We start from the raw sequence: 56,093 nt of genomic DNA, 5'->3' as shown, positions 1-56,093 counted from the left end.
CGGTACCGCCCTGGCGGCCGTAGATGCCATGGGCCATGACGGCGCGGGACGACACGCCGCCCCACGGTTCGATCTGCAGGGACTGCAGCTTCAGTCCCAGGATCTCGCTGGGGAACCACTCGGAGAGCTGGGCCGGCGTGAGCGGTACACGCTCCTGTCCACCGGTGACAGTGGCCGCCAGGGCGGTGGCTGCATCACGCGCGGCCTGTGCGGCTGCCAGGGAGTCGTTGCGGGCGCTGGCGCTGCCAGCCTCGCGGGCGGCCTCGTCCAGATTGCGATCGGCCTGCTGGATTTTCTCGATAGGCACGAGCACGCGGCCATCACCCTGGCTCAAGGCGGGCCCTTCGGCGCCGACGATGGCGGGTACGGCCTCCGGCGGCACCATGCTTTCCCAGACCCGGTCAGCCAGGGGGCGCAGCAGCATGTTGGTCAGCAGGAAAAGCACGACGACGATGCCGCTGAGGATGCGTCCGCCACGAGGCGACACTTTCAGCAATGCGGGCATGCCACCCAGCAGCAGGTAGACCGACCAGCCGCCGCCCAGCACCATCAGCAGGGGAAAGAGCGACATCAGCAGCGGCTGGAGTGCGGCTGCCACCAGGAGGCCGGCCATGGCGTAGCCGACGACGGCAAAGGCCTTGCGCAGATGGCGGGTTCCACCGAACCGGGGCGCGCACAGCTGTGTGACCAGTGCCAGAAGGGTGAACTGCACGAAGAAGGCCAGGCTGCCACCGCCCAGCAGCACCAGCAGTTTGGTCAGTCGCTGCGGATGATGCAGCACGGGCGCATCGTCGTAGAGGTGCTGACCGAAAACCAGGCTGAGCCAGACCAGTAACACCAGAGGCAACAGCCAGCCCACGTACAGACGGCGCAGCGGGACATCTTCCCGGTCGATCTGCTGCCACTCGGACAGGGGCGACGTGAACAGCCGAAACAGGCGTCGAGGCAGTTTCAGGGTCGGAGGACCGGCCGGATCACGTTTCATCTGGTTGGAAGCGTAGGAAAGAACTATTTCCTTGCACGATTTACAACATTAGAACCGTCAGCCGTACAAGCGGTCAACAAATACAATGTGCCAATTCGTCAGTACCGCCCGATGAGGCGCCCTCGCTGACCTTCCTGTTGTCATTCACCAACATCTCGCGCCTTCGGGCCGATGGATTCCATCATGAGCACCCCCAGACAACCTGCCCCCCCTTCCCTGCAACTGCTGGATTCAGCAGGTATTTTCCAGGCCCTGCTGCCCCTGGCATCCACCTGCGGCCTGCTACTGGAGCCCTCGGATGGGACTGCAGGCGGTGAGGCGGCGCAGAGCGCCCCGGGGGGCGGCGGTGGCATTCGCGTCCGGCTGCAATCCGTGCCGGCCACGGCTGACGCCCACTGGTTTCAGCATGTGGCGCCCGGCCATGTGGCGGTGCGTTTCCACCTGCCGCACGCAGCCGAGCTGGTGGTGCTGCCCGAGCAGTCCGAAAAGCTGGTGAGCGATGCGGCCGACCTGCTGGTTCAGCTGGGATTGGCGCTGACGCTGACACCGGCCCGCGCGGGTCTGGTGATCGACCGCGTTCGCCATGGTTATTTCAACGAGGGGCTGGCCTTGCTGGGAGAAGGCGTGGCGGCACAGGAGATCGAGGCGGCCGGCACAGCAGCCGGCTACCGTGCTGGCCCGCTGGCGCTGCTGGATGAGGAGGGGCTGGAGGTGACGGACCAGCTCTACCACCAGAGCCTGGGCGAGCATGGCTGTGGATGCGGACATGACCATGGACATGATCATGGCCACAGCCATGAACATGGGCATCATCATGGGCATGCGCATGCGCATGGGCACCACCACGAACATGGGCATGACCATGGGCATGAGCACCACCACGAGCACGAGCACGAGCACGAGCATGGGCATCATCATGAACATGCACATGAGCACCACCATGGTCACCATCATGACCACGATCATGCACATGGCTGCGGGCATGACCAGGGTGAAGCGGAATCCGCTGCCCTGTCCGGACACGAGGTGAAGCGCCCGCAGGCCACCAAGGCCCACTCGGCCGACGAGAAACCGGCCAAGGCGGAATCCGGCTGCGCTTGCGCCTGTGCGGCCAAGGCCGCAGCGCAGGCCCACGATGAACACGATCTGGAGGACGATCTGGGCCACAGCCATGAGCACGACCACAGCCACAGCCACGATCATGGACACCATCATGGGCATGACCATGATCACCACCATGGGCACGGACATCATCATGATCACGATCACGCACATGATCACCATCATGGCCACGACCATGCGCATGATCACCATGACCACGATCACGGGCATGCACATGGCGCGGCGGAGTCGGCTGTCTGGCCTGTGCTGACGGAAGAAGCAGCCTATGCCATGGAGAAGATGGCGCATGGCTTCCAGCGCAAGGGACGCGCGGCTGGCAGTGGCTTCTATGACTATTACGACGACGAGGACGAGGATCCGGACCTGTGGTCGGGGCTGTCGGCCTTCCTGCGACGCAGCGTGAAGCTGCCGGCCGACGACGTGCGCGACCGACTGCGCTACATCGTATGGGTGGAGCTGCTGAACAGCCTGAAGGCCCGCGCCCTGCCCTCGGCAGCGACGGCCGACGTGGCAGCACGCGGTGCCGATCTGTGGGCTGACACGGCCTCTGCCCCGCTGGCCGCACTGCGGGCGCTGGATGCGGATGAGGTGGAGCGCCGTGCTGCCGAGCTGGTCGAGCGCTATGGCCAGCGCTTTGCGCTGCCCGCCAACTGGCGCGAGCTGCTGAAGGCCTGATCAAGGCACGCCGCAGCCCGTACTTGCGGGCAGCAACGAAACAGCCCCGGACTCCGCAAGGAGACGGGGCTGTTTGCATAAGTGCGCTGTCAGCGGCTGGCAGCTGGCGGCTGGCGGCTGGCGGCTGGCGGCTGGCGGCTGGCGGCTGGTCATCATGTTGCCAGAGGCCATGCTGGCTGACCCAAGCGGCACCGCAGAGGCTTCCAGAAACAAACGGGCCGCCTGAATATCAGGCAGCCCGTGATGAGGCCATGACGGCGCCCGGCTGACGGGCTCCTGTCTGATGGCTCAGCGCATCAGGCGCCTTCGCCCGACTGGTTGGCCTCTTCGATAGCCACGGCCTTCATGGACAGACGCAGGCGGCCCTTGTCGTCGGCCTCGATGACCTTGACGCGGACGGACTGGCCTTCCTTCACGTAGTCCTCGACCTTGTTGACGCGCTCCTGGGCAATCTGGGAGACGTGCAGCAGGCCGTCGCGACCCGGCAGGACCTGAACGATGGCGCCGAATTCGAGGATCTTGAGCACGGTACCGTTGTAGATCTTGCCGATCTCGACTTCGGCGGTGAGGTCAGCGATGCGCTGCTGGGCGCGGCGTGCGGCCTCGGCGTCGACGGCAGCGATGGTGATGGAACCGTCGTCCTGGATGTCGATGGTGGTGCCGGTTTCTTCCGTGATGGCACGGATGGTGGCACCGCCCTTGCCGATCACGTCACGGATCCGCTCGGGGTTGATCTTCATCTGGTACATGCGCGGAGCGAAGTCCGACAGCTCGGTGCGGGCGGCCGGGATGGCTTCCTGCATCTTGCCCAGGATGTGCATGCGGGCCTCGCGGGCCTGGGCCAGCGCCACCTGCATGATCTCGCGGGTGATGCCCTGGATCTTGATGTCCATCTGCAGCGCGGTGACGCCCTGCTCGGTACCGGCCACCTTGAAGTCCATGTCGCCCAGGTGATCTTCGTCGCCCAGGATGTCGGTGAGGACAGCGAACTTGTTGCCTTCCTTGATCAGGCCCATGGCGATGCCGGCCACGTGCCGCTCGACGGGCACGCCGGCGTCCATCAGCGCCAGGCAGCCGCCGCAGACCGAAGCCATCGACGACGAACCGTTGGACTCGGTGATCTCGGAAACCAGGCGGATGGAGTAGGCAAAGTCTTCCTGCGAGGGCACCAGCGCGGTGATGGCGCGCTTGGCCAGGCGGCCGTGGCCAACTTCACGGCGCTTGGGCGTGCCGATGCGACCTGTCTCGCCGGTGGCATACGGCGGCATGTTGTACTGCATCATGAAGCGCTCACGGTATTCACCGGTGATCGCGTCGATGATCTGCTCGTCACGGGCGGTACCCAGCGTGGCCACGACCAGCGCCTGGGTTTCACCGCGGGTGAACAGCGCGCTGCCGTGAGCACGCGGCAGGACGCCGGTGCGGATGGAGATGGGGCGCACGGTGCGGGTGTCGCGGCCGTCGATGCGGGGCTCGCCGGACAGGATCTGGTTGCGCACGATGCTGGACTGCAGTTCGAACAGGATGTCGCCAACCTCGGTGGCAGCCGGGGGATTCTCTTCGGCAGCCAGCTGGGCCTGAACATCGGCCTCGATCTGCTTGATGCGCTGGGAGCGCTCCTGCTTGACGCGCAGCTTGTAGGCGTCGCGCATGGCGTCGCCGGCCAGGCCGTGCACACGCTCGATGAGCGCGGTGTTCTTCTCGGGGGCGGTCCATTCCCACTCGGCCTTGCCACCGGCCTCGACCAGCTCCTCGATGGCCTGGATGACGGTCTGCATCTGCTCGTGGCCAAAGACCACGGCGCCCAGCATCACGTCCTCGGACAGCTCGGAGGCCTCGGATTCGACCATCAGCACGGCCTGGTCGGTACCTGCCACGACCAGATCCAGCTTGGATTCCTTCAGCTGCGAGGCCGAGGGGTTGAGCACGTACTGGCCGTCGATGTAGCCGACGCGGGCGGCGCCGACCGGGCCGTTGAACGGCACGCCGGAGATGGCCAGGGCAGCCGAGGCACCGATCATGGCGGGGATGTCGGCATCGATCTCGGGGTTGCTGGACAGCACCGTCAGCACCACCTGGACTTCATTCATGAAGCCTTCGGGGAACAGCGGACGGATGGGGCGGTCGATCAGGCGGGCGGTGAGGGTTTCCTTCTCGGTGGGGCGACCCTCGCGCTTGAAGAAGCCGCCGGGAATGCGGCCTGCGGCGTAGAACTTCTCGAAATAGTCGACCGTCAGCGGAAAGAAGGACTGACCCGGCTTGGGTTCGCGGGCAGCCACGACGGTGGCCAGCACCATCGTGTCATCGATGGTGACCAGGACCGAACCGCTGGCCTGGCGGGCGATTTCCCCGGTTTCCAGGGTGACCGTGTGGTTGCCCCACTGAAATGTTTTCTTGGCGATCTCGAACATCGATTTTTCCTTGCACTCGTGGTGCCCACTCCCCGTGCTAACCCGGCGGCACGGTTCGCCCTTGCATTCCGAAAAACAGAATGCCCGCGCGGTGGCGGGCATCCCGTGGTGGCTGTTTGCCGATTACTTGCGCAGACCCAGCCGCTCGATGAGCGAACGGTAGGCGTCGAGATCGCGGCGCTTCAGGTAGTCCAGCAGCTTGCGGCGGCGGCTGACCATGCGCAGCAGACCGCGGCGCGAGTGGTGATCCTTGACGTGATCCTTGAAGTGCTGCGACAGCCCGTTGATGCGGGCGGTGAGCAGTGCGACCTGCACTTCGGGCGATCCGGTGTCGTTGTCGGCGCGACGGTATTCAGAAACGACTTTGGCCTTGTCGGCGGCTTCCAGTGCCATGATTTCCCTTTATAGAAAGTGGGTTGACGTGCGGTCCCGCCTGGCAAGCGGGCCGTGGTACCTTGCGTCCGTCAGGAAAGCCGCGGTTGCGGCCTCGACAGACGGCGCGGATTATACCCGGGGATGGCGCAAACCTGAAATGCGCCAGCCCGAAATTTCAGGCGCGCGGCAGGGTGACGCCGCGCTGGCCCTGGTACTTGCCGCCACGGTCACGGTACGAGACCTCGCAGACCTCGTCGGACTCGAAGAACAGCACCTGGGCGCAGCCCTCGCCGGCGTAGATCTTGGCCGGCAGCGGCGTGGTGTTGGAGAACTCCAGCGTCACGTAGCCTTCCCACTCGGGCTCGAAGGGGGTGACGTTGACGATGATGCCGCAGCGCGCGTAGGTGGACTTGCCCAGGCAGATGGTGAGCACGTTGCGCGGGATGCGGAAGTACTCGACCGTGCGGGCCAGCGCGAAGGAGTTGGGCGGGATGATGCAGACATCGCCCACGAAGTCGACGAAGTTCTTCTCGTCGAACTGCTTGGGATCGACGATGGTGCTGTTGATGTTGGTGAAGATCTTGAACTCGGGCGCGCAGCGGATGTCGTAGCCGTAGCTGGAGGTGCCGTAGGAGACGACGCGACGGCCGTCGACGGAACGGACCTGGCCGGGCTCGAAGGGCTCGATCATGCCGTGCTTCTCGGCCATTTCGCGGATCCAGCGGTCTGATTTGATGCTCATGCGGGCGCTCTGTCGGGGTATCGGGGATGCGGGCGTCGGGCCTGGCACACAGCTGTGCCCGCCGCCGGATGACACAGATCGGGATGATACCGGAACGGCCCCGGGATGACGGTCGCAGCCTGCCCTGCTGCGCGCGGCGACACGCGAGGCCTCCCCATCACGCGCGCCCTGCGCCGGACAGCCGCATCATGCCATTGAGACAGCAGGAAAGCCGCGGGCGTCAACCGCCCGGGCTTCGGGGCGCGATCAATCGTTCCGATCAGTCGTTCTTGATGACGATGGACGGGAACTTGGACGACATGTCCTTGGCCTTCTCGGCCACTTTCACCGCCACGCGGCGGGCGATACGGCGGTACTGTGCCGCCAGCTCGCTGTCGGGGCGGGCCACCACCGTCGGACGGCCGCCATCAGCATCCTCGCGGATGTGGATGTCCAGCGGCAGGCCGCCCAGGTACTCCAGACCGTACTCGGCTGCCATCTTCTCGCCGCCGCCCTGACCGAAGATGTGCTCGACGTGGCCGCAGTTGCTGCACACGTGCATGGCCATGTTCTCGACCACGCCCATGACGGGGATGCCGACCTTCTCGAACATCTTGTAGCCCTTGCGTGCGTCCAGCAGCGCGATGTCCTGCGGCGTGGTGACGATGACGGCGCCGGTGACGGGGATCTTCTGCGAGAGCGTCAGGTGCACGTCACCCGTGCCCGGAGGCATGTCGATGACCAGGTAGTCGAGGTCGCGCCAGTTGGTCTGGCGCAGCAGCTGCTCCAGCGCCTGCACCACCAGCGGACCACGCCAGACCATCGGCTGGTCCATATCGATGAGAAAGCCGATGGAGCTGACCTGCACGCCATGGTTCTCCATGGGTTCCATGGACTGGCCGTCGGGCGTGTGCGGCCGGCCGTGGATGCCGAACATGACGGGCTGCGACGGGCCGTAGATGTCGGCGTCCAGCACGCCGACGGTAGCGCCCTCGGCGGCCAGTGCCAGCGCCAGATTGGCCGTCATGGTGCTCTTGCCCACACCGCCCTTGCCGGAGGCCACGGCGATGATGTTGCGCACCTGCGGCAGCAGCTTCACACCGCCCTGCACCGAGTGGGCGATGATCTTCTGATAGACGTGGGGGGTGACACCCTGCACGCCCGGGATCTTCTGGATGGCGGCCTGCACCGCCTCGCGGATGGGGTTGATCTGGCTGAGCGCGGGATAGCCCAGCTCCACGTCCAGGCTCACGTGACCGTCGTCCACCCGCACGTTGCGGGCCGAGCGGCTGGAGAAGAGATCCCGGCCGGTATTGGGATCAATGACGGTGGCCAGCGCCTGATTGACGGCGTCGACAGTAACACTCATGATGGAATCGGGTACAGGAATTCTGTTAAGGGGGCAGCACCGGATGCAGCCGTATTGCCGCCCGCGGATACGCCAGCCCGCAAGAAGGGGAGGCAGCCGGCGCAGCCCTGCTGACAGGGTGGCCAGTCTCTGCATCATGCTCGCACGGCTCGTGCCCTGCAAACTTGACATTCGCCATGTTGACACATGGCCTGTGGCAGTCATGCCCCGGCCCGCTCGCCGGCTGACCGACGGAGGCCACGATTCGGCCACGCTGCAACGGTCGCGGCCCGGATGCTGTCCGCCCGGCGATGATACGCCACCGTACCGGCAGGGCAGCCGCCCTTGCTAAAATCGGCAGCAGCACGCCCGGCATGCCGGGCCCCCTTGACGGGGCATCGTGCCCGCCACATGCGGGCATCCTGTCCACCCTCTCCTGCGTTTTCATGAGCCAGCCCCAGCCATCCGCCGCATCGGCAGCCGCCGCCATGCCTGCCGCCACCGGCCAGCATCCCGAGCGTCTGTTCATCACCACCGCCCTGCCCTACGCCAACGGATCGTTCCACATCGGCCACATCATGGAGTACATCCAGGCCGACATCTGGGTGCGCTTCCAGCGCATGCTGGGCAAGGACGTGCTGTTCGTGGGGGCCGACGATGCCCACGGCGCACCGATCATGCTGAAGGCCCAGGCCGAGGGCATCACGCCCGAAGAACTGGTGGCACGCATCGCCGCCGAGCGGCCGTACTACCTGAACGGCTATCACATCAGCTTCGACCACTGGCACTCCACCCATTCGCCCGAGAACACGGCGCTGTCGCAGGAGATCTACCGGCGGCTGAAGGCGGCGGGCCTGGTGGCCACGCGCACCATCGAGCAGTTCTTCGATCCGGTGAAGGAAATGTTCCTGCCGGACCGCTACATCAAGGGCGAGTGTCCCAACTGCCACGCCAAGGACCAGTACGGCGACGCCTGCGAGGTCTGCAGCAAGGTCTACGCCCCCACTGACCTCATCAACCCCTATTCCACGCTGACCGGCAGCACGCCGGTCATCCGCAGCTCCGAGCACTACTTCTTCAGCCTCTCCGATCCGCGCTGCCGCCAGTTCCTGCACGACTGGCTGGCGCAGGGCCGGCTGCAGCCCGAGGTGGCCAACAAGGCGCGCGAATGGCTGGGCAGCGATGCAACCGATGGGGAAGCGGCCGAGGGCGAAGGCGCCGGCAACCCGCTGGCCGACTGGGACATCTCGCGCGATGAACCCTACTTCGGCATTCCCATCCCGGATGCGCCGGGCAAGTATTTCTACGTGTGGCTGGACGCCCCGGTGGGCTACCTGGCCTCGCTGAAGGCGCTGTGCGAGAAGCGCGGCCTGGATTTCGATGCCTTCATCGACCCGCAGGCCGGTCAGGATCCGCAGCGGCCATACCGGCAGGTGCATTTCATCGGCAAGGACATCATCTACTTCCACACGCTGTTCTGGCCGGCCATGCTGAAGTTTGCCGGCATGCACACGCCCGACAACATCTTCGTGCACGGATTCCTCACCATCTCCGGCGAAAAGATGTCCAAGTCGCGCGGAACGGGCCTGTCGCCGAAGAAGTACCTGGAGCTGGGCATGAACCCGGAATGGCTGCGCTACTACCTGGCGGCCAAGCTCAACAGCCGGGTCGAGGACGTGGACTTCAACGCCGAGGACTTCGTGGCCCGGGTCAATAGCGACCTGGTGGGCAAGCTGGTCAACATCGCCAGCCGCTCGGCCGGCTTCATCCTGAAGCGCTTCGATGGCCGGCTGGCAGCGGCCTCGCCGGCCACGCTGGCCGCCTTTGCCGAAAGCTGGCCGGGCGCTGACACCCTGGCCGAGCTGTACGAGCAGCGCGACTACGCCAAGGCGATGCGCGCCATCATGGCGCTGGCCGACCGGGTGAACCAGTTCGTCGATGCCGAGAAGCCCTGGGAACTGGCCAAGGATCCGGCGCAGACCGCCAAGCTCCATGAGGTCTGCTCCGACGCACTGCGCGGCTTTGCGCAGCTCATCGCGCTGCTGGCGCCGGTGCTGCCCGACACGGCCGCCCGTGCTGCCGCCTTCCTGAACCTGCCGCAGCCCTTCACGTGGGCGATGGTGAACGAGCCGTTGCCGGCCGGCCACACCATCCAGCCCTTCCAGCACCTGATGCAGCGGGTGGATCCGAAGCAGCTGGATGCCCTGTTCGGACTGGCAGCCGAGGCGGCCGCCGGCGCCAAGGCCGAGGGCGCCCCGGCCAAGGGTGGCAAGGACGGAAAAGAGAAAGGCAACAAGGACAAGGCCGCCGGAAAGGCCGCTGCCAGTGCTGCCGAGGGCCAGCCCACCGAGATCACCATCGACGACTTCCTGCGGCCCGACCTGCGGGTGGCCCGGATCATCTCCGCCGAGAAGGTGGAGGGATCGACCAAGCTGCTGCGGCTGATGCTGGACGTCGGCGAAGAGCGGCCCCGTCAGGTGTTCTCCGGCATTTCGGCCTTCTATGATCCGGCGCAGCTGCCGGGACGGCTGACCGTGATGGTGGCCAACCTGAAGCCGCGCAAGATGAAGTTCGGCCTCTCGGAAGGCATGGTGCTGGCGGCGTCCGGGGCCACCGACGATGAGGGCGTCTTCCTGCTCTCGCCCGACAGCGGTGCCAAGGCGGGCATGAAAGTATCCTGAGTTCGAGGTCATCATGTCGCAGAAGCTGCGCAGTTTCCACTTCCGCCCCGCCCTGCTGGACAGCCTGAAGCACTATCGCAGGCCCGATTTCATGGCAGACCTGGGGGCGGGTCTGACGGTGGCCTGCGTGGCGCTGCCGCTGGCCATGGCCTTCGGCATCGCCAGTGGCGTCAAGCCCGAGCAGGGGCTGATCACCGCCATCATCGGCGGGGCGCTGGTCTCGCTGCTGGGCGGATCGAAGGTGCAGATCGGCGGCCCGGCCGGCGCCTTCGTGGCCATGCTCTACGGCATCGCCCTGCAGTACGGCATGTCCAACCTGCTGCTGGCCACGATGATGGCCGGCGCCATCCTCTTCCTGATGGGAGCGCTGCGGCTGGGGCAGATCATCCGCTTCGTGCCCATCTCCATCGTCATCGGCTTCACCAACGGCATTGCCGTGGTGATCATGCTGTCGCAAGTGAAGGACTTCCTGGGCCTGCAGATCGAGAAGATGCCGGCCAACTTCTTCTCGCAGCTGGACACGCTCGTCCATTACCGCGACGGGCTGAACTACCCGGCCCTGGGACTGGGCCTGGTCACGCTGCTCACCCTCATCGTCTGGCCCAAGCCGCCCAAGGTGATGACGTCCCGTCAGACGGCGCTGGAGCAACCGGCGCAGGGCGTGGTGGGCACGACCACCGACGCTGCAGGTGATGCCGAAGGCGCCCCGGCCCCGACGGTCGCTCGCACGCCCTCGGCGGCCCCGACAGGCCCCCAGCCCCAGCAAGCCAGCCTGCTGCGCCGCATCCTGTGGCGCATTCCGGCGCCGCTGGTAGTGCTGCTGCTGGGCACGCTGTTCACCTGGGCGCTGCAGCTGCCGGTCGAGACCATCGGCAGCCGCTTCGGCGGCATTCCGCAGAGCCTGCCGGCACCCGTGCTGCCCAGCTTCGACTGGGAGTCAGCCCAGAACCTGCTGGGCCCCACGCTGGCCATTGCCTTCCTGGGGGCCATCGAATCGCTGCTGTGCGCACGGGTGGCCGACGGCATGACCCATGACCGCCACGATCCCAACCAGGAACTGATGGCCCAGGGCATCGCCAACTTTGCCACGCCGCTGTTCGGCGGCATTGCCGTAACCGGCACCATTGCCCGTACCGTCACCAACATCCGCAGTGGCGCCCATTCGCCCATCGCCGGTCTCGTGCATGCGCTGACACTGCTGGTGTTCATGCTGCTGCTGGCCCCGCTGGCGGTCAACATTCCGATGAGCGTGCTGGCGGGCATCCTGCTGTTCGTGGGCTTCAACATGGGCGACTGGCGGGCCTTCGCGCGGCTGCGTCGCTTCACGCTCAACTACCGCACGGTGCTGCTCACCACGTTCTGCCTGACCGTCGTCTTCGATCTGACGGTGGCGGTGCAGTTCGGGCTGCTGCTGGCCAGCTTCTTCTTCATCTACCGGGTGGCGCGGGTCACGCGCGTCGACCGCATTGAGACACCGGCCGAGGTGGCAACGCTGCCCGGCGGTCGCCGGGTGGGCACGTGGCAGGCGTTCGGCTCGATCTTCTTCGGATCGATCAGCAAGCTGGAGGCGATCACGGCCACGCCGCAACCGTTGCCGGACATCGTGGTGCTGGATCTGCACCGGGTGATCAACATGGACACGACGGGGCTGGATGCGCTGCAGTCACTGCATCGGCACATCCTGGAGCACGGCGACCGGCTGGTGCTGTGTGCGGCCAACCGGCAGCCGCTGTCGCTGATGAAGCGGGCAGGCTTCCTGGAGGAACTGGGGGACGGGAATCTGTTCGATTCGCTGGATGAGGCGTATGCGGCGTTGCGGGGGGCGAGCCGCCCTGCGTGACAGGCGGCTTCGACGGACACTCAGTGCTTCGACGTCTTCCAGTCCTGCATCTGGTCGGTGCGTTTGAGCAGGCCGGTGTCCTGGTCGAAGTGGGCGTAGAAGAACATGGTGCGCTGGGTCGCTTCCAGGTAGCGCCAGCCCCAGACTTCCTCGTTCTGGCGCTTGAAGCGCGATATCTCGCCCGGTTTGCCCAGGATCTGGCGGACCTGGTCGCGGGTCATGCCGGGCTGGACCTTGCGGAAGTTCTCTTCGGTCAGCACCTGCTCAATGCGGCGGTAGCGCCCATCCGCGCCGATGGTGACGAAATAGGTTTCCTTGCCCATCGGGCCGCGCGGGTATTCCAGGGTGCGGCTGCCGTCGCTCTCCTCCCAGATCATCTCGGGCTGGCCCATCCAGCGGCGCACGTCGGCTTCGGTACTCTGGCCGGGGGTCAGATCCTTCTGGGCGATGAAGTCGCAGGCCGCCCCCAGGGGGGTGATGGCCAGCAACAGAGCCCAGGCACGGTGACGCCAGGAACGGGGGGCAAAGGCCTGTGAGGAGACAGTGTTGGAAGGCTTGGCGCTTTTCATGATGATGGCAAGGGTCCGGCATGCGGCCCGGGCAGGATGGGGCACGCACTTCGATGCGAAAGGCAGGCTCAAGCATACCGGATCCCATGAGTCTGCCGAGGGAGCCAACGGATGGGGGTGGACTTCTGCCACACCCCGGTCAGCTGCTGCCTGAAAGCGGAGCTGCTCCATTACAATCATCGAAGACCCTTTCATCACCCACTTCCGCCAGCCACGCGGCTGCCTGTCATCATGGCCCTCTACGTCTCTGAAGCCACCCGGTTCCTGCAGCAACTGAAGGAAAAGCGTCCGTCGCTGGAGGCCGAGCAGCAGCGCGGCCGCGCCATCTGGTGGGACAAGGCGCCCATCGACCTGGCGCGACGGGCCGAGGAGAACGCCTCGCGGGTGATGCAGAAGCCCTACCCCTACCAGGCCGACACGACGCCGGCCCCGGGTACCGCCGAGCTGCTCTGATACCGCGGCCCCTTCATGCAGGACACGAACGGCAAGCCTGACCCGGATGCCGAGCTGCCGGTATTGGCGCTCATCCACGGTGAACCGCTACGGCGCATCCCGAACGATCTGTACATCCCGCCCGATGCGCTGGAGGTGCTGCTGGACACCTTCGAGGGGCCGCTGGACCTTCTGCTCTACCTGATCCGCAAGCAGAACTTCGACATCCTGGACATCCCCATGGCCAAGGTGACGGCACAGTACCTGGCCTACGTGGACGAGATCCGTTCCCGCAACCTGGAGCTGGCGGCCGAATACCTGCTGATGGCGGCCATGCTCATCGACATCAAGTCGCGGATGCTGCTGCCGGTGAAGAAGGCCGACAGCGACGAGGAAGTGGAAGACCCGCGCGCCGAGCTGGCCCGGCGGCTGCTGGAATACGAGCGCATCAAGTACGGAGCGGCACAGATCGACGCGCTGCCCGTGGTGGGCCGCGACTTCGTGCGCGCCCAAGTGCACCTGGACCACACCGCCGAGATCCGCCTGCCGGATGTCTCGGCTGACGACCTGCGGGCCGCCTGGGCCGAGGTGCTGCGCCGGGCGCGGCTGGTGCAGCACCACCAGGTGCAGCGCGAGTCGCTGTCGGTGCGCGAGCACATGTCCGAGATCCTCCGCAAGCTGCAGAACCTGCGCTTTGCCGAGTTCCATGAGCTTTTCGATCTGGAACAGGGTACGCCCGGCGTGGTCGTGACCTTCGTGGCCATGTTGGAGCTGGCGCGCGAGAGCCTGCTGCAGATCACCCAGGCCGAAGCCTTCGCCCCCATCTACGTGCGGCTGTCCTACCTGCCCAGCAAGGCGCGCCCGGACCCGGCCGAGTCGGACTTCGACGCGGACGAGTCCGAGATCATCGCGTCGGACTGAGATCATGTCGTATTCGGTTCAGCACAACCTGCAGCTTCGCCCCTTCAACACCTTCGGCATTCGGGCTACGGCGCATCTGGCCTGCACGCTGGATGACGAGGCGGCCGTGGACGAAGTGCTGGGGTTGCTGCGCGAGAAAGGCGCAGCCGAGGTCCATGCCCCGCCCCCCCATGAGATCAGGCCGAATGAGCAGCCCTTCCCCCGTCCGCTGATTCTGAGCGGCGGCAGCAACCTGCTGCTGGCGCGTGACCTGGACGAACCCGTGCTGCTGATGCGCACGCGTGGCCGGCACGTGGTCGAACAGCAGGGTGACACGGTGTGGCTGGACGTGGCCGCCGGCGAGGTCTGGCACGACACGGTGCGCTGGACGCTGCAGCAGGGCTACTACGGGCTGGAAAACCTGGCGCTGATTCCGGGCCGGGTGGGCGCAGCCCCCTGGCAGAACATCGGTGCCTATGGGGTGGAAGCCGGCGAGCGGATCGATTCGGTGGCGGCCATCCACCTGCAGACGGGCGAGCGCCGGCGCTTCACCGCAGCCGAGTGTGCCTTCGGCTATCGGCAGAGCTTCTTCAAGACGCCGGCGGGCCGGGACTGGCTGATCCTGTCCGTGCGTCTGCGACTGTCCCGCACCTTCGTGCCCCGGCTGGACTATGCCGAGCTGCGAACAGCCCTGGCCATGCCGGGGCTGACCGCCGTGCAGGTGGCCGATACGGTGGAAGCCATCCGCCGCAGTAAGCTGCCTGATCCGGCCTTGCTGGGCAATGCCGGCAGCTTCTTTCACAACCCGGTGGTGGACGGCGAGACGGTCGAACGACTGCGCCGGCTGCATCCGGGTCTGCCTGCCCATACCGTGGCGGGCAACGGCACACCAGCCACCTTCAAGCTCTCGGCCGGCTGGCTGATCGACGCCTGCGGCTGGAAGGGCCACCGCGAGGGCGATGCCGGGGTATCACCCCGCCATGCCCTGGTGCTGGTCAACTACGGCGAGGCCACCGGCCAGGACATCCTGCATCTGGCCCGCCGCATCCAGGACAGCGTGCAGGAACGCTTCGGCGTGCCGCTGCGCCCCGAGCCGGTCGTCATTCTCTGAGGCACGCCGGGCTATCCCCGGCCTTCGCAAGTCCCCTGGCTTTCCGAGCCTCTTGGCTTCCCGCCTTCCTGGCTGGCCTCCAGATCTTTCGGACCTTCCGACCTCATGCAATCTTGCATCATTTTAAAAGCTTTTTCCGGTTTTTAAAAGCTTTTGGCAACAAATACACCCTAACCTCATCATCCTCCAGTGCACGCCCGTCGGCCGCCCAGCGGTCGCACGCCGTGCTTTACACCGTCTCGGACCGGCCTGTCGAATCATCCCGGCACACGCTACGGGATTGCCCCATCCATTCCTTCATGAAATGACAATCAGATTTCAAACTGATGATTGTCTGGAGCAATCCCATGAGCAAGCCTCGTTACATCATGGCCCTGGACCAGGGCACCACGTCGTCACGCGCCATCATCTTCGACCAGCGAGGCGAGATGGTGTCGGTGGCCCAGCGCCCGTTCAACCAGTACTTTCCCAAGCCCGGCTGGGTGGAGCACGACGGCAAGGAAATCTGGGCCTCGCAAGTGGCGGTGCTGACGGAGGCGCTGGCCAAGTCGCGGCTGGATGCGGCCGACATCCAGGCCATCGGCGTGACCAACCAGCGCGAGACGACTCTGGTGTGGGACCGCGCCACCGGCGAGCCGCTGTACAACGCCATCGTCTGGCAGGACCGGCGCACCTCCCGGTACTGCGACGAGATCCGCGACGAATGGCAGGCAAAGATCCAGGACAAGACCGGCCTGGTGCTGGATGCCTACTTCTCGGCCACCAAGGCGAAGTGGATCCTGGACAACGTGGAAGGTGCCCGGGCACGCGCCGAGCGCGGCGAGCTGTGCTTCGGCACGGTGGACACCTGGCTCATCTGGAACTTCACGCGCGGCAAGGTGCACGTCACCGACCCCAGCAACGCCAGCCGCACGATGCTCTACAACATCCACACGCTGGACTGGGATGACGAACTCCTGAAGCTCTTCGGCGTGCCGCGCGCCATGCTGCCGGAGGTGAAGAGCTCCAGCGAGGTCTATGGCGAGACCTCCAACCGCTACACCGAGTGCAAGATCCCCATCGCCGGCATCGCCGGTGACCAGCAGGCCGCCCTGTTCGGGCAGCTCTGCACCGAAAAGGGCATGCTGAAGAACACCTATGGCACCGGCTGCTTCCTGCTGATGAACACGGGCGATACCCCGGTGAAGTCGGCCAACAACCTGCTGACCACCGTGGCCTGGCAGATCGGCGGCAAGACCACCTACGCACTGGAAGGTGGCGTCTTCGTGGGTGGCGCGGCCATCCAGTGGCTGCGTGACGGTGCCCGCCTGATCCGCACCTCGGCCGACATCAACAACCTGGCCCACACGGTGGAAGACAACGGCGGCGTGTACTTCGTGCCGGCGCTGACCGGCCTGGGCGCCCCCTACTGGGATCAGTACGCGCGTGGCGCGCTGCTGGGCATCACCCGCGGCACCACGGACGGGCATATCGCCCGCGCCACGCTGGAAGGCATTGCCTTCCAGGTCTACGACATCGTGAAGGCCATGGAGGCCGATGCCGGCCAGGCCACCTCGCAACTGCGCGTGGACGGTGGCGCCAGCAAGAGCGACTACCTGATGCAGACCCAGTCGGACCTGTTCGCCTTCGACATCGTCCGGCCCCGCACCATCGAGACCACGGCCCTGGGCGCTGCCTATCTGGCCGGTCTGGCCACGGGCTACTGGCCCAGCATCGAGGCGCTGCACGAGCAGTGGCAGGTGGGCCAGGTCTTCAAGCCCAAGCTGTCGCCCGAGCGTGTGCAACACATGCTGCACTACTGGCACAAGGCCGTGCGTGCCGCCCGCCACTGGATCGAAGAGTGAGCCCCATGCACACCATCCCCGTTCGTCCGGCCGCCGGCGGCCGGTCTGCCATCCCTGGCCATGAGGAGTGAGCCAACATGAGCATCTTCACTGCCGAGCTCATCGGTACCGCGCTGCTGATCCTGCTGGGCAACGGCGTCGTGTCCAGCTGCGTGCTGAAACAGACCCACGCCGTCGGTGTGGGCGTGGGCTGGATCGTCATCACCACCGCGTGGGGATTTGCCGTGTTCGTGGGCGTCACGGTGGCCGGACCGGTCAGCGGCGCCCACCTGAACCCGGCTGTCACGCTGGGACTGGCGGCCCTCGGAAAGACCCCCTGGGACCAGGTGCCCACCTATTTCGCGGCCCAGTTCCTGGGCGCGATGCTGGGTGCGCTCTGCGTCTGGCTGTATTTCCGTGACCAGTTTGCCGCCACCGAGGACGAAGGTGCCAAAAAGGCCTGCTTCTGCACGGGCCCTGCCATCCGCAACCTGCCCAACAACTTCTTCTGCGAGACGCTGGCCACCTTCGTGCTGCTGTTCGTGATCTATTACATCATCGGTAACGGCAGCATCACCCTGCCCGGCCAGACCGAGGCCACGCCCATCGGGCTGGGCACGCTGGGGGCGCTGCCAGTGGCCATCCTGGTCTGGGTCATTGGCCTGAGCCTGGGCAGCACCACCGGCTACGCCATCAACCCGGCCCGTGACCTGGGCCCGCGGCTGGTGCTGACGCTGCTGCCGATGAAGGTGAACACCGACTGGTCCTATGCCTGGGTTCCGGGTGTGGCACCGATGGTCGGCGCACTGCTGGCCTCCGGGCTGTACATGATGCTGCAGTAAACGCAGGACCGCAGCACGCAGCTCCGGTGGCCGCCCGTCATGAGGTGGCCAACCAGGAGACCCGGAGCTGCACCCTTGGGGCCGTTGCCGGGCCGGGCGGCAGGAGGCTGCCCAGGCCGGTCACGGCCCTTCCTATTTCGCCGGGGGCCAGTCCCGCCGGCGGAACACCCAGCGGTCATCGCTGGAAGCGGCCTCGTCCAGCGCGTAGCCGTCACGATCAAAGCCACGCAGATCGGCTGGCTGTTTCGCGTCGATGTCGATGGCGTAGCGGGTCATCATGCCGCGCGCCCGCTTGGCATTGAAGGAAACCACCTTCCACTTGCCGCCTTCGGGCGATTTGGCGTCATCACGCCATTCCTCGAACGCGATCTTCAGCACCGGATGCTCCAGCCGCTTCACGTCCACGGCACTGAAGTACTCGTCCGAGGCCAGGTTGACCAGCACCGGATGCGGATCGTCCGCCAGCGCCTGGTTGAGCGTGGCCGTGATGCGCTCACGCCAGAAGGCGTACAGATCCTTGCCCGCCGGGTTGGGCAGCTTCGTACCCATCTCCAGCCGGTAGGGCTGCATCAGGTCGAAGGGCCGCAGCACACCATAGAGCCCGGACAGGATGCGCACGAGCCCATTGGCCCGCTCGGCCTCGGCCCGTGTCAGCGTGCGGGCCGACAGACCGTCGTAGACATCACCGTTGAAGGCATAGAGCGCCGGGCGGCTGTTGGTCTCGTCGAAGGTGTCCGAGAAACGCTGGTAGCGGGCCACGTTCTCGCGCGACAGCGCCGCGCTGATGGACATCAGTCCGGACAGCGCCACTTCGTCATAGCCACGCAGGATGTCGACCAGCGCGCGGGTCTGCTCGGGAAAGGCCGGCAGGCTGGCCGGCACGTCGAGTGCAGGCGTGGTGTAGTCCAGCGCCTTGGCAGGGGAAAGAACTATCTTCATGCAAAAGATTATAGAGTACTTTTATGGAGCACGCGGGCCGGATGCTACGATGCGCGCTGCGATCGCCCCCTCCTCTTCATCCCATGCCCCGTCTCGTCATCGACACCAACATCTGGCTCGACCTGCTCGTCTTCCATGATCCGCGCGTGCAGGCGCTGCAGGACGGATTGGCGAGCGGCCATTACCGGGCCATCGGCACCCATGCCATGCGCGCCGAGCTGGCCGTGGTACTGGCCCGCCCCCAGTTCCGACTGGACGAAAGCCAGCAGCAGGCGGCGCTGGCCCGCTGGGATGCGCTGACCGAAGAAGTGGCCGTGGTACCGCCCTGCAACCTCAGCTGCCGCGACCCTGACGACCGCAAGTTCCTGGATCTGGCCGTGGCCCACCGCGTGGACTGGCTGCTCTCGAAGGATCGGGCCCTGCTGGCCGCCCGCCGCTTTGCCCAGCGCCGCTTCGGGCTGAACATCGGCACACTGGAGCAGATGCTGAAACAGGAGCAGGCCGCTGCCCTGGAAGAACGCCCATGAGTTCTTCGCGCGACGCAGCCACGTACCGCCCCGACCAGCGCTGGCACCTGCTGTGCCAGGTCATCGACAACTTCGGCGATGCGGGCGTGATGTGGCGACTGGCCCGGCAGCTGCACGACGAACATGGCTGCCATGTCCATCTCTTCATCGACCAGCCCGAAATGCTGGAGCGACTGGCCCCCAAGGCTGAACGCCCGCCTGTCATGGTCAGCCGGCTGGATGACGATGCTGCCGTGGGCCAGGACGCAGACGTGATCGTCTGCGGCTTTCAGGTGCGGCTGCCCCAGAAGGCGCGGGCAGCGCTGAAGACCCGCCAGCGCTGCCCTCCGCAGCTCATCCAGCTGGAGTACCTGAGCGCCGAGGACTGGGTGGCCGACGGCCACGGCCTGCCCAGCCTGCAACCGGACGGCCTGACCGAGCACTTCTTCAACCCCGGCTTCTCGGCCGATACCGGCGGCCTGCTGCGCGAACGCGACCTGCTGAAACGTCGCGATGCCTTCCTGGCCGATCCTGCCCACAAATTCCAGTGGCTGACAGCCCACGGCATCCTCCCGGATTTTCCCGATCATGCAACAGCGGACACGCCATCCCCCGCTGGCCGACCGTTGCTGGCCAGTGTCCTGTGCTACCCGTCTGCACCGCTGCTGTCATGGCTCACCACCTGGCTGAATCAGCCGGCACTGCCGCCGCTGCACCTGCTGCTGCCCGGCGCTGACACCCAGCCCTGGCTGCAGTCCCTGGTCCCGCTAGCCCAGGCACATCCCCACCGCCTGCGGCTCTCGCCCCTGCCCTTCCTTCCCCAGACCGAATTCGACCCCCTGCTGTGGTGCTGCGACCTGAACCTTGTGCGCGGAGAGGATTCCTGGCTTCGCGCCCTGTGGGCCGGCATTCCTTGGCTGTGGCAGGCCTACCCCCAGGATGACGCCGCCCACCTGCAGAAGCTGGATGCCTTCCTGACCCGCATCACCCCTTGGCTGGCCGATGAACCTGCCTTCCTTGCCTGGCAGCGCGCCCTGCGCGCCTGGAACCAGACTCCCGGCCACGACGCCAACGATCTGGTGGCCTGGCTGCAAAATCCCTGTGCCGCAGCCCTGTCCAGACGACTGGCCAGCGCCACCGCCGCCCACGTCCCCGACCTGGCAAGCAGCCTGATGGCATTTGCGCAGGCAAAGCGGACGGCGTGAGCCAAGGAAGGCTCCCCGGCACGGGGCGCCCTTCAACGAAGCCGCCTTCACCCAGGACGACACCCGACACAAGCCTCAGCGCCCCGGGACGGGGTGCCTCCACAGGCGCTCTGGAAGCGAAGCGGACAGCATGAGCCGAGGAAGGTACCCCGGCACGGGGCGCCCCTCAACGAAGCTGCCTTCACCCGGGACCAAGCCCCCAAACCCCACCGACCCGCTATATAATTGCGAGTTCAGCTCAACCCCGGACACAGTACAGATACACCCATGAAGACCGCCCAGGAACTTCGCGTTGGCAACGTGATCATGATCGGCAACGACCCCATGGTCGTCATCAAGGCCGAATACAACAAATCCGGCCGTAACGCCGCCGTCGTCAAGCTGAAGATGAAGAACCTGCTGACGGGTTCCGGCACGGAAAGCGTCTATCGGGCCGACGACAAGTTCGAGATCCAGGTTCTGGAGCGGACCGAGGTCACCTACTCCTACTTCTCCGACCCCGCCTACGTGTTCATGGACCACGAGTACAACCAGTACGAAGTGGACGGCGAGAACATGGGCGACGCCCTGAACTACCTCGAGGAAGGCATGCCCTGCGAGGTCGTCATGTACAACGGCCGCGCCATCTCGGTGGAACTGCCCACCACCCTGGTGCGTGAAGTGGAATACACCGAACCTGCCGTGCGTGGCGACACCTCCGGCAAAGTGCTCAAGCCTGCCCGCATCAAGCCCACTGGCTTCGAGGTGCAGGTGCCCGCCTTCGTCGAGACCGGCGACAAGATCGAGATCGACACCCGCAACGGCGAATACCGCAGCCGCGTGAAGTAAGCCTTCCGGCCTTCACGGCAAAAAGCCCCGGAACTGGACAACCAGCCGGGGCTTTTTCTTTTGCAGCTTTTGCAGCTAGAGACAGCTGCAAATCCGTTGTTGAACGAGCTGTTGGGCGCTGCTTCAGTCGTTGAGCGCCGGCTCGGCCACGCGGGACTCGACATGTGGCCGACCAGTCGAAGCCGTTTTCTGCCGCTGACCCGCCCGCATGCCTGATGCGGCCGGCAGACCCGAGGGAGCCTGCGCCCCCGTGGCAATGGCCATGGCCAGTCCCATGTCGACATCACAATGACTGCTGCCCGGCCGCCAGACCGGCACCGCGTTGGGGCTGAGCCGCATGGAATCGACCCGCGCACCATCACCACCACCACGCAGGCTGACCCGCTCGACACCCCGACATGTGCCTCGCGAGCTGCACCCCGTCAGGGCCAGCCGCCCGCCCAGGAACCCCAGACCGGACAGGCATTGGTGACGGAGCCCGTCCAGCATCCGCCAGATCAGCCCGGGCTGTCCGGCGGCAGGCACACGGTCGTCGTCTGCCAGTGCCATGGGGCCGATGGCGCCGCGCTGGCGTCGGCCGGCCGTGCGCAGCAGGATGCGCCGCACGGTACCGTGCAGTGCCGACATGGACAACGGCTTGACCAGATACCCGCTGCAGCCCGCCATGGCGGAACGCAGCAGATCGGAAATGCCCGAGCGGGCGCTGAGCACCACCACCGGCACATTGGAGCCGGTGGCGCGCTTGAAGCGACGCATCATCTCCAGCCCGCAGCCATCGGGCTGCTGCGGATCGACGATGACCAGATCGTAGTGGCGCATCGACAGCACATCACTGGCCTGCTCCAGCGTTCCCACGCCATCCACGTCCACGCCCAGCTGCCGCATGCCCACAGCCACATGACTGCGGCTGGAGGGGCTGGGATCCATCACCAGGACGCGCAACGGCGTGTCGACCGGCATCCGCTGACGGGCGGCCAGCAGGCTGCTGGCCGAGAGCGTGTTGCGGTTGATGGCATGCTGCTGTGCACGGGCCACCAGGACATCGGCCGAGCGGTTGAGCACGGCCAGGATGTCCTGGGCGAAGGAAGCAAACAGGAGATCGTCAGCGCCGCGCAGGCGGTTGGCCCGGCGCCCCACGCCGATGACCGGAATGGCGCGCGGCAGGCTGCGCAGCCGGCGGGCCGTATCCACGCCGCCGGGAATGGTGAGATTGACCAGCGCAATGTCGAACTCCCCGCCCGTGCGGGTATCGGCCAGCTGGTAGCGGTGCGGGTTCTGGGCCTCGCACTGGAAGATCAGCTCGATCAGACGCATGAAACGCTGGCCCAGGCCGAATGCTGCGACACGGAACGGCAGGCGCGGCGCTTCGGCAACCATTGCCGGCGCTGCTGTCGGGCTCTTCTGGCCACGCGGGTTGAAAGGCGTCTTCCACATGGAAGCGATGAGACCAGAAAGTCCGCCAAAGAGCAACCCGACAATTAGAAAACGTCGTTAATTCATATGCTTAGCTGCGCTGTCTACGACGGGGCTGTAGCTTTTTTAACAAGCCCGGCGCCGAAAAGGCAACGGTTCATGTCAAAAACCGTTGATTGCCCGACGCCTGACCGCGACAGTCCCGCGCTCAGTCCCGCGCTCAGTCCAGCGCCTCGGTCCGCAGCCGGTTGTCCAGCGCGAAGTTGAGCACGAAATTGTGCGCCAGCGGCTCGACGTCATGCAGGCGGCGATCGACGATCACGCACTTGAAGCCCTGGTACATGGACGGCAGCACATAGGGCGAATAGCCCAGGTGGAACTGGCCGACGCCGGACCGCGCGCCACTTTTCTTGCGGGGCCGGAAGGCCGCCATCACGCCTGCCAGGCGTTCGGCCCAGTCACTGGGACGGAAGCGGCGACCTTCATGAGTCTCGCCAATGATGACGAAGCGTGCGGCGTGACGGACATGCGCCACCGGATCGGGCGTAGCCCCCGGACAGGTCGGCGCGACAGGGTGCGCGGCATGGGCCGTGGCGTCGGGCGCCGGGGGCGGAATGCCGCCAGCGAGTGTCTCCTGACCCGGGATCCCGTCGCCGACAGACGCGGATGGGTTCATTGATTCTTGCTGCATGGAAGTATGATACCGGTACATGGATGGAAAAACCGAGACACGCGCATGACCTGCCAAGCCCCCCTGATGTCGACCTACCTGCGCCAGCCCGTTGCCTTCACGCGGGGCCAGGGCGCCATTCTGTTCGATGAGGCGGGCCGACGATACCTCGACGCTCTGAGCGGTATCGCCGTCAATACACTCGGTCATGCCCACCCCGATCTGGTGGCTGCGCTGCAGGATCAGGTCGCGAAAATCATGCACTGCTCGAACCTCTTCGAGGTGCCACTGCAGGACGCCGTGGCCCGCCAGCTGGTGCAACGCTCAGGCATGACCAACGCATTCTTCTGCAACTCCGGCCTGGAAGCCAACGAGGCAGCGCTCAAGCTGGCCCGTCTGCACGGCCATGCCCGGGGCATCGCCGAGCCCCGGGTGGTGGTGTTCGAGCATGCCTTCCACGGGCGCTCGCTGGCCACACTGTCGGCCACGGCGAACCCCAAGGTCCAGAAAGGCTTCGAGCCGCTGGTGCCCGGCTTCCCTCGCCTGCCCTTCAATGATCTGGCTGCTCTCGAAGCGCTGGCCCGACAGGACAGCGCCGCCCCGAGCATTGCCGCCGTGCTGCTGGAGTCCATTCAGGGCGAAGGCGGCATCACGGCCGCCACGCCGGAATTCCTGCAGGGCGTGCGGCGGCTGTGCGACGAGCACGGCTGGCTGATGATGCTGGACGAGGTTCAGAGCGGCATGGGTCGCAGCGGCCGCTGGTTCGCCCACCAGTGGGCCGGCATCACGCCGGACGTGATGACGCTGGCCAAGGGGCTCGCCTCGGGCGTGCCGATCGGCGCGGTGCTGGCCCACGGCCCGGCGGCCAGCCTGTTCCAGCCCGGCAACCACGGCACCACCTTCGGCGGCAACCCGCTGGCCATGCGCGCGGCCCTCACCACACTGGAAGTGATGGAGCGCGACGGGCTGGTGGCCCGTGCCGAAGTGCTGGGTGAGCGCCTGCGCCAGGGCTTCGAGCAGGCACTGGCCGACACAAAGGGCTTCACCGGCATGCAGGGCAAGGGCCTGATGATCGGCATCGGGCTGGATCGCCCCTGCGGCGCGCTGGTGAAGCGGGCGCTGGACGAAGGCCTGGTGATCAACGTCACGGCCGAACGGGTCGTGCGGCTGCTGCCACCGCTCATCCTGTCCGATGCCGAGGCCGACGAGCTGGTACAGCGGCTGGCGCCGCTGATCCGGCGCTTCCTGCAGGAGGGACAGGCCGCCCGCTGAAAAGGCAGACGCCCGCGGGCTGGCATCACGGCCTGCCCGCAGGCGGCGCCCCGTCATCGCCCCGCCCTCTCACCCCGCTTTCCCGGAGCACCTCACCACACCTGAACGACCGGGCTCTTTCGCTGGTCTGCCCCATCCAGCGCCTTCGCCGGGCATGTCCCCACCCGATGTGCCTTTCCCTGAATCCACGCCGACACGACAGCCCCGACCATGAGCACACTGCCCATCAAGCACTTCCTGAAATTCGACGACTTCAGCCGCGAAGAGATCGAATACCTGCTGAAACGCGCCGATTTCATCAAGAAGCGCTTCAAGAACTACGAGACCTGGCATCCGCTGCAGGACCGCTCGCTGGTGATGATCTTCGAGAAGGCCTCCACCCGCACCCGCCTGTCCTTCGAGGCCGGCATGCTGCAGCTGGGCGGTGCCGCCATCTACATGAACACGCGGGATTCGCAGCTGGGCCGCGGCGAGCCGGTGGATGATGCCGCCAAGGTGATCTCGCGGATGTGCGACATCATCATGATGCGCACCTTCGAGCAGGACATCATCGAGCGCTTTGCCGCCGCCTCACGGGTGCCGGTCATCAACGGACTCACCAACGAGTACCACCCGTGCCAGATCCTGGCCGACATCTTCACCTACATGGAGCACCGCGGCAGCATCCAGGGCAAGACGGTGGCCTGGGTGGGCGACGCCAACAACATGAGCTACACGTGGGTGCAGGCCGCACGGCTGCTGGACTTCCAGGTCCACATCTCCACGCCGCCGGGCTATGCGCTGGACGATGCCCGCATCAGCGATGCCGAGCGCAAGCACCTGCGCTATTTCGAGGATCCGCGCGAAGCCTGCGCGGGCGCCGATCTGGTGACGACCGACGTCTGGACCAGCATGGGCTACGAGGCCGAGAACGAGGCCCGGGCCGCCGCCTTTGCGAACTTCTGCGTCGATGAGCAGATGATGGCACTGGCCAGCCCCGATGCGGTGTTCATGCACTGTCTGCCGGCGCACCGGGGTGAGGAAGTGACGGCCGGCGTGATCGACGGCCCGCAGTCGGTGGTGTGGGACGAGGCCGAGAACCGCCTGCACGTGCAGAAGGCCCTGCTGGAGTATCTGGTCATCGGCCGCGTGCCGACCTGATGCCCCGTCCCACGTTGCTGCCATGTCGCCGCTGCCTGCCGGCATGCCCGGGGGCGTCGCGGGAACGAATGAGTCCATGGCACGCGCAAAACCACGCGGTGCCATGGGCATCCGGGCGCTGGGTCAGACCTTCTGGCCCAGCTGGCGAACCACCTCATCGGTGGTCCACAGGTCGTTGGCCACCAGGCGGTAATTGACGAGCGCGGCCAGATAGCCATCGCCCTCCGGCAGTTTCGGGCCGGCGGTGGCGTCCTTCACCACCGTCACCTCGAAGCCCTGCTCGATGAACTCGCGCAGGTGCGACTCGACGCACAGGTTGGCGGCCATGCCCGCCAGCAGGATCTGGTCCACCTTCTGCTTGCGCAGCTGCAGCGTCACATCGTTGCTTTCCGGGCCGAAAATCTTGTGCGGCGAGGCAATGATGGTCTTGCCATCGAAGATGTAGGGTTTGTATTCGGGCATGAAGTCGGCTCCCGAGCCCTCGAAGCCTTTCATGTCATAGGCGCTGGGTCGCGCAAACATGCCACTGTCGTGCATGAAGTGCTCGCCCGGGCCACCGAATTCCCACTGGTGATCGGTGGGATAGTAGTAGTGTGGCGACACTACCACGGGGATGCCGGCGCCCTTGGCCGCCTTGAAGAGGCGCAGCAGATTTGGCACCGTATTGTTTTGCTCGACGCTTTCGCCCACGGCGCCCCAGGCGATGCCTTTCGGGCTCAGGAAATCGATCTGGGGATCGATGACCACCAGCGCCACGCGCTCTGGATCGAGCTTCATGCCCTTGCGTGGCATGCCGTAACTGGACGGCTCGGCATACGGATTGGCTGGCGCCGCCCCCTTGCCCGCGGCATTTCTGCCAGCGGCTTCGGCATTGCCTGCGCCGCCCAGCGCCATGGCGCCCAGCGCGGCAACCGCCGCAACGGCTTTGGCATCATGCCCCAGAAACTGGCGGCGGCCCTGGTCGACGGTGTGATCTTTGTGGTTATTGCACATGGTTTCCAAATGAAGAGGAGAAGGTTTCTGGCCGAATCATCCGCGCAGCATGCTGCAATACCACCTGCCCGGTGCCAGTGACGACATCGTCGCCGAATGCACGCAAGGCCGGTTGACACATCATCCCGTCTTTTTACCCGGATGATGGCCGTGCGATGGACGGTCCACCGCTGGCACCTTTCAGGCGACCATTCATCGGCCCGAGGCGTTTCATGGACATTTTCTCCACCGGGCCGTCAGCATGTCATGGACACATGCTTTCCCGCGCCGCCCCCTGCACTTACTCCCTGCACTTACTCCCTGCACTTACTCCCTGCACTTACTCCCTGCACTTACCCCCTACATTACTCCCCTACATTACTCCCCTACATTACTCCCCTGCATTGCTCCCCTGCATTGCTCCCCTGCATTGCTCCCCTGCATTGCTCCCCTGCATTGCTCCCCTGCATTGCTCCCCTGCATTGCTCCCCTGCATTGCTCCCCTGCATTGCTCCCCTGCATTGCTCCCCTACATTGCTCCCCTGCATTGCTCCCCTGCATTGCTCCCCTGCACCGACCCATGCACTGATCCCCGCCATATGCTGCATCGTGTGCTGACGGGACAAAAGGACCCGGACAGGGCGGCTGCCCTGCATCAATCTGTTTCTGTCATCGGCCCACCGGGATGCACTGCGGCACCCGTGCTGATATCTTTCCCTGGTCGTCACCCCTTCAGCCTTCCGCGCCATGGATGCTCTCAGCCAGCTGTTCACGCACTTTCGCTTTCGCACCGACCTGTTCTTTCTGGGCCGGCTGTGCAATACCAGCACGCATGCCGAATCCGAAAAGGGGTACCTGCACCTGGTCCGCGAAGGGCGATGCCTGTTGCAAATTCCCGACACGCCCCCCATCCGCATCGAGGAACCCACGCTGATCTTCATGTCGGGGCACATGCAGCACACCATAACCCCGCTCGACACCGGCGGACTGGATGTGTTTTGCATCAGCTTCGACTTTGGCAACGGCGTGCGCAATCCGCTTACCCACATCCTGAAGCGTCCGGTACTGCTGCAGCTCAACAGCAACCCCGACCTGCTGGCGGTGGCCAACCGGATTTTCACCGAAACGGCCGAACGGCACTGCGGCTACCAGATGGCCGTGCACCATCTCTCGGCCTATTTCACCATTCAGGCGGTACGCTGCAGCCTGCGGCTGCGGCATCTGGATACCGGCCTGCTGCGCGGGCTGGCCGACCGGCAGATCGGACTGGCGCTGTCGCACATGCATCAGGATCCGGCTGCGCCGTGGCAGCTGGACACCCTGGCCGAACGGGCGCACATGTCCCGCACGCGCTTTGCGCTGCGCTTCAGGGAGACGGTGGGCGTATCGCCCATGGATTATCTGGCTACCTGGCGCATCTCGCTGGCCCAGAGCCTGCTGCTCCAGGGGGTTCCGGTGGCGCTGGTGGCAGAGCGGACCGGCTACAGCCACAATGCCGCACTGACCCGGGCCTTCACCCGTATCGTCGGCCAGACGCCCACGGCGTGGCTGACCCAACAGCGGGAACAGATGAAGGCCGCGGAGGAAGCCATGGACGCAGAGGCCGCAAAACAGACAATGATTGCAAAACAGGCGACCAGCGCCGAACGGGCAGCGGCCGGTTCCGGCGCATGGCTGAACGATCAGGGGACCGGGATCTGAACCGGTCCCAGGGACTGATCAGCGGCACAGGTGCAGACGCACGCCGGGCCGGGTATTGATGACCGACGGCGTGGCCGTCACGGTCGGTGGCACTTGCGGTGCCGGCATCGGCTGGTGCCGCGGAATGGCGCGCCGCACAGCCTCCAGGTTGGGCAGCAGCGCCACAGTCCGGTAAGAGCCCGACAGCAGCAGGTTCAGCTTGCGCAGCGGCGACAGCTGCCCTGCCCCCTCGCCAATGGCCTGGTCCAGGCGCGCCAGCAGCGTGCCGGCCAGCGGCAGGGCCAGCACCTGCTCCATCACCTGCCGCAGGCAATGGTGATAGGCCACGCATTCGTCGAAGAGCGGCGATTCGGGCAACGGCTGGAAACCATAGCGCGGCATCAGCTCGCGCACCTCGCGATCGATTGTCGGCTGGTCCGGCTCCAGCAGGGCCAGCACTTCCGAAGCCACCGACTTCTCCACCTGCCCGGTCAGCTCGCTGATCTGCATCAGCACGTCCGGATAGTTGCGATGGGGCACGCGCCGGATGCCGTCCAGGATCATGAACAGCTCCTCACGGCGCATCCGAAGCTTGCCACGCATGCCCACATGGCGGCACAGCCGGCGCTGGAAGTCACTGTCAGTCAGCACATCGGTGGTGGAGATGCTTTCCAGCAGCCACAGATGCTCGCGCGCATCCGCGACGACACGGCTCATCGTTTTGACCACCGCAATGTCCAGGTCCTTCAGGAGACGCTCGGCAGCCACTTGGGTAAGGGTGTATCTCGACATCGAACATGCCTCGTTTCGATCGCATGTCCGCATGATCCAGTCTACCCGAAGCACGCCCGCACTGCCCTGGATACCCGGACAGCAACTGCGGATCGGCGGCAAGCCCCCCGTTTGCATAAAACCACGGAACGTGGCACGCAAACAACCCATCGCGACGATGCAGGCCATGGCGTGCTCCGGACACGACAGGAGCACCCTTGCTGCATGAGCCTGCTACATGGCCTGCTGAATCACCCAGCGCATGAGTGCTGAATGAGCTGGTGCAGCATGAGCCTGTGACATGCCAGCCCTGCCACAATCGGATAAAAAAAGCAGCCGAAGGGCTTCCCCCACGGCTGCCTCCTCTGATCCGGACCGGCCTCAGCTCTCGACCGTCTCGACCTCGGCCTCGTCTTCCGGCTCGGGCGGCGGCGGCTCGAAGGACTCGTGGTATTCCAGCGCCACCTTGCCGGCGTCGTCCATATCCACGGTGACGCGGCCACCGTGCTGCAGACGGCCGAAGAGCAGCTCGTCGGCCAGCGCCTTGCGCACCGTGTCCTGGATGAGCCGCTGCATGGGGCGTGCGCCCATCAGCGGATCGAAGCCCTCGCGTGCCAGATACTTGCGGAACGCGTCGGTGAAGATCACCTCCACCCGCTTCTCGTGCAGCGTCTCTTCCAGCTGCATCAGGAACTTGTCCACCACCCGCAGGATGATCTCCTCATCCAGCGGACGGAAGCTGATGATGGCATCCAGGCGGTTGCGGAACTCGGGCGAGAACAGCCGCTTGATCTCGGCCATCTCGTCACCCGGCTCGCGCGTGTCCGAAAACCCGATGGAACGCCGTTGCAGGTCGGCCGCGCCCGCGTTGGTGGTCATGATCAGCACCACGTTGCGGAAATCGGCCTTGCGCCCGTTGTTGTCGGTCAGCGTGCCGTGGTCCATCACCTGCAGCAGGATGTTGAAGATGTCCGGATGCGCCTTCTCGATCTCGTCGAGCAGCAGCACCGCATGCGGCTTCTTGGTGATGGCCTCGGTCAGCAGTCCTCCCTGGTCGAAGCCGACATAGCCCGGCGGCGCGCCGATCAGCCGCGACACGGCGTGACGCTCCATGTACTCGGACATGTCGAAGCGCACCAGCTCGATGCCCAGCGTGAAGGCCAGCTGCCGTGCCACCTCGGTCTTGCCCACGCCCGTGGGGCCCGAGAACAGGAACGAGCCGATGGGCTTCTCGGGCCGTGCCAGGCCCGAGCGCGCCATCTTGATGGCGGCCGCCAGCGCCTCGATGGACGAATCCTGGCCGAACACCACGTTCTTCAGATCGCGCTCCAGGTACTGCAGCTTGCTGCGGTCGTCACTGCTGACCGACGTGGGCGGGATGCGGGCGATCTTGGAGACGATGGCCTCGATGTCGGCCTTGCCGATCACTTCCTTGGCCTTGTCACGCGGCAGCACCCGTTGCGCGGCACCGGCTTCGTCGATCACGTCGATGGCCTTGTCGGGCAGATGACGATCGGTGATGTACTTGGCCGACAGTTCGGCCGCTGCCGTGAGCGCCGCCCCGGTGTAGCGGATGCCGTGGTGCTCCTCGAAGTAGCTCTTCAGGCCGCGCAGGATCTGCACGGTCTGTTCCACCGTCGGCTCCACCACATCGATCTTCTGGAAGCGCCGCGACAGCGCATGATCCTTCTCGAAGATGCCACGGTACTCGGTGAACGTGGTGGCACCAATGCACTTGAGCTCGCCCGACGACAGCGCCGGCTTGAGCAGGTTGGAGGCATCCAGCGTGCCGCCCGAGGCCGAGCCGGCCCCGATGAGGGTATGGATCTCGTCGATGAACAGGATGGCCTGGCGGTCGGCCCGCAGCTGCTTGAGCACCGTCTTCAGGCGCTGCTCGAAGTCGCCGCGGTACTTGGTGCCGGCCAGCAGCGCACCCATGTCCAGCGAATAGACGGTGGCGTCCTTGAGCACCTCGGGCGCGTCGCCCTGGACGATGCGCCAGGCCAGCCCTTCGGCAATGGCAGTCTTGCCAACGCCAGCCTCGCCCACCAGCAGCGGGTTGTTCTTGCGCCGGCGCACCAGCACCTGGATGACGCGCTCCAGCTCGCTCTCGCGGCCGATCAGCGGGTCGATCCGACCCTCGCGGGCGGCCGCGTTGAGATTGGTGGTGTACTGCTCCAGCGCCCCCTGGGGATTGGCATCGCCCCCGCCCTCGGCCGTGGCCTCCTGGGGCTCGTCCTTGCCGGGCTGTTGCTGCTGTGCCTTGGCGATGCCATGCGAGATGTAGTTGACCACATCCAGCCGGGTGATACCCTGCTGGTGCAGGTAATAGACGGCGTGCGAGTCCTTCTCGCCGAAGATGGCGACCAGCACGTTGGCCCCCGTGACCTCCTTCTTGCCGTTGGAGGTGGACTGCACGTGCATGATGGCCCGCTGGATGACCCGCTGGAAGCCCAGTGTGGGCTGCGTGTCGATCTCTTCGGTACCCGGCACCACCGGAGTGTTTTCCTTGATGAAGCCGGTCAGGCTCTTGCGCAGCTCGTCGATGTTGGCGGCGCAGGCCCGCAGCACTTCGGCCGCCGATGGGTTGTCGAGCAGCGACAGCAACAGGTGCTCGACGGTGATGAATTCGTGGCGCTGCTGCCTGGCCTCGACAAAGGCCATGTGCAGACTGACTTCCAGCTCTTGGGCGATCATGCTTCCTCCATCACGCACTGAAGCGGATGTTGATGCTGACGGGCAAATCCACTCACCTGCTCGACTTTGGTCAACGCGATATCCCGTGGAAACATGCCACAGACGCCGCGGCCCTCGTGGTGGACCTGCAGCATCACGTCGGTGGCCTTCTCCAGGCTCATCGAGAAGAACTTCTGCAGAACCTGCACCACGAAGTCCATCGGCGTGAAATCGTCGTTCAACAGGAGCACCTTGTACAACGGGGGCGGCTTCAGAGCCAGCTGCTCCCGTTCAAGGACGACCGAAGGATCATTGGATAGTGTCATCCGACCGATTCTAGCGATTGATCCGGACCGATCAAGTGACCTGGCGACATCCGGCGGGTGCCATCGTGACATCCACCACAACGCCAGGGGTGGCAGGCGCGGACCCCGGCCCGGCCAGCGATGTGCCAGGCAGGTCGAGCGAATATCGACGAACCTGCCTGACGACTGACCATTGCACAATGCGTCCTTTTCCAGGCAATTCAAGTACTCGCCGACCAACAGTGTGATTGTGACTCATTCCTACCCGGATTGCACACGGAAAAACGGGTCACGGCGAGTGCCCTTGCACTGCCTCGCACCATCTCACACCGCCAGGAAAGCCTCCGTACAAGCCAAGCCGACGAGCCGGCTCATGACAGCCACGGAGCAACACGCGCAGCCCGGCCACGCACTCACCTGACCAGCCGACTCCGTTCATCTCCCGTTCATGTACCGTTCATAATGGAATAGGCTGGATTTATTATCCTGATATAAAAAACCGATCATTCACCTCCACTCCTCAAAACCCATGAAGGAAACGCCCGGAGATCCTCCGGGACTCGGCCGTCCTTCACAAGGCCATGATGAGGCGCCATCCGGCCACCTGCCGTTCAGCGGTTTACATGAAGGCAAGAAAACCACAAGCCGCCACTGGCCCACAGGAGGGGCAGTCGATGCAAAATTTTGCTGCATTGCAGCAGAGGTGAAGTTTTCTCGTTAAGAAACAAGAAGTTAAAGACTTGTCCGAAGGGGCTCCACAAGGTACTGACACGGATTGAGACCCGAAAACAAATTCCGTTGCACTCCCGGGAACTGCCGTTCGCACGATAGAACTTGACTGCCTCCCTCCAATTCCCAAAGAATAGTGTCTGATGTTTTCGGGGTAAATCAAGGCCCGCGCCCGAATACCTCCATTCAGTCTCACACGCACGGCCTTTCAAGCAGGAAAATTCATAGTATGGCAACGGGTACGGTCAAGTGGTTCAACGACGCCAAGGGCTTCGGCTTCATTACCCCGGATGAAGGTGGCGAAGATCTGTTCGCTCACTTCAGCTCTGTTCAGACCCAAGGCTTCAAGACCCTGAAGGAAGGCCAGAAGGTCTCGTTCGACGTGGTCCAGGGCCCCAAAGGCAAGCAAGCGTCCAACATCCATCCCGAAGGCTGATCACTCGGCCAGGATGGGCTGACGCCCTTACCGAAAAAGGCTGGCAACGCAAGTTGCCAGCCTTTTTTCATGGGGATCCGATTCATCGCAGCGCGCTGGGCGACTGCTGACGCATGCCGGAAAGCAGCGCCTTCCACCTCTGCCCTGCCCAGGCCGTCCTGCGCTCAGGGCATGCCCAAAGAAGCCTCAGTGGCCGTGGGCATGTCCGGCATGCTCGTCATGATCGTGGTGATGTTCATGCCCGCCCGTGTGCCCGGCCACGTCCTGAACCTGGACCTGCACGTCCTGACTGCCGGCGTGACGGAAGTTCAGTGTCAGGGTGAAATGCTCACCGGCCTTCAGCGGACGGGAGAGCCCCAGCACCATCAGGTGGTAGCCTGAGCTGGCCCCCTTGTTCATGTCCACGCTGGTTCCAGCCGGGATATCGATGGCGGACACCTGACGCATGCGCATCATGTCGTTTTCCACCTTCATCTCGTGCATCTCGGTGGCACGAGCAATCCCGGTGCGGGCTGACAGCAACTGGTCATCCTGCTGACCGCGGTTCTGTACCCGGTCGATATAGACGGCCAGATTGGGAACACCAGGCCGTGGCACCGCGGTGTAGGCACCGCTGACGACAACGGGCGAGGCTTCCGCCTGCACACCGTGGGCGTGGTGCCCATGCCCCTGATGGGCGGTCGCATGTTCCGCACTCTCGCGGGCCGTCTGGGCAGTCGCCATCGTCGGCTGGGCCACGGCCAGGCAGGCCAGCACCCCCAGAGTCAGCCATGCCGGACGGGAGACATTCCGGATGCCATCCGCTGAAACGGGAAACGCACTCTTGCTCATGCGATTGGACTCCACGAAAGATCTGAGGCGTAGGAACACGCGGGAGAAGTATCCCGGGTAAAGGGGAGGATGCCGAGGAAAAATCCGACAGGTGGCATCTGGCACTCTTCACTGGACACCAGGTGCCCAACCACGGCCAGCATGCTGCAAGGCATTGACATGCTCGGGGAAAGCTTCCGCCTGTCCCGGACATGCGCGAGCCTGCATCAGCCTGGGCAGCCCCGGCATCGGGGTATCGATACGGAAGCTCCGGATAACCCCGCAGCGACGGAAAGGATGCAGGGTCCCGACGACCCTGCATCCAATCCAGAGGAAGGAAATGTGCCGGGATCAGCACTCCGGACCGTGCCAGGCCCGCACGAAGCCGGAAGGATCAGGGCGCTCGCGGCCCTTGGCGTGCGGTTCGGCCGTACCTACATGCACGAAGCCCAGCAGGTGTTCATCAGCTGCGAAGCCCAGGGCGTCACGCACCTTGGGATCGAAGGCGTTGGGGCCGCTGACCCAGATGGCACCGTAGCCTTGCAGGTACAGGCCGTTGAGCAGGTTCATGACGGCAGCGCCTGCCGCCAGCCACTGCTCGATGACCGGCACCTTTTCGGAGCCTTCGACCAGCCGCACGGCCGGCACGATGGTCATGGGCGCCGCCAGCTGCTTGCGACGATAGCGCTCGGGATCCTCATGACCCCGCGCACGCGCTGCCTCGACCAGGATCTCGGCCAGCGCCGCCCGGGCCTCCCCCTGGACGGTGACGAAGCGCCACGGTTTCATGCTGCCGTGATCCGGCGCACGCATGGCCAGTTCGAAGGCCGTCTCCAGCTCGGAGGCCGAAGGCGCCGGCTCATGCAACGGCCAAGACGAGAAACGCCCTTTCAGCGCCTCGATGGCCACCTCGCCGACTTCGGCCAGATCGATCGTCTCGCTCATCGGTTCAGTTCCGGCCGCGCGGCGCGTTTGCGCTCTTCTGGCACGCCGGGCAGACGCCATACAGCGCCAGCCGACGCTCGGACAGTTCGTAGCCATGTGCATCGGCCACTTCGAACTGCACTTTCTCGATGACGGGACTGGTGAACTCGTCCACCCGGCCGCAGCTCACACAGATGAGGTGATCATGGTGATCACCCTCGTTCATCTCGAAGACGGCCTTGCCGCCGTCGAAGACGTTGCGGCTGAGCAGGCCGGCCGCTTCCAGCTGCGACAGCACCCGATAGACGGTCGCCAGGCCCACGTCATGGCCCTGCTCCAGCAGCCGACGGAACACGTCCTCGGCCGAAAGGTGGCGCTCTTCGCTGCCACGGATGATTTCTAGTACCTTGATTCTGGGCAGCGTGGCCTTCAAACCGACACTGCGCAATTCCTGATCCTGGGTGCTCATTGACCTTCCTGAGAGAGAAACAGTTTCGCGGCGCTGGGCAACCGGGCGATACCTCCCGGGCAATCGCCCTCGATCCCTGCATTATGAACCATTTAGGCCGCCATGATCCGTCATGTGATACCGCTTTCCTGCTGATGAACCGCTGTCCGGACCTGGCTGTCCGTACCTTGACCGGAACCGGATGCCCCGGCACCCCGTGCGGGGGCGTCAGGCATGCCCTTCCTGCCCCGTTCCGGCGCCCCGGGAGCACCATCAGCCGGGAAAGTGCCGGCCGAGGGCCCATCATCACGCTGGTGAATGCGGATGATACGCAAGGCGTCAGGCTGAGCCACCAGCACACAGGGCTTGTTGTGCCGACGGCAATGATCCTGCACCCGCCAGTACGCCTGGTGGCTGAGACAGCCGGTCTGGCATATCACCAGATCGGCCTCGACCAGCCGTTCTTCAAGGTCTGGGGGATCCTCGACCTCATCGGTGGCGCCCGATCCATCGGCACGATCGTCGCCTGCCGGATGCAACGGCTGCCCCAAGGGCCGCGTTGACGCTCCGGGTTCCGGAACAGTCCCCTGCGTTGCCGCAGGCCATGCCTCGGCCGGCATTGTGGCCGAAGCGCCGCGAAGCAGCGTCTGCAGGCGCTGCGCCAGCGACTCGATCCGCGCACCCAGCGTGGCCCTGCCCGCCTGCGTGGCCTGGGCGGCTGCCAGCATGCGCCGCTGCTCGTCACCCGCCATGGCCAGGGAAGGCTCCCGCGCGGCCAGCTGGGCACGCAGCTGCAACACCTCGGCCTCCAGAAGCTGATTGCGGGCATGAAGCCGCTGCACTGTGGCCGTGCAGCGCCGCTGGGCTGCGCCATAAGCCTGTCTCAGTGCCTTCAGCTCGGCCATCACGCCTTCCAGGCTGCGTTCGGACGGTTTCACGGTTCGGACTCCAACGGTTGGGGCGGAGGGATGGAGGGGATGCCGGAACGGCAGGCCGCCGAACCGACAGGAGAGGGGCATGGCACCTGCACAAAGCAGCGATCACGGCCTCATTGACTGATTTTACTTCTCATTCATGAAATCTGCCTGGCTGTCCCTTTGCTCCCGAGAGGATCGGCATGGGGGCAACACCCGTGTCGGATCAGGACGACACTGCATGCAACGACACCCTGTGGCCGCCACGCCCAGGAATCACACCACACGATCCGGTACTCCCGTCCGGCTCTGCACACGGGCATGAAACAGACCGAAAAGGCCGCCAGAAGCCGCACTGTTCCGAAGATCGTGAACATCCGTCCGCCGGGACAATCCCCCGTCATGCCCGCTGGAGGATCCCGCATGAAAACGATTGCCCTGACCATGATCGTCAAGAACGAGGCCCGCAGCCTTGCGCGCTGCCTGGACAGTGTCGCCCCCTGGGTGGACAAGATGATCGTGCTGGACACGGGGTCGACCGACGACACCATCGCCATTGCCCGTGCCCATGGGGCCGAGGTGTACGAGCGGCGCTGGACCAACGACTTCGCCGCCGCCCGCAATGCCGCGCTGGCGCACTCTGACGCCGACTGGAACCTGGTTCTGGATGCGGATGAATGGCTGACCTCCGGCGGCGAATACCTGCAGGCACTGCGCCACGATTCGCGCCGTGCCATCCACAACATCCGCATCGACAGCGACCTGGGCAGCGGCAGCAACACCCTGATCTCCAGCCACCGGATCTCCCGGATCCTGCCGCGGGGCGTGCGCTACAAGGGACGGATCCACGAACAGCCGGCCCACAACCTGCCGATCATCGATGCCGCCGTGACGGCGCGACACGACGGCTACATGCAGGAGCAGCTCGACACCAAGAAGGGCCGCAACATGGCGCTTCTGGAGAAATCGCTGGCCGAAAGGCCCGAAGACCCCTATGTGCACTTCCAGCTGGGCAAGCAGTACGACATCCAGCTGCAGTACGCCGAGGCACTGCCCTTCTATCGCCGCGCCCGGGAGCTGGTGCAGCATCGTACCGCCTGGTACCACGACCTGGTGGTGCGGACGATCGAGTGCCTGCGCCATGAGGGCCGTCTGGAAGAGGCCATGATCTTCGCTTCGGACGAGATGCCCTACTGGGAGCAGTCGGCCGACTTCTATTTCGTGGTGGGCTGCCTGCTGCTGGACCAGATGCAGAAGCACCCGGAACAGGGTGAGTCGCTGCTGCCGATGATCGAGGAGAGCTGGCTGAAGGCGCTGGCCATCGGCGAGCGGCCGGAACTGGCCGGCAACGTCAGCGGTCGGGGCAGCTTCATGGCAGCCGCCCAGCTGTGGGCGCTGTTCGACGCGCGCAAGGAAGTCGAGAAGGCCGCGCGCTACAAGGACATGCAGAAGAAGTTCTACGCCCAGTACAAGGAAGCGGCGGATGCCGGCCTGGTGTCGGCAGCCGCCCTGCCCGAGCAGCAGCCGGCCTGAGCCTGCAGGCATCGGGCGTCACGGTCCGGCTGCGCCCTAGTACAAAGGGAAACGCCCTGCCGTTGCACGCAGACTCCGGCACGACAAGGCGTGTCATTCACCTCGAATCCTGCGCGCCATGGCACTCAGTGCATCGTCATCGGCGCGCATGGCGTCATGGGATGACAGATAACCTTCATAACGCTCGAAAAATCTGTCCATCCCTTTCGACTCGATCCGTCTGAAAGAAGACCCGTCACCCGTGCCATGCATGGGAAAGAGCTTGGCGTGCAGATGATCCACGCCATACCCTTCAAAAATCACGCCTGTCCTTCCAACACCTTCAAGCCGCTGATCAAGCATTCCGGCCACTTTCCTGGCGGCCTTCATGAGTGAACAGACCGTCTCATCATCGTTATCGAATACATAGCTGGGACGATGAGCCTTGGGGATGACAACGGTCACCCCGGGTGTATTCGGATAAATCGACAGAAAGGCAAGATGATTTTCATCCTCCCATATGCGATGGGAGGGCGACTTGTTCGCAACGATCCTGCAAAAGATGCAGTCCTGATCGGATGATTTATTTTCAGCCACGCGAAAATCTCCTGCATGTGAATACAGGGGCAGCAACCGGCCAGCCTCCTCGGCCATGAAAAGTCACTGCCCAGCAGCACCTTGCCAGCAAGGGTGACGCCCAGCCCCCGCAGCACCGGCGATGCGTCTGCGGGTTGCGGGACCATGGGCCACGTGCTTCAGATTGCAGCTTGCAACTCAATCCGCATCGATCATGCCCAGCTCGACGAGGGCACGGTAGACCCCGTCCTCGTCCTGCCGCGGCGCCAGATGGTCGGCGTACTTCTTCACCTCCGGATGGCCATTGGCCATGGCCACCCCGAATCCCGCTTCCGACAGCATCTCGATGTCGTTGAGCGAATCACCGAAGGCCATCACGTTGTCCAGCGTCAGTCCCAGCGTGCCGATCACGTCGCGGATGCCGCGCATCTTGGACCCCTCGGTGGCCAGCAGGTCCGACGCATCCTCATGCCAGCGCACCGTGCGGAACCGCCCATGGTCCAGAATGCCCGAGGCCTCGATGCCTGCCAGCTGACTTTCCTGGAAGCCGACGACCAGCTGGTAGACCGGGCTGCCAGGCTCATGGGGCTGGTCCATGGAATGGTCGCGCATGATCGGCACCAGTGCCGCATGGAAGGCCGGCGTCATCGAGATCACCGACATGTGGGTACGCTCGGCATAGCACACCCCCATGCCCTGCCCCACGAGATAGGCGGTGATGTGCTCCAGATCGGCCTGGGCGAACGGGTAGTCGGAGACAACCTGCTGCCCATGCAGATTGAGCTGGCCGTTGATGGTGACGAAGTGCTCGACGCCCGTTCGTGCGATGACCGCCTCCAGCGGCGCAGGAAAGATGTAGCGCGCACGCCCGGTGGCGATGGCCGGAATCACCCCGCGCCGTTTCAGCCCCAGGAAGGCCTTCTCGACACCGGGCGACAACAGGCCCGCATTCTTGCTGTAGAGCGTGTCGTCAATGTCGAAGAAGACGATCCGGATACGGTCCTTCAATGCTTTGCTCATGCGTGAGTTTCCTGGCGGCAACCACTCGGATGGCCGCAGACCGGCCCCGACGCAGCGCCCTCGTTGCGTATCCGGCTATTCTAGAGCGTGCCCTCGGCCTTGCACCCCGGTCCCCGACAGGAGGTCAGTCCGTCCGCAGCGCCCAGGATCCCTTCCGAAGAAGTGCCGTGTCCATCGGTCCCCGTCCCTGCCCGAAGAGCCTGACCGCAACGTGCATCATCGGCGGCCATTCCTCCCCTCCCCGGCGCTATGATCGTCCTGATCGCATCTTGACAGGAGACCTGATCATGTCCAGCAATCCCAGCATCCTTTCCCACGTTTCGCTCGGCACCAACCAGCTCGACCGTGCCCTCGCCTTCTATGACAAGGCGCTGGGCGCCCTGGGCATCGGCCGCGTCGTGGACATGAGCCAGGAGCACCATGCCGTGGCTTACGGCCGCGCCTATCCGGAGTTCTGGGTGCAGGCACCGTTCAACGGCAAGCCGGCAGAAGTGGCCAACGGCGTGCACATCGCCTTCTACGCCGAGACGCCAGCCCAGGTGGATGCCTTCTACAAGGCTGCGCTGGAAGCCGGTGCCACCGACGACGGCGCCCCGGGCCCGCGCCCCATCTACGGCAAGCAGTACTACGGCTGCTTCGTCCGTGACCCTGACGGCCACAAGATCGAGGCCATGGCCTGGGTGGAACAGCCCGGTGCCTGACGGCCCAAGGTGATGCCTCAAGGTGACAGTCACGGCCAAGCACCGGTTGAGGGTGCTCTCTCGGGTGGAGTGACGCCCTTCACCCCAGCACGATGCCCCGCTTCTCCATGTCGGCCTGCAGCGCGGCCAGACGCTTGGCCGGATCCAGCAGCGGGTCGCTGATGTGGGCAAGCATGGCGTCAGCCGAGCGGCGCACGTCGTCGTCGCTGGCGCTGACGGCGCCGTGAAAGACGTAGGCCGGCAGGAAGCGGGTCTTCAGCAGGTGGGCCGTCTGCTGCAGCGGCTTCAGGAATTCGCTCATCGAGAAGCCGTTGTAGCCGCCCGCCTGATAGGAATCGGCCGGGCCCCCGGTGGAAATGGCCGAGACCCATTCCTTGCCGGCCAATGCATCGCCCCCCGGACCATAGGCCCAGCCATAGACCAGCACGTCATCCAGCCACTGCTTCATCAGCGGCGGAACCGAATACCAGTAGAACGGGTGCTGGAAGACGAGACGATCATGGGCCAGCAGAGCCTTCTGCTCGGCCACAACGTCGATCCTGCCATCCGGATAGAGGGCATGGATGTCTCGCACCGTGATGTCCGGCTGCGCAGCCAGGCGCCGTGCCCAGGCGCGATTGACCCGGGAGCTGTCCAGGTGCGGATGAAAGAGATTGACCAGTATCTTCATGACGGCCTCCGAAGCAGGAACATGCGTCCATCGTAGTGGCTACAATGAGCCGCGATAAGCCCGATTCCATTTCATGACCTGATGCATGAGGGCCATCAATCGATCATGCGCCACAGCGATTTCGCCGAGCTGGCCGCCTTTGCCGCCATCGTCGAGGAAGGCAGTTTCCGGGGCGCAGCAGCGCGCCTGGGTCTGCGCCCCTCCACCGTATCGCACAGCCTGCGTGCGCTGGAAGAGAAGCTGGGCGTGCAGCTCCTGCATCGCACGACGCGCAGCGTGGCGCCGACAGAAGCCGGACAGGCGCTCTTTGCCCGTGTCGGCCCGGCCCTGGCGGGGATGGAAAACGCCATCGAGGCCGTCAATGCCCATCGTGACCTTCCGGCCGGCCGCATCCGGCTGAGCATGCCGCGTTGCGTGGCCAGCCAGGTGCTGCTGCCACGGCTGCGCGCCTTCATGGAACGGTTCCCCGACATCCAGCTCGACATCGCGGCAGACAACGGTTTCGTCGACATCGTGCGCGACGGCTTCGATGCCGGCATCCGGCTGCGGGAAAGCATTCCGGGCGACATGGTGGCGGTACCCGTCACGCCGGACCTGCAGACGATGGTGGTGGCCTCCCCTGACCATCTGGCCCTCCATCCGGCCCCCCGCACACCCCACGAACTGCACCGCCACCGCTGCATCGGCTTTCGCCAGATCGGCAGCGGCAACGTCTATCGATGGGAGTTCATGCGGGCCGCCCTGCCCACCCGGGAAGCTGGAGACACAAGTCCCGGGTCATCTGCCGCCCAGGTCCCCGGCCTCATGGAACTGAACCTGGACTGCGCGCTGGTGCTGGACGATCCCGAACTGATGCTGGACGCCGCGGCACGAGGCCTGGGCCTGGCCTATGCCATGGACGCCATCTGCCGTCCCTGGCTGGAAGACGGCCGGCTGATGCAGGTTCTGGCGGACTGGAGCCCCCGCTACCCGGGGTTCTGCCTGTACTACCCCAACCGCCGGATTACCGCTCCACTGCGTGCCCTGGTGGAGACATTGAAGGTCAGTTGACCGAACGCCAGCCCGGGCTGCCTGCCAGGCCCGAACGGCTCGCGCCGTATGACAAGAACAACACCGATGGCGGAGCATGGGCGCTCTCTATCCTTTACGGCAACAACTGTGTTGCCTCCATGACTCAGATTGTCGTCAACCTTACTTTTTATGGCCTAAGATGAATCCACAGATACACGGCATTCGATGACCGATGGACGGCCGACTTGCCGTGACAGGAGACCCACTCCGGTACGCCGGTGCATCCCCGCGGGATGCCGGCAACCGGATCCTCTTCGGGGATTTTCTCGTTTGCAGGAGCAGACATCATGATCCTTCGTCCATCTCTCAGCCATGTATCCCGTTCCAGCCCGTCGGCCCAGCCTGCCGGCTTCCCGCTGCGACGCACCGCAACCCTGGCAGGTGCAGCCACGCTGATGCTGCTGCTTGCGGCCTGCGGTGGCGGCAGCGGCGGCTCCAGCCGTGACAAGGCGGTGTCCAGCAGCCCCACACCGCCGACAAACCAGACACAGAACGCCGGCACGGGCCCGTCATCGAACAGCGGAACGTTGAACGGCGGTTCGTCCGGTAGCGGTGCCACGGGCGGCCAGACGCATGCCGGTGGCTCCACAGGCAACGGGGGTACGGGCCATGCGGGCTCGGGCAACGCCAACGCCGGAACCGGTGGAAGCGGCAGCGGCGGTACGTCAGGCGGCCAGGGCGCTGGCAGTTCGTCGAGCGGCGGCGCAGGAGGATCGACTCCCGGCCAAGGTCACGGCGCTGGCGGTAGCGGATCGGTGCAGCCTGGTGGCCATGCAGGGAGCGGCAACGCAGGGGGCGGCAACTCCGGAGGCAGCAACGCAGGTGCCGGCTCGACCGGCAACATCGGCCGTTGGGGCCCTGCTCCGTCCATCTCGGCGCGGGGCATCAGTGGTGACGTGCTGGCCACGATGATCAACCAGCCAGGTTCGCTGCATCCGGGCGATGTGCTGCTGAACGACGGCAAGCCACACCCGAACGAAGCCTATGCCCCCGTATCCTTCCAGGCCCGGCGCTGGTCTGCACAGCCGCCCGCCGGCCAGGCCCTGACGGGCGAGGCGCTGCGTGTGCATCAGGCCGTGCTGGCCGACGCCCAAGCAGGCAGCTATACGTACTACACCAGTCTGGATGCTGCCACGGTCGATCACACCAGCCGCGAGAACACGCACAACCTCTGGGTGGAGGTGAACTTCGGCAGCACCGTGAAGGGCTTTGCACCGCGCCGGGTCGACAGCCTGGCCTCGATGGCCGGCGTACCGGTGGGCACGCCGCTGCTGACGCTGCAGACACAGGCCCGCGTGCTGGTGGACCAGATTCCCGGGTACGTGACGCCCCAGGGTCGAACCTTCACGCTGAAGGGATCCCAGCCCTTCGTGGTGGAAAAAGGTACGCTGGTGCCGTTCAACCAGGTGCTGCGCCACTGGAGCGGCCAGGACGGTGCCTTCCTGCAGGTGTTCGTGGCCAACGGCGGCCGTTCCGACGAGGCGCGGCTGTGCCTGAACGTGCATGCACCGCTGATGAAGCGCCTGAGCTGCGTCCGCTACGCGGTGCCGACCGGCTGGAAACTGGGTCAGCCGCTGGTGCGTCTGGGCCACTACGTGGTGGATGACCAGTCGCCGGTGGCCAGCCGGCGCGACCTGCGCTACTGGAATGCCACGGCTGCCGACCTGCCGAAGCACCCGCTGGGGTACTGAAACAGGAAGGGGGAACGCCCGTCTCCGGGCGCTCCCCCTTTTCAAGGCTATCTCAAGGATCCTCCGAGCCAGCTCCGCAGACTGATGCGCCACGGTGCGGATTCTCAGAGGATCCCTGGGCCTTTCCGACACAGCCGCCCTTCCGGGCGGCTCTGCAGAAAGCCCCGAGCGATGATCACATGTTGTCGATCATCACCTGGCCGAAGCCCGAGCACGAGACCTGCTCGGCATCCGGCATCAGGCGGGCGAAGTCATAGGTGACCTTCTTGCTGGCGATGGCCTTCTTCATCGACGAGATGATCAGGTCGGCCGCTTCGGTCCAGCCCATGTGGCGCAGCATCATCTCGGCCGAGAGGATCTCGGAACCGGGGTTCACGTAGTCCTTGCCGGCATACTTCGGTGCGGTGCCGTGGGTGGCCTCGAACATGGCCACCGAGTCGGACAGGTTGGCGCCCGGGGCGATGCCGATGCCGCCGACCTGAGCGGCCAGGGCGTCGGAGATGTAGTCGCCGTTGAGGTTGAGCGTGGCGATGACCGAGTATTCCGCCGGACGCAGCAGGATCTGCTGCAGGAAGGCGTCGGCAATCACGTCCTTGACGATGATGTCCTTGCCGGTCTTCGGATTCTTCAGCTTCATCCAAGGGCCGCCGTCGAGCAGCTCGGCGCCGAACTCGTTCTTGGCCAGCGCATAGCCCCAGTCACGGAAGGCGCCTTCGGTGAACTTCATGATGTTGCCCTTGTGCACCAGGGTGACGGAGGGCTTGTCGTTGTCGATGGCGTACTGGATGGCCTTGCGCACCAGGCGCTCGGTGCCTTCCTTCGAGACCGGCTTGATGCCGATGCCGGAGGTCTCGGGGAAGCGGATCTTGGTGACGCCCAGCTCCTTCTGCAGGAAGTCGATGAGCTTCTTGGCCTTGTCGGTCTGAGCCTCGTACTCGATGCCGGCGTAGATGTCCTCGGAGTTCTCGCGGAAGATCACCATGTCGGTCTTGTGGGGCTCGCGCACCGGCGAGGGCACGCCGTCGAAGTACTGCACGGGCCGCAGGCAGACGTAGAGGTCGAGCTGCTGACGCAGGGCAACGTTGAGCGAGCGGATGCCGCCGCCGACCGGCGTGGTGAGCGGACCCTTGATGGAGACGACGTACTCACGCAGCACGTCCAGCGTCTCGTCGGGCAGCCACACATCGGGACCGTAGACCTGGGTGGCCTTCTCGCCGGCGTAGATCTCCATCCAGTGGATCTTGCGCTTGCCGCCATAGGCCTTCTGCACGGCGGCATCCACCACCTTCAACATCACCGGCGTGATGTCGAAGCCGGTGCCATCCCCCTCGATGTAGGGCACGATGGGGTTGTCAGGCACGTTGAGGGAGAAATCCTGGTTGACGGTGATCTTCTGGCCCTGATCGGGCACCTTGATGTGTTGGTACATGGATTGTGGACCTGTAGTGCGGATTGACACCGGTCGGGGCACGGACTCGGCACGGCGACCGCCCGCAGGCAAGGACGGCGCCGGACGAAGGTGACCCCGGGGAAAGGGGGATTATGCCAGCCATGGATGGCGGCCACAGGCGTGGGCGCCTCCTGGGCGCGACGTTCTCAGGGAAAGTCCCGAGATGAAGGGGCGACGGCATGCGACGCCCGTCAAGACGCGCAGGCCAGGACCAGGAGGCGTGTCGAGCCGAGGCAGCCGAAACCGAGGCCATGGCGTGAACAGGGCTGCTCTGGCTCCGACTTGCGGACTTGCGGACTTGCGGACTTGCGGACTTGCGGACTTGCGGACTGCGGACTGCGGACTGCGGACTGCGGACTGCGGACTGCGGGCTGCGGGCTGCGGGCTGCGGGCTGCGGGCTGCGGGCTGCGGGCTGCGGGCTGCGGGCTGCGGGCTGCGGGCTGCGGGCTGCGGGCTGCGGGCTGCGGGCAGGGTATGATCGGCGCTGACACAGGAACCATCAACGGGGTGCCCCCGGATCTGCCATGCCCATTTCCCATTCTGCCCAGCCTGCCACGACGCCAACCTTCACGCGCGCCCCAACGATGGCGGCCCCCGCCCCGGCAGGCCTTGCCGATGGCGGCACGCACTGGGCCAGAGGATGGCGCCGGGCCCAAGGGGCATCCATCCGCATGGCCAGCCTGTTGCTGGTGGCCGGTACCTCGCTGGCCGGTATCCAGCCGGCGCAGGCCACCCCGCCCTACCGGATGCCGGTGGTGGAACTGGAAGCTGGCGGCCAGCGCATCGACGCCGAGCTGGCACGGACCGAGCCGGAGCGGGAGCGCGGTCTGATGCACCGGACGGTGATGCCTGAGAACCATGGGATGCTGTTCGTCTTCGAGCAGCCCGCACAGTACTGCTTCTGGATGAGGAACACGCTGATTCCGCTGACCGTGGCCTTCCTGGACGAGGACGGCAAGGTGGCGGATCTGGCCGACATGCAGCCGCGCGATGAGCGCAGTCACTGCCCTTCCCGGCCGGTGCGCCACGCGCTGGAAATGAACCAGGGCTGGTTCGACGCGCACGGCGTGAAGGTGGGAGATGTGGTGAAGGGGCTTGAAACGGTGCCGAACGGCGAACCGAAGCCGTGAGCGGCTGCCTCTGGAGAAGGCGCGCTCAATGACGGAAAGGCCAGCCTGCCACGCGCTGGCCTTCAAGGACCGGCCACAGGTCATGGCCGGCCCATTCGTGCGGGATCAGCCCTTGTTGGAGAGCTTGCCCACCACGGCCAGCACAACGATGGCGCCAATGACCGAGGCGATCCAGCCGGCCGTCTGGCCCGGCTCGTAGAAGTGCATGGCGCCGCCCACGAAGTTGGCCAGGGCGGAACCAACGATACCGAGGATGGCCGTCATGATCCAGCCGAGTTTCTGGGTGCCGGGCATGATGGCGCGGGCGAGGAGGCCAATGACCAGGCCGACAACGAACATCTGGATGAGAGCCATACGAGTGTTCCTCTGAAGTGAAAGGAAGGAAACGGACCGGAAGAAGGTCCGGACAGGAACTGCACACCTGCGGAAAGCAGGCATGACAGGCCACAGACTGAGCGCCGGACAGGCACCAGCCACGGGTCGAACAGCACCCCAACCTACCGTGGCAAAAGCGCCACTGATGTGTAGATGGGCGCATCTTCCCACACTTCAACCCGACGAATGGTTAGAAATGATCATATCGACGGTCGCCTGCAGGCTGCCATCCTGCAGACGCACTTCGACCTGCCCGCCGGGACGGGCCTCGTCGACCGTGGTCAGCAGGTGGCCGTCAGCATCGCGCACCAGCGCGTAGCCCCGTCCCAGCACGGCCAGCGGGCTGATGAGTGCCAGGCTGTTCTCGGCCATCTCCAGCCGGGCGGCAGCACGCTGCCAGCAGCCGCGGGCGGCATGCGCCAGGCGCTGCTCGGCCTGAGCCAGACGGAATCCGGCCGCAGCGGTCGAGGGCGGCCTCAGGGTGTCGGCCGCACGCTGCCAGCGCCCTTGGCTCTCGACCAGCCGGCTGGTCATGGCCCGTTGCAGGCGCTCGGCCAGGCGCTCCACGCGCATCTCCTGCCGGGGCAGTTCCTGCAACGGCCACCGCTGCAGCCGTTCTGCCAGCTGTTCCAGCCGCTGACCATGGGCCTGCAGCTGCCGTGCGGGTGAACGCAGCAGGCGCTCGGCCATGTCCAGGCGCTGCTCCAGCCGCTCCAGCTGGCGCTGCATGACCTGCTGCAGCCGCACGCGCTGGTGACGCAGCCGCTGCAGGCTCTCGCGCCGGTCGGTGCTGACGAGCTCGGCCGCCGCCGTGGGCGTCGGGGCCCGCACATCGGCCACGAAGTCGCAGATGGTGAAGTCGGATTCATGGCCGACACCGCTGACCACCGGCAGCGTGCAGCGGGCCAGCCGCCGGGCCAGTGTCTCGTCGTTGAAGGCGTCCAGATCCTCGAAGGATCCCCCGCCGCGCACCAGCAGCAGCACGTCGCATTCCAGCCGCGCCTCGGCGGCCTCGACGGCGGCCAGCAGTTCAGCCGGCGCCTGCTGCCCTTGCACGCTGGCCGGGTAGATGATGACGCGCAGCTGTGGGGCGCGCCGGCGCAGTGTGGTGAGCACGTCCTGAAGCGCCGCGGCCTTCAATGAGCTGATGACGCCAACGGTATGGATGTAGGGCGGCAGCAGCTGCTTGCGTCCGGGGTCGAACAACCCTTCGGCCGCCAGCAGCGTCTTCAGCCGCGCGAAGCGCTGCCAGACATTACCTGCGCCGGCCAGCTGCATGCGCTCGACGCCCAGCTGGAAGTCACCGCGCGCCTCGTAGAGCGTGACACGGGCCACCACTTCGACACGATCGCCCTCGCGCGGCACGAAACCCACACGCTGTGCCGACATGCGAAACATGACGGCGCGCACGGCGGCACCGGTTTCCTTCAGCGTGAAGTACCAGTGGCCGCTGGCCGCCCGCGTGAAGTTGGACAGCTCGCCCACCACCCGCACGGTGCCGAACGTGTCCTGCAGCAGACGACCAGCCATCCGGTTGAGCTGGCCGACTGTCAGTGCCTGCTCGCCCGTAAAAGGCTGCGAAGAGGCTGTAAAAGCGCTTTCCTGTTGTTTCATCGGTACTTTTATCCACACAAAAGCCAACGCTTTCTGTAGATGGCAGGGGCCGGAGCGGTACGGGAACCGCCCCCCTTCCACATCGCCAACACATTGAATGATAAAGGAATTTCCATATCCAGCCTTGAGCACGCCTGAATTACTTTCCTGCGCCTGCATCTGTAATTACGGGATGGAATGCAGCTGCCCACAGAGTTGTCCACAGGTCTTTGCACAGGCCGTTGCAGGTTGCGTGCCACACTTGCCGACCCCAAACAAAAAAACCGACAATCCCGGCGTTCGCGTCCCGCGAAAGTTCTACCCTTCCGGAGTGTGTTCCCTTGTTCTCCATCATCCAGGCCGCTGGCTGGCCCATCTGGTTTCTGATCCTCGCCTCGATCGCCACGGTTGCCCTGATCGTCGAACGGGCGATCACGCTGCAACGCCGCAAGATCCTTCCGCCCGGCATGCTGGAAGAAGTGGTCAACCTGCACCGCAACCGGCAGCTCAATGCCGAGATGGTGACGCGTGTGGAACGCTCCTCGCCGCTGGGCCGGGTGCTGGCCACCGGGCTGCGGCATGAGTTCGAGTCGCGCGACATGATCAAGGACGCCATGGAAGAGACCGGTCGTGCCGTGGCGCATGATCTGGAGCGCTTCCTGCCCACGCTGGGCACGCTGGCCACGGTGGCCCCGCTGCTGGGCCTGTTCGGCACCGTCATCGGCATGATCGAGATTTTCGGCTCGCAGGCCCCCAGCGGCAACGATCCGACCCAGCTGGCTCACGGCATCTCGATCGCCCTCTACAACACGGCCTTCGGTATCGGCGTGGCCATTCCGGCCCTGCTGGCCTACCGGGGCTTCCGCAGCCGGGTTGACGACTTCCTGGTGGAAATGGAGCAGCAGTCGCTGCGCCTGGTGGACGTGATCAAAGGAATCGGGGGCCGGCATTGAACTTTCGGCGTTCCATCCGGCGTGAAGAGCCGGAAATCAACTTCATCCCGCTCATCGACCTGCTGCTGGTGATCCTCATCTTCCTGATGGTCACCACCACCTACAACCGCTACCGCGAGCTGGCCGTGGACCTGCCGTCGGCCGCCGGCAAGGAAACGCCGGAAGCACCGGTGCAGATCATCGTGGCCGTGACGGCCGACGGACAGTACCGGGTGGACAACGAAGTGGTGGGCCATGCCGATGCCAACATGCTGGCCAGCGTGCTGGGCCGTGCTGCCGGTGATCGTCAGAACCCCATCGTCGTCGTGCATGCCGATGCCGCTGCTTCCCACCAGTCGGTGGTGAACGTCATGGAAAGCGCCCGCATCGCCGGTCTGCCGCGCGTGAGCTTCGCCACCAAGACGAAGCAGTCGGCCCAGTGACGGGCCGCACCAGTTTAAGCGCCCCCATGGGACGGGTGGCGCCTTGAAGACCGAGGGGCTGCGCCGCCGGCTGGAAGCCTGGCTGCTGCGGGTCTGGTTCAACCAGACCCGTGGCGCCGACCGCCTGCTGGCCTGGCTGCTGGCCCCGCTGCTGCTGCCGCTGTCCTGGCTGGTGGCAACCCTGGCCCGCCGACGGGCCGCACAGATCGAACACACTGCCACAGGCCGCCCGGCCGTGGTGGTGGTGGGCAACGTGGTGGTGGGTGGCTCGGGCAAGACGCCACTGGTCATCGCCCTGGCCCGTGCCCTGCACGAACGGGGTCTGAAGGTGGGCCTGCTGGCCCGCGGCTACCGGGCCTCCTCTGATACGCCCCTTCTCATCGACCGCAACACGCCCGCTGCCGAGGCCGGCGACGAGGCCCTGCTGCTGGCCATCGAGACCGGCCTGCCCGTGGGCGTGGGCGCCCGGCGCAAGGCTGCGCTGGATCTTCTTGTCTCGCACCATCCCGACCTGGACGTGGTGATCTCGGACGACGGACTGCAGCACGTGACCCTGCCCCGCCGGCTGGAGCTGGTGATGATGCACCCGCTGGGTCTGGGCAACGGCCGCTGCCTGCCGGCCGGACCGCTACGCGAGCCCGCCGAGCGCCTGGCCCACGTGGATGCACTGCTGGTGCCGGCGACATCGCCCCAATCGGCGAGCACAAGCGCGTCGCCCGAAGGCAGCCGGACATCGGCCCCGCCCCGCTTCGGGATCCGCACCGAGCTGGCCGGCATCCGCACTCTGGATGGCAGCCAGCACTGGGCACCGAACGATTTCGTGGCCACCATGGCCGGGCAGCGGCTGGCGGCCGTGGCCGGCATCTCGCGCCCCGAGCGCTTCTTCGATTCGCTGCGCGCGCTGGGCCTGGACATCACCGAGTATCCGTTGCCTGACCATGCCCACATCGACCCGGCGTGGCTGGCCACGCTTCCCGAGCCCTTGGTGATCATGACGGCCAAGGATGCCGTGAAGTGCGTCGACTTCCCCCCAGCGCTGCAGGCGCGCTGCCGGGTGCTCGATATCCGGGCCGTCCTCGATCCGGCGCTGCTAGAATGGCTCGATCAGCAGCTGGCCACGACAGCCTGCTGCCCATCGACACCTTCTTCTGCGCATTGACACCATGATGGCTCTCGACATTCTCGTCTGCCCGCTGTGCAAGGGGCCGCTCGCCCACGACCGCCAGCAGCAGACCCTCACCTGCAAGGCAGACCGCCTGGTGTTCCCCATCCGTGACGGCGTTCCGGTCATGATCGTCGAGGAAGCCGGGCACCTGGCGGCCGATGGCAGCGTGACACCGGCACCTGCCGCCGGCACGGCCGGCTGAAACCGGAGCGGCACGACCATGAGCTCCGGGTCCCCTGCCCAGGCGGCACCGGCCGCCACGCCTTCCTTCGTCGTCCTCATCCCGGCCCGGCTGGCGTCCACCCGCCTGCCCGACAAGCCGCTGGCCGACATCGCCGGCATTCCCATGGTCGTGCGCGTGGCCAACCAGGCCCGACGCTCGCAGGCCATCCGGGTCGCCATCGCCACTGACAGCCCCCGGATTGCCGACGTGGCCCGCGCCCATGGGCACGAAGCCATCATGACCCGCGCCGACCACGCCTCGGGCACCGAGCGGCTGGCCGAGGCCATCACGCTGATGGAACTGGCCGAAGACACCATCGTGGTCAACGTGCAGGGGGACGAGCCCGAGATTCCGCCGGCCCTCATCGATGCCCTGGCCAGCTGCCTGGCCAGCGACCCGGAATGCCCGATGGCCACGGCCGTGCATCCCGTGCAGTCGGTGGCCGACTGGCTCAACCCCAATGTGGTGAAGGTGGTGGCCGACGCCGAGGAACGCGCCCTGCTGTTCTCCCGTGCCCCCCTGCCCTGGTCGCGCAGCCATCTGGCCTGGGGGCTGGATGCCGGCACCCCGCAGGCCCGGCAGGCCTTTGAGGCGGCCCAGCCCCTGCGGCACATCGGCATGTATGCCTATCGCAGCCGCTTCCTCACACGCTATGCGCAGCTGGATCCCTGCGCGCTGGAAGACATCGAGGCGCTGGAGCAGCTAAGGGTGCTGCACCACGGCTACCGCATCAAGCTGCTGCACACCGACGATGCGCCGCCCGCCGGCGTGGACACACCTGCCGACCTGGAACGGGTCCGGGCACGGCTGGGACACGGCACCCACTGACGCGCAGCCTGACAGTTCCGTGTCCCAGCGCCGCACAGGCTGTGTGGCGCTGGGGCGCTACAATGGAAGGAATCGTATCTTTTCAACAGGAACTTCCTCCATGCGACTGATTCTTCTTGGCCCTCCGGGCGCTGGCAAAGGTACTCAGGCCGGCTTCATCACCAGCCAGTTCGGCATTCCCCAGATCTCCACGGGCGACATGTTGCGTGCCGCCATCAAGGCCGGCACCGAGCTGGGCAAGGCCGCCAAGGAAGTGATGGACCAGGGCAAGCTGGTGTCCGACGACATCATCATCGGCCTGGTGAAGGAACGGCTGAAGCAGCCCGACTGTCAGAACGGCTACCTGTTCGACGGTTTCCCGCGTACCATCCCGCAGGCCGAAGCCCTGCGCGAATCCGGCATCCGGCTGGAGCACGTGGTGGAACTGAAGGTGCCGGACGCCGACATCATCGAGCGCATGAGCGGACGGCGCGTCCACCAGCCCAGCGGTCGCAGCTATCACATCCGCTTCAACCCGCCCAAGGTGGAAGGCAAGGACGACGTGACGGGTGAACCCCTGACCCAGCGTGACGACGACCGCGAGGACGTGGTTCGGAAGCGCCTGGAGGTCTATCAGCAGCAGACCCGCCCGCTGGTCGACTACTACCAGGAATGGGCTCGCACCGGCGACGCAGCGGCCCCCCGCTACCACGCGCTGGAAGGCGTGGGCACGCTGGAAGAGATCCGCGCCCGTGTGCAGGCTGCGCTGGTCAGCTGATCCCACCGGCTGACGCCAGGGTCATGCCCGGCGTCCTCCCATCACGGGCACCACGAGCCGTCGTCGGTGTCCGTTTTTTTGCAGCCTTTCTCCTGGTGGTGGCCGCCTTCTCGGGCGTTCCCTCCTGGTATGCGCTCCCCTGGGGGCTTATTCGGGGAGGGCTGCACACCGCACAGTGATGGCCCCACTGCCCCGCAGAGTAGCGCTCGCTTCTTGCTTTTTAGCGCCTAGTCTCGACAGTTGGCGCCTGCGCCAGCTGCGCTTCCACCCAGGCAGCCAGCGCCAGCAGGCTGGCATCGGCACCCCGGCCGCCCACCAGCTGCAGGCCGAAGGGCATGGCCACCGGGCCGCCCTGTCCCTGCGCCGGCCCATCCTTCGGCGAATGCCCCTTCTCCAGCCAGATGTGACCCGCCGGCAGGCTGATGGCCGGCACGCCGGCAAAGGAGAACGGCAGCGTCTGGCCCAGCACCGCCTCGCGGACCATCAGTCGGCCGTGCCGGGTGGGTGCGTCATCCTGCCCACGCAGCGGCGTGACGATGGCCGACGTGGGCAGCACCAGCGCATCCACCCCCGCCAGCACGGCATCCAGCTCGGCCATGTAGGCGCTGCGCGCCTGCAGTGCCGCAATATAGTCCTGCGCCGACAGCGCGGCCCCCGCCTGCAACGGCGTCAGCACTCCCGCTGAAAACCCCTGGCCCCCCTCAGCCAGCGCCGCATGGTGGACCCGTGCCGCCTCGGCCCGCACGATGGGCGTGTAATGGCGCCACGGCAGGTCCATGTCATGGGGTTCGGCATCCACCAGATCCGCCTGTGTGGCCAGCAGCGCCAGCAGGGCCTCGAAGTGGGCATGCGTGCCTGCATCCAGACGCGCCTCCAGCCAGCGACGGGGCACGCCCAGCCGCGGCCGTCGGGCCACCCGGCCGTGCGCCAGACTGCGCCCGGACAGCACCTGGTGCAGCAGCGCGGCATCCTGCACGCTCCGCGCCAGCGGGCCGGCATGATCGCAGGTCCAGGACAGCGGCAAGGCACCGGCCAGCGAGACGCTGCCCACCGTGGGTTTGAAGCCCACCACGCCACAGAAGGCCGACGGAATGCGGATGGAGCCGCCCGTATCGCTGCCGATGGACGCGCTGCCCAGCCCCACCGCCACGGCCACGCCCGAACCGCTGGACGAGCCGCCGGATTGCCGTGCCGGATCATGCGGGTTGCAGACATCCCCGGTCCAGGGGTTCTCGCCCGTGGCCCCCAACGCGATCTCGTGCATGTTGGTCTTGGCAAAGACCAGTGCACCGGCGGCCTGCAGCCGCTGCACCACTGCACTGGATGCCGCTGACATCGGCGGCAGTGTCGCCTCGGTGCCCGCCTTCATGGGTGCGCCTTCCAGCTGGAACAGATCCTTCACGCTGATCCAGGCGCCCAGCAGCAGCCGCTGTGCGGCACGGTCGGGCTCCCGTCCGATCTGGTCGGTCAGCACCTGCGCCTCTCGCGCGGCACGCTCCCAGTCCACCCAGGCCAGCGGCCGCAGCGCCGCTGTCTCGGCTGCCCGCGCCTTCAGAAGGGCCAGTTCGTCGGTCAGCGAACGCTTTCCGGCCCGCAACGCATCGGCCTGCCGCCGCAGCGACATGCTCGCAGCCCCCGAGTTATCTGAGGCCCGGACTCCCGAAAAATGCAGATCAGACACCATATGAAGACGAACTCCCGAATTGCGGACAGTGACCAGACAGAAGCGTATTATGAAGACTGTTTGCAAGGATCCCGATCGATGAAGTACCAGCAGCCACACCGCGCCCTGAACACCAGCAAGATACGGTCGGCCGCCTACGACGAGAACCGCCAGACCCTGGAGATCGCCTTCCAGGATGGCATGCTGCGCAGCTATCGCAGCCTGCCGGCCGACGTGGCGCGCCGTTTCTTCACCGCCCAGAATCCCGCCACCTTCTGGGAAGATCGCATCGCCGAAGAGTATCCGATGACCCAGGTGCGGATGGAGAAACTTCCGCCCCTGATGGAAAGCGACCCCGTCGCCGACGCCGCCCGCCAGAAGCTGGAGCAGCTCTTTCAGCAGCCGGACAAAGCCTGAATCGTGGCTGAAGACACGACGCCGACACCGACCGGGGTGTCACGGCCAGCCTCGCCTCCAACCCAACCCGACACGCCCGAAGCATGGTCAGGCCTTGGGCATCCGGGCATGCTGCAACTGCCCGACGCGTACGACCTCTCCCCCTCGCGCGCTGCGCCAGGGGCCATGCTGTCCGATCCCGACGCCATCATCCTGCTATTCGCCGGCCATACCCTCGTCCAGCGCAGTGACGGCCCACCGGCGCTGACGGCCGGCGACTATGGTTCCCTGCTGAACGCCTGGACCACCTGCGAGAGCGTTGGCCGCTACCGGGGGCGTCCCTGTCTGGCCGTCTCGTTGCCCAATCCCCCGCCGCCCCTGCCCCCCGGCTGGGAGGCCCAGGGCCTGCGCCAGTGGTTCGGCCGCCTGCCGGATGACCTGACCTCCATCGCCATGCAGGCCAGCCAGCTGCTGGAATGGGTGCGCACCCACCGCTGGTGCGGCGCCTGTGGCGTGCCCACCGTGCGCGTGCCGGGCGAACGTGCCATGCAGTGCCCCCGCTGCGGCCTGCGCAACTACCCGCGCATCTCGCCCGCCATGATGGTACTGGTCACCCGCGGTCACGAGCTGCTGCTGGCCAGCAACGTCAATTTTCCGCCCGGACGCTACAGCGCCTTGGCAGGCTTTCTGGAAGCCGGCGAATCGGTCGAGGCCGCCATCCACCGGGAAGTGGCCGAAGAAGTGGGCATCCAGGTGCATCGCCCGCGCTATTTCGGCAGCCAGAGCTGGCCCTTCCCCCATTCGCTGATGATCGCCTTCACCGCCGAATGGCTGGCCGGCGACATCCACGTCGACCCGACCGAGATCCGCGACGCCCGCTGGTTCACCCCCGACACCCTGCCCGACCTGCCGCCCGCCAATGTCAGCATCTCGCGCGCGCTGGTGGAGCACGTGGCACATCAGCTTCGGCAAGGCCGTTCGCGCTGAACGGTCACACCGGCGGATCACTCCAGCCCCCTATGCCACACCCCGAGCAGCCCGCCCTCGGATTGTCCGCCTGTTTCCTTCCATCCCCGCCCCCTGTCCTTCCGCACCGACTGCGGCGCCAATGTCGACCTTCTGTGCCATAGCTCCTGTGTGCTGTCGCTTTTCTGACGCATAGTGCCGTGACATCCAAACGGCCATGGCAGGAAAGCTTCCGTGCAGTCATCCCGCGCCTTCGTCACTCACGTTCCCTCCTCCGCTCACCCTGAATCGGCAGCCGGTTCATCCGGCGCCGGGGGCTGGCTTGACGCCGACGCGTCCCGGCCAACGCCTCTTACTGTACGCTCGACCTCACGGGCGGACCGTCGCCAGCCGCTGACGCGTAGCCTCATGGCCCTGATGGTCTGCAGTGCGCTGGCCGCCTGCGGTGGTGGTGGTG

The 56,093-nt window shown here is 65.7% G+C and carries 53 protein-coding genes (2 of these 53 running past the window's edge); 29 read left to right on the top strand and 24 right to left on the bottom strand.

The genetic code is table 11. The features are described from left to right. Positions 1-985, bottom strand: partial view of a Yip1 family protein gene (locus tag EL249_RS07260; protein ID WP_083799483.1) — the 5' portion only. It extends 395 nt beyond the left edge of the window; the window shows 985 of its 1,380 coding nt (coding positions 1-985); the start codon lies at positions 983-985; the stop codon falls past the left edge of the window. A 183-nt stretch (positions 986-1,168) separates the two neighbouring features. Here EL249_RS07260 and EL249_RS13745 point away from each other — a divergent pair, with 183 nt between their 5' ends. Next, positions 1,169-2,782 (top strand): 3-hydroxyacyl-CoA dehydrogenase family protein, encoded by a 1,614-nt coding sequence (locus tag EL249_RS13745; RefSeq protein ID WP_169311671.1) that lies wholly within the window; start codon positions 1,169-1,171, stop codon positions 2,780-2,782. Between the two features lie 296 nt (positions 2,783-3,078). Here EL249_RS13745 and pnp read toward each other — a convergent pair whose 3' ends face one another. The 4 genes from pnp to apbC form a co-directional block, all read right to left on the bottom strand. Further along, the gene (gene pnp / locus EL249_RS07250; RefSeq protein WP_005673417.1) at positions 3,079-5,193 is read right to left on the bottom strand and encodes a polyribonucleotide nucleotidyltransferase; all 2,115 of its coding nucleotides are present in this window, start codon (positions 5,191-5,193) and stop codon (positions 3,079-3,081) included. A gap of 123 nt (positions 5,194-5,316) precedes the next feature. Next, positions 5,317-5,586, bottom strand: a complete 270-nt coding sequence (gene rpsO / locus EL249_RS07245; protein ID WP_005673418.1) for a 30S ribosomal protein S15 — start codon at positions 5,584-5,586, stop codon at positions 5,317-5,319. A gap of 157 nt (positions 5,587-5,743) precedes the next feature. Then, a complete protein-coding gene (dcd, locus tag EL249_RS07240) occupies positions 5,744-6,310 on the bottom strand; it encodes a dCTP deaminase (RefSeq protein WP_005673419.1) in 567 nt (188 codons plus the stop codon). A gap of 259 nt (positions 6,311-6,569) precedes the next feature. Beyond that, positions 6,570-7,658 carry an iron-sulfur cluster carrier protein ApbC gene (gene apbC, locus EL249_RS07235; RefSeq protein ID WP_040529836.1) on the bottom strand — a complete coding sequence of 363 codons (1,089 nt, stop codon included), beginning with the start codon at positions 7,656-7,658 and terminating at the stop codon, positions 6,570-6,572. Between the two features lie 467 nt (positions 7,659-8,125). On the opposite strand from apbC, the gene metG reads away from it, so the two are divergent. Both metG and EL249_RS07225 read left to right on the top strand, forming a co-directional pair. Then, entirely contained in the window at positions 8,126-10,318 is a 2,193-nt protein-coding gene (gene metG / locus EL249_RS07230; RefSeq protein WP_040531195.1) for a methionine--tRNA ligase, read from the top strand. Positions 10,319-10,331: 13 nt separating this feature from the next. Further along, positions 10,332-12,158 (top strand): SulP family inorganic anion transporter, encoded by a 1,827-nt coding sequence (locus EL249_RS07225; protein WP_005673422.1) that lies wholly within the window; start codon positions 10,332-10,334, stop codon positions 12,156-12,158. 20 nt (positions 12,159-12,178) lie between these two features. On the opposite strand, the gene bamE is transcribed toward EL249_RS07225, so the two are convergent. Continuing rightward, positions 12,179-12,727 carry an outer membrane protein assembly factor BamE domain-containing protein gene (gene bamE / locus EL249_RS07220; RefSeq protein WP_005673423.1) on the bottom strand — a complete coding sequence of 183 codons (549 nt, stop codon included), beginning with the start codon at positions 12,725-12,727 and terminating at the stop codon, positions 12,179-12,181. A gap of 231 nt (positions 12,728-12,958) precedes the next feature. On the opposite strand from bamE, the gene EL249_RS07215 reads away from it, so the two are divergent. The 5 genes from EL249_RS07215 (at position 12,959) to EL249_RS07195 (ending at position 17,835) form a co-directional block, all read left to right on the top strand. Continuing rightward, the gene (locus tag EL249_RS07215; protein ID WP_005673424.1) at positions 12,959-13,180 is read left to right on the top strand and encodes a DUF3460 family protein; all 222 of its coding nucleotides are present in this window, start codon (positions 12,959-12,961) and stop codon (positions 13,178-13,180) included. 15 nt (positions 13,181-13,195) lie between these two features. Next, positions 13,196-14,080: a segregation and condensation protein A gene (locus tag EL249_RS07210; RefSeq protein WP_005673425.1), complete on the top strand. Its 885-nt coding sequence runs from the start codon at positions 13,196-13,198 to the stop codon at positions 14,078-14,080. Between the two features lie 4 nt (positions 14,081-14,084). Next, the gene (gene murB, locus EL249_RS07205) at positions 14,085-15,170 is read left to right on the top strand and encodes a UDP-N-acetylmuramate dehydrogenase (RefSeq protein WP_005673427.1); all 1,086 of its coding nucleotides are present in this window, start codon (positions 14,085-14,087) and stop codon (positions 15,168-15,170) included. Positions 15,171-15,517: 347 nt separating this feature from the next. Then, on the top strand, positions 15,518-17,014 hold the full coding sequence (gene glpK, locus EL249_RS07200) for a glycerol kinase GlpK (RefSeq protein ID WP_040531203.1): 1,497 nt from the start codon (positions 15,518-15,520) through the stop codon (positions 17,012-17,014). 77 nt (positions 17,015-17,091) lie between these two features. Continuing rightward, positions 17,092-17,835: an MIP/aquaporin family protein gene (locus tag EL249_RS07195; protein WP_005673430.1), complete on the top strand. Its 744-nt coding sequence runs from the start codon at positions 17,092-17,094 to the stop codon at positions 17,833-17,835. 132 nt (positions 17,836-17,967) lie between these two features. On the opposite strand, the gene yaaA is transcribed toward EL249_RS07195, so the two are convergent. Beyond that, positions 17,968-18,774, bottom strand: a complete 807-nt coding sequence (gene yaaA / locus EL249_RS07190) for a peroxide stress protein YaaA (RefSeq protein WP_005673431.1) — start codon at positions 18,772-18,774, stop codon at positions 17,968-17,970. 83 nt (positions 18,775-18,857) lie between these two features. On the opposite strand from yaaA, the gene EL249_RS07185 reads away from it, so the two are divergent. The 3 genes from EL249_RS07185 (at position 18,858) to efp (ending at position 21,313) form a co-directional block, all read left to right on the top strand. Then, positions 18,858-19,301, top strand: coding sequence for a putative toxin-antitoxin system toxin component, PIN family (locus EL249_RS07185; RefSeq protein WP_005673432.1), 444 nt, complete (start codon positions 18,858-18,860; stop codon positions 19,299-19,301). Then, complete coding sequence (gene earP, locus EL249_RS07180) at positions 19,298-20,485, top strand: elongation factor P maturation arginine rhamnosyltransferase EarP (protein ID WP_005673433.1); 1,188 nt, start codon at positions 19,298-19,300, stop codon at positions 20,483-20,485. The genes EL249_RS07185 and earP overlap by 4 nt, the downstream gene beginning before the upstream one ends. Before the next feature lie 267 nt (positions 20,486-20,752). Beyond that, on the top strand, positions 20,753-21,313 hold the full coding sequence (gene efp / locus EL249_RS07175) for an elongation factor P (protein ID WP_005673435.1): 561 nt from the start codon (positions 20,753-20,755) through the stop codon (positions 21,311-21,313). Positions 21,314-21,436: 123 nt separating this feature from the next. Here the strand turns inward: efp and EL249_RS07170 are convergent, their stop codons facing one another. Together EL249_RS07170 and EL249_RS07165 are read right to left on the bottom strand one after the other, a co-directional pair. Continuing rightward, a complete protein-coding gene (locus tag EL249_RS07170) occupies positions 21,437-22,747 on the bottom strand; it encodes a response regulator transcription factor (protein WP_083799485.1) in 1,311 nt (436 codons plus the stop codon). Positions 22,748-22,946: 199 nt separating this feature from the next. Next, positions 22,947-23,261, bottom strand: coding sequence for a DUF3579 domain-containing protein (locus EL249_RS07165; protein WP_040531212.1), 315 nt, complete (start codon positions 23,259-23,261; stop codon positions 22,947-22,949). A 201-nt stretch (positions 23,262-23,462) separates the two neighbouring features. On the opposite strand from EL249_RS07165, the gene EL249_RS07160 reads away from it, so the two are divergent. After that, the gene (locus tag EL249_RS07160; RefSeq protein WP_005673439.1) at positions 23,463-24,668 is read left to right on the top strand and encodes an aspartate aminotransferase family protein; all 1,206 of its coding nucleotides are present in this window, start codon (positions 23,463-23,465) and stop codon (positions 24,666-24,668) included. Positions 24,669-24,878: 210 nt separating this feature from the next. Further along, entirely contained in the window at positions 24,879-25,808 is a 930-nt protein-coding gene (gene argF / locus EL249_RS07155) for an ornithine carbamoyltransferase (protein WP_005673440.1), read from the top strand. A 123-nt stretch (positions 25,809-25,931) separates the two neighbouring features. On the opposite strand, the gene EL249_RS07150 is transcribed toward argF, so the two are convergent. Next, positions 25,932-26,801, bottom strand: a complete 870-nt coding sequence (locus EL249_RS07150) for a cysteine hydrolase family protein (protein ID WP_005673441.1) — start codon at positions 26,799-26,801, stop codon at positions 25,932-25,934. Between the two features lie 726 nt (positions 26,802-27,527). Here EL249_RS07150 and EL249_RS07145 point away from each other — a divergent pair. Beyond that, positions 27,528-28,481 (top strand): AraC family transcriptional regulator, encoded by a 954-nt coding sequence (locus tag EL249_RS07145; protein ID WP_005673443.1) that lies wholly within the window; start codon positions 27,528-27,530, stop codon positions 28,479-28,481. 18 nt (positions 28,482-28,499) lie between these two features. Here the strand turns inward: EL249_RS07145 and EL249_RS07140 are convergent, their stop codons facing one another. The 3 genes from EL249_RS07140 to clpS form a co-directional block, all read right to left on the bottom strand. Then, the gene (locus EL249_RS07140; RefSeq protein WP_005673444.1) at positions 28,500-29,252 is read right to left on the bottom strand and encodes a hypothetical protein; all 753 of its coding nucleotides are present in this window, start codon (positions 29,250-29,252) and stop codon (positions 28,500-28,502) included. A gap of 360 nt (positions 29,253-29,612) precedes the next feature. Next, the gene (gene clpA / locus EL249_RS07135; RefSeq protein WP_005673445.1) at positions 29,613-31,928 is read right to left on the bottom strand and encodes an ATP-dependent Clp protease ATP-binding subunit ClpA; all 2,316 of its coding nucleotides are present in this window, start codon (positions 31,926-31,928) and stop codon (positions 29,613-29,615) included. Continuing rightward, a complete protein-coding gene (gene clpS, locus EL249_RS07130; protein ID WP_005673446.1) occupies positions 31,925-32,233 on the bottom strand; it encodes an ATP-dependent Clp protease adapter ClpS in 309 nt (102 codons plus the stop codon). Before clpS ends, clpA begins: the two co-directional genes overlap by 4 nt. Positions 32,234-33,170: 937 nt before the next feature. On the opposite strand from clpS, the gene EL249_RS07125 reads away from it, so the two are divergent. Then, on the top strand, positions 33,171-33,377 hold the full coding sequence (locus EL249_RS07125) for a cold-shock protein (RefSeq protein WP_005673447.1): 207 nt from the start codon (positions 33,171-33,173) through the stop codon (positions 33,375-33,377). A 186-nt stretch (positions 33,378-33,563) separates the two neighbouring features. On the opposite strand, the gene EL249_RS07120 is transcribed toward EL249_RS07125, so the two are convergent. The 4 genes from EL249_RS07120 to EL249_RS07105 form a co-directional block, all read right to left on the bottom strand. Continuing rightward, positions 33,564-34,208 carry a copper chaperone PCu(A)C gene (locus EL249_RS07120; RefSeq protein ID WP_005673450.1) on the bottom strand — a complete coding sequence of 215 codons (645 nt, stop codon included), beginning with the start codon at positions 34,206-34,208 and terminating at the stop codon, positions 33,564-33,566. A 330-nt stretch (positions 34,209-34,538) separates the two neighbouring features. After that, positions 34,539-35,132, bottom strand: coding sequence for a nitroreductase family protein (locus tag EL249_RS07115; protein WP_005673451.1), 594 nt, complete (start codon positions 35,130-35,132; stop codon positions 34,539-34,541). Between the two features lie 4 nt (positions 35,133-35,136). Beyond that, entirely contained in the window at positions 35,137-35,580 is a 444-nt protein-coding gene (fur, locus tag EL249_RS07110) for a ferric iron uptake transcriptional regulator (protein WP_005673452.1), read from the bottom strand. A gap of 110 nt (positions 35,581-35,690) precedes the next feature. Beyond that, positions 35,691-36,497, bottom strand: a complete 807-nt coding sequence (locus tag EL249_RS07105) for a DUF2325 domain-containing protein (RefSeq protein ID WP_005673453.1) — start codon at positions 36,495-36,497, stop codon at positions 35,691-35,693. 399 nt (positions 36,498-36,896) lie between these two features. Between EL249_RS07105 and EL249_RS07100 the strand changes: the two genes are divergently transcribed. Beyond that, entirely contained in the window at positions 36,897-38,006 is a 1,110-nt protein-coding gene (locus EL249_RS07100) for a glycosyltransferase family 2 protein (protein WP_050781855.1), read from the top strand. A gap of 93 nt (positions 38,007-38,099) precedes the next feature. Here the strand turns inward: EL249_RS07100 and EL249_RS07095 are convergent, their stop codons facing one another. After that, positions 38,100-38,639: an HIT family protein gene (locus EL249_RS07095; RefSeq protein WP_083799487.1), complete on the bottom strand. Its 540-nt coding sequence runs from the start codon at positions 38,637-38,639 to the stop codon at positions 38,100-38,102. 120 nt (positions 38,640-38,759) lie between these two features. Further along, a complete protein-coding gene (locus tag EL249_RS07090) occupies positions 38,760-39,581 on the bottom strand; it encodes a Cof-type HAD-IIB family hydrolase (RefSeq protein WP_005673456.1) in 822 nt (273 codons plus the stop codon). Between the two features lie 287 nt (positions 39,582-39,868). Between EL249_RS07090 and EL249_RS07085 the strand changes: the two genes are divergently transcribed. Then, positions 39,869-40,282, top strand: a complete 414-nt coding sequence (locus tag EL249_RS07085; protein ID WP_005673457.1) for a VOC family protein — start codon at positions 39,869-39,871, stop codon at positions 40,280-40,282. Positions 40,283-40,361: 79 nt separating this feature from the next. On the opposite strand, the gene EL249_RS07080 is transcribed toward EL249_RS07085, so the two are convergent. Further along, positions 40,362-40,952: an NAD(P)H-dependent oxidoreductase gene (locus tag EL249_RS07080; protein ID WP_005673458.1), complete on the bottom strand. Its 591-nt coding sequence runs from the start codon at positions 40,950-40,952 to the stop codon at positions 40,362-40,364. A gap of 105 nt (positions 40,953-41,057) precedes the next feature. Between EL249_RS07080 and EL249_RS07075 the strand changes: the two genes are divergently transcribed. Both EL249_RS07075 and EL249_RS07070 read left to right on the top strand, forming a co-directional pair. Continuing rightward, positions 41,058-42,002, top strand: coding sequence for a LysR family transcriptional regulator (locus EL249_RS07075; RefSeq protein ID WP_040531229.1), 945 nt, complete (start codon positions 41,058-41,060; stop codon positions 42,000-42,002). A 308-nt stretch (positions 42,003-42,310) separates the two neighbouring features. Next, positions 42,311-43,714 (top strand): hypothetical protein, encoded by a 1,404-nt coding sequence (locus EL249_RS07070; protein ID WP_005673463.1) that lies wholly within the window; start codon positions 42,311-42,313, stop codon positions 43,712-43,714. A 175-nt stretch (positions 43,715-43,889) separates the two neighbouring features. On the opposite strand, the gene icd is transcribed toward EL249_RS07070, so the two are convergent. Beyond that, positions 43,890-45,143 (bottom strand): NADP-dependent isocitrate dehydrogenase, encoded by a 1,254-nt coding sequence (gene icd / locus EL249_RS07065; RefSeq protein WP_005673464.1) that lies wholly within the window; start codon positions 45,141-45,143, stop codon positions 43,890-43,892. A 546-nt stretch (positions 45,144-45,689) separates the two neighbouring features. Here icd and EL249_RS07055 point away from each other — a divergent pair. Then, positions 45,690-46,295, top strand: a complete 606-nt coding sequence (locus tag EL249_RS07055) for a DUF192 domain-containing protein (RefSeq protein ID WP_232002000.1) — start codon at positions 45,690-45,692, stop codon at positions 46,293-46,295. 105 nt (positions 46,296-46,400) lie between these two features. On the opposite strand, the gene EL249_RS07050 is transcribed toward EL249_RS07055, so the two are convergent. Next, a complete protein-coding gene (locus EL249_RS07050) occupies positions 46,401-46,649 on the bottom strand; it encodes a GlsB/YeaQ/YmgE family stress response membrane protein (RefSeq protein ID WP_005673468.1) in 249 nt (82 codons plus the stop codon). Between the two features lie 195 nt (positions 46,650-46,844). Then, positions 46,845-48,284, bottom strand: a complete 1,440-nt coding sequence (xseA, locus tag EL249_RS07045; RefSeq protein WP_005673469.1) for an exodeoxyribonuclease VII large subunit — start codon at positions 48,282-48,284, stop codon at positions 46,845-46,847. Between the two features lie 320 nt (positions 48,285-48,604). Between xseA and EL249_RS07040 the strand changes: the two genes are divergently transcribed. The 6 genes from EL249_RS07040 to adk all read left to right on the top strand — a co-directional run bounded on the left by EL249_RS07040 (position 48,605) and on the right by adk (position 52,611). Beyond that, positions 48,605-49,216 carry a MotA/TolQ/ExbB proton channel family protein gene (locus tag EL249_RS07040; protein WP_005673470.1) on the top strand — a complete coding sequence of 204 codons (612 nt, stop codon included), beginning with the start codon at positions 48,605-48,607 and terminating at the stop codon, positions 49,214-49,216. Next, positions 49,213-49,638, top strand: a complete 426-nt coding sequence (locus tag EL249_RS07035; protein WP_005673471.1) for an ExbD/TolR family protein — start codon at positions 49,213-49,215, stop codon at positions 49,636-49,638. Before EL249_RS07040 ends, EL249_RS07035 begins: the two co-directional genes overlap by 4 nt. A 43-nt stretch (positions 49,639-49,681) precedes the next feature. Then, a complete protein-coding gene (gene lpxK / locus EL249_RS07030) occupies positions 49,682-50,797 on the top strand; it encodes a tetraacyldisaccharide 4'-kinase (protein ID WP_005673472.1) in 1,116 nt (371 codons plus the stop codon). Positions 50,798-50,801: 4 nt separating this feature from the next. Beyond that, positions 50,802-51,005 carry a Trm112 family protein gene (locus EL249_RS07025; RefSeq protein ID WP_005673474.1) on the top strand — a complete coding sequence of 68 codons (204 nt, stop codon included), beginning with the start codon at positions 50,802-50,804 and terminating at the stop codon, positions 51,003-51,005. A gap of 18 nt (positions 51,006-51,023) precedes the next feature. Further along, positions 51,024-51,854, top strand: coding sequence for a 3-deoxy-manno-octulosonate cytidylyltransferase (gene kdsB, locus EL249_RS07020; RefSeq protein WP_005673475.1), 831 nt, complete (start codon positions 51,024-51,026; stop codon positions 51,852-51,854). 100 nt (positions 51,855-51,954) lie between these two features. Beyond that, entirely contained in the window at positions 51,955-52,611 is a 657-nt protein-coding gene (gene adk / locus EL249_RS07015; RefSeq protein WP_005673476.1) for an adenylate kinase, read from the top strand. Positions 52,612-52,831: 220 nt separating this feature from the next. On the opposite strand, the gene EL249_RS07010 is transcribed toward adk, so the two are convergent. Next, positions 52,832-54,235, bottom strand: a complete 1,404-nt coding sequence (locus EL249_RS07010) for an amidase (RefSeq protein WP_005673477.1) — start codon at positions 54,233-54,235, stop codon at positions 52,832-52,834. A gap of 138 nt (positions 54,236-54,373) precedes the next feature. On the opposite strand from EL249_RS07010, the gene EL249_RS07005 reads away from it, so the two are divergent. The 3 genes from EL249_RS07005 to EL249_RS06995 all read left to right on the top strand — a co-directional run. Then, a complete protein-coding gene (locus EL249_RS07005; protein ID WP_040529845.1) occupies positions 54,374-54,691 on the top strand; it encodes a KTSC domain-containing protein in 318 nt (105 codons plus the stop codon). A gap of 108 nt (positions 54,692-54,799) precedes the next feature. After that, on the top strand, positions 54,800-55,657 hold the full coding sequence (nudC, locus tag EL249_RS07000) for an NAD(+) diphosphatase (protein ID WP_005673479.1): 858 nt from the start codon (positions 54,800-54,802) through the stop codon (positions 55,655-55,657). A gap of 387 nt (positions 55,658-56,044) precedes the next feature. Continuing rightward, positions 56,045-56,093, top strand: the 5' portion of a protein-coding gene (locus EL249_RS06995) for a cytochrome c peroxidase (RefSeq protein ID WP_005673480.1). 2,342 nt of this gene lie beyond the right edge of the window; the window shows 49 of its 2,391 coding nt (coding positions 1-49); its start codon is at positions 56,045-56,047; its stop codon lies beyond the right edge, outside the window.

It is taken from the genome of Lautropia mirabilis (assembly GCF_900637555.1).
In the GTDB taxonomy this organism is placed as follows: Bacteria; Pseudomonadota; Gammaproteobacteria; order Burkholderiales; family Burkholderiaceae_E; genus Lautropia; species Lautropia mirabilis.
This window is presented reverse-complemented; position numbering and strand designations above follow the sequence as displayed.

Excerpts from the sequence above, each read along its gene's own strand:
- EL249_RS13745 (WP_169311671.1), top strand. The coding sequence starts at position 1,169 with ATGAGCACCCCCAGACAACCTGCCCCCCCTTCCCTGCAACTGCTGGAT.
- pnp (WP_005673417.1), bottom strand. The coding sequence starts at position 5,193 with ATGTTCGAGATCGCCAAGAAAACATTTCAGTGGGGCAACCACACGGTC.
- rpsO (WP_005673418.1), bottom strand. The coding sequence starts at position 5,586 with ATGGCACTGGAAGCCGCCGACAAGGCCAAAGTCGTTTCTGAATACCGT.
- dcd (WP_005673419.1), bottom strand. The coding sequence starts at position 6,310 with ATGAGCATCAAATCAGACCGCTGGATCCGCGAAATGGCCGAGAAGCAC.
- apbC (WP_040529836.1), bottom strand. The coding sequence starts at position 7,658 with ATGAGTGTTACTGTCGACGCCGTCAATCAGGCGCTGGCCACCGTCATT.
- metG (WP_040531195.1), top strand. The coding sequence starts at position 8,126 with ATGCCTGCCGCCACCGGCCAGCATCCCGAGCGTCTGTTCATCACCACC.
- EL249_RS07225 (WP_005673422.1), top strand. The coding sequence starts at position 10,332 with ATGTCGCAGAAGCTGCGCAGTTTCCACTTCCGCCCCGCCCTGCTGGAC.
- bamE (WP_005673423.1), bottom strand. The coding sequence starts at position 12,727 with ATGAAAAGCGCCAAGCCTTCCAACACTGTCTCCTCACAGGCCTTTGCC.
- EL249_RS07215 (WP_005673424.1), top strand. The coding sequence starts at position 12,959 with ATGGCCCTCTACGTCTCTGAAGCCACCCGGTTCCTGCAGCAACTGAAG.
- EL249_RS07210 (WP_005673425.1), top strand. The coding sequence starts at position 13,196 with ATGCAGGACACGAACGGCAAGCCTGACCCGGATGCCGAGCTGCCGGTA.
- murB (WP_005673427.1), top strand. The coding sequence starts at position 14,085 with ATGTCGTATTCGGTTCAGCACAACCTGCAGCTTCGCCCCTTCAACACC.
- glpK (WP_040531203.1), top strand. The coding sequence starts at position 15,518 with ATGAGCAAGCCTCGTTACATCATGGCCCTGGACCAGGGCACCACGTCG.
- EL249_RS07195 (WP_005673430.1), top strand. The coding sequence starts at position 17,092 with ATGAGCATCTTCACTGCCGAGCTCATCGGTACCGCGCTGCTGATCCTG.
- yaaA (WP_005673431.1), bottom strand. The coding sequence starts at position 18,774 with ATGAAGATAGTTCTTTCCCCTGCCAAGGCGCTGGACTACACCACGCCT.
- EL249_RS07185 (WP_005673432.1), top strand. The coding sequence starts at position 18,858 with ATGCCCCGTCTCGTCATCGACACCAACATCTGGCTCGACCTGCTCGTC.
- earP (WP_005673433.1), top strand. The coding sequence starts at position 19,298 with ATGAGTTCTTCGCGCGACGCAGCCACGTACCGCCCCGACCAGCGCTGG.
- efp (WP_005673435.1), top strand. The coding sequence starts at position 20,753 with ATGAAGACCGCCCAGGAACTTCGCGTTGGCAACGTGATCATGATCGGC.
- EL249_RS07170 (WP_083799485.1), bottom strand. The coding sequence starts at position 22,747 with ATGTGGAAGACGCCTTTCAACCCGCGTGGCCAGAAGAGCCCGACAGCA.
- EL249_RS07160 (WP_005673439.1), top strand. The coding sequence starts at position 23,463 with ATGACCTGCCAAGCCCCCCTGATGTCGACCTACCTGCGCCAGCCCGTT.
- argF (WP_005673440.1), top strand. The coding sequence starts at position 24,879 with ATGAGCACACTGCCCATCAAGCACTTCCTGAAATTCGACGACTTCAGC.
- EL249_RS07150 (WP_005673441.1), bottom strand. The coding sequence starts at position 26,801 with ATGTGCAATAACCACAAAGATCACACCGTCGACCAGGGCCGCCGCCAG.
- EL249_RS07145 (WP_005673443.1), top strand. The coding sequence starts at position 27,528 with ATGGATGCTCTCAGCCAGCTGTTCACGCACTTTCGCTTTCGCACCGAC.
- EL249_RS07140 (WP_005673444.1), bottom strand. The coding sequence starts at position 29,252 with ATGTCGAGATACACCCTTACCCAAGTGGCTGCCGAGCGTCTCCTGAAG.
- clpA (WP_005673445.1), bottom strand. The coding sequence starts at position 31,928 with ATGATCGCCCAAGAGCTGGAAGTCAGTCTGCACATGGCCTTTGTCGAG.
- clpS (WP_005673446.1), bottom strand. The coding sequence starts at position 32,233 with ATGACACTATCCAATGATCCTTCGGTCGTCCTTGAACGGGAGCAGCTG.
- EL249_RS07125 (WP_005673447.1), top strand. The coding sequence starts at position 33,171 with ATGGCAACGGGTACGGTCAAGTGGTTCAACGACGCCAAGGGCTTCGGC.
- EL249_RS07120 (WP_005673450.1), bottom strand. The coding sequence starts at position 34,208 with ATGAGCAAGAGTGCGTTTCCCGTTTCAGCGGATGGCATCCGGAATGTC.
- EL249_RS07115 (WP_005673451.1), bottom strand. The coding sequence starts at position 35,132 with ATGAGCGAGACGATCGATCTGGCCGAAGTCGGCGAGGTGGCCATCGAG.
- fur (WP_005673452.1), bottom strand. The coding sequence starts at position 35,580 with ATGAGCACCCAGGATCAGGAATTGCGCAGTGTCGGTTTGAAGGCCACG.
- EL249_RS07100 (WP_050781855.1), top strand. The coding sequence starts at position 36,897 with ATGAAAACGATTGCCCTGACCATGATCGTCAAGAACGAGGCCCGCAGC.
- EL249_RS07095 (WP_083799487.1), bottom strand. The coding sequence starts at position 38,639 with ATGGCCGAGGAGGCTGGCCGGTTGCTGCCCCTGTATTCACATGCAGGA.
- EL249_RS07090 (WP_005673456.1), bottom strand. The coding sequence starts at position 39,581 with ATGAGCAAAGCATTGAAGGACCGTATCCGGATCGTCTTCTTCGACATT.
- EL249_RS07085 (WP_005673457.1), top strand. The coding sequence starts at position 39,869 with ATGTCCAGCAATCCCAGCATCCTTTCCCACGTTTCGCTCGGCACCAAC.
- EL249_RS07080 (WP_005673458.1), bottom strand. The coding sequence starts at position 40,952 with ATGAAGATACTGGTCAATCTCTTTCATCCGCACCTGGACAGCTCCCGG.
- EL249_RS07075 (WP_040531229.1), top strand. The coding sequence starts at position 41,058 with ATGCGCCACAGCGATTTCGCCGAGCTGGCCGCCTTTGCCGCCATCGTC.
- EL249_RS07070 (WP_005673463.1), top strand. The coding sequence starts at position 42,311 with ATGATCCTTCGTCCATCTCTCAGCCATGTATCCCGTTCCAGCCCGTCG.
- icd (WP_005673464.1), bottom strand. The coding sequence starts at position 45,143 with ATGTACCAACACATCAAGGTGCCCGATCAGGGCCAGAAGATCACCGTC.
- EL249_RS07055 (WP_232002000.1), top strand. The coding sequence starts at position 45,690 with ATGCCCATTTCCCATTCTGCCCAGCCTGCCACGACGCCAACCTTCACG.
- EL249_RS07050 (WP_005673468.1), bottom strand. The coding sequence starts at position 46,649 with ATGGCTCTCATCCAGATGTTCGTTGTCGGCCTGGTCATTGGCCTCCTC.
- xseA (WP_005673469.1), bottom strand. The coding sequence starts at position 48,284 with ATGAAACAACAGGAAAGCGCTTTTACAGCCTCTTCGCAGCCTTTTACG.
- EL249_RS07025 (WP_005673474.1), top strand. The coding sequence starts at position 50,802 with ATGATGGCTCTCGACATTCTCGTCTGCCCGCTGTGCAAGGGGCCGCTC.
- kdsB (WP_005673475.1), top strand. The coding sequence starts at position 51,024 with ATGAGCTCCGGGTCCCCTGCCCAGGCGGCACCGGCCGCCACGCCTTCC.
- adk (WP_005673476.1), top strand. The coding sequence starts at position 51,955 with ATGCGACTGATTCTTCTTGGCCCTCCGGGCGCTGGCAAAGGTACTCAG.
- EL249_RS07010 (WP_005673477.1), bottom strand. The coding sequence starts at position 54,235 with ATGTCGCTGCGGCGGCAGGCCGATGCGTTGCGGGCCGGAAAGCGTTCG.
- EL249_RS07005 (WP_040529845.1), top strand. The coding sequence starts at position 54,374 with ATGAAGTACCAGCAGCCACACCGCGCCCTGAACACCAGCAAGATACGG.
- nudC (WP_005673479.1), top strand. The coding sequence starts at position 54,800 with ATGCTGCAACTGCCCGACGCGTACGACCTCTCCCCCTCGCGCGCTGCG.